This is a genomic window from Streptococcus thoraltensis DSM 12221 (assembly GCF_000380145.1).
Taxonomy (GTDB): domain Bacteria; phylum Bacillota; class Bacilli; order Lactobacillales; family Streptococcaceae; genus Streptococcus; species Streptococcus thoraltensis.
Map to the genome: position 1 here is coordinate 1 of NZ_KB904592.1, position 43115 is coordinate 43115.

Consider the following 43115-nt stretch of genomic DNA (forward strand, 5'->3'; position numbering starts at 1 on the left):
GAGGTTTCAGGAAACATCCTATTTTAAAGAAAAGTCTAAACATCGCTACAAGATAGAAGCTAAAAATGCGGAGCTTAAACACAGACATGGTCTTGATGTGGCTAGGGCATCAGGTCTTTTCAACATGGAGTTGCAAGCCGCCACAACCATATTTGTGGTTAATATGAAAAGGATTGTGGCTCTAATAAATCAAAAATAAGGAAAAGCAAAGAGGAATCTCCCCAATTATGAGATAGATTCCTCTTTTTTCATTTCAGTCAAACTGTAGAACTTTGACTTTTTCAGTGGGCTCGCAAATGACTCAACCCTTATCTTATTATTTTGAAGCTAATGCCCCCATTGGATCCCAAGGTTTTAAAAGAATTGGTTCTGCTTCATATGCAGTCAACTCTTCAGCTTTTAATAAATCTTTACGAACAACGATTTGGTACGTGTACTCATCCATCCAGGCATCTGAGGCAACAAAGTAACCTTTATCGCCAACTTTATCTCCCCAAGAATTTTCAACCTTCCATTTGAGAGGCTGGCCATTCTCATCTAAATCAACACCTGTTAATACCATAGCATGCGTCATGAGACTTTCGCTATAGTCCAAACGACCAGCTTTATCTTGTGTTAAGGAAATATCCATACTTGATGTAAAATCATAAGTATTTGTTGCCATAATACCAGATTGACGGTTAGAAGATTGACCAACATCTGAACCAAACCAAACTGTTTCACCAGCTTGCATTTGAGCGATAGCCAACTCTTTAAAACGTTTCATGTCAAGATTGAGATAGCGAACGTCACGACTACCGACAACATTTCCCAAAAGTTCAACCGTGTAAGATTTACCAAAAGGCTTATCCTCTGTTGGCGCATTGATAATAGAAACGTAATCATCCAATTTCAAACCAACGTATTTTTCATAAAAGGCTTGAGGGGTAATTGCCTTGTCACTGTGGTAGTTATTGTCTTTATCACGATAGGCAAAGTCAAATGAACGTGGTGGTAAACCAAGATTGACAGCAAGAAAGTTAAAGACTTCTTCCAAGAGCTCTTCTTTCTTTGCCTGAACTGTGTCAGCTGCTGCACCCTTTGAGATGAGTTCTCTTAGGATTTGCGCATCTTGACGCAAGAGTTTATTTAGGTATTGATTAAGTTCACGGCTATTGCTTGAGCTGATTGACTCTGGATAAGCCGATTTGGGAACGACACCGTATTTCTCAAAAAGAGAGACAACCATATCCCACTGTCCACCGTCTTGTTGTGGCACATCTAAGAGAAATTTTACCTTTCGACTATCCAAGTCCTGATCTGCTGTCGCAATGATATTTTCAAGGAACCAGTTTGACTTTTCGTATTTATCCCAGAAAAAGGTATGGGCCTGTGATAATTCAAAGTTTTCTAGTTTGAAATCTGAAATGAGTTTGTGACGGAAAGTGTTAAGAGCTGCAAACATCCAACAACGACCAGAAGCCTTCTGGTTTGAAACCGCATCTTTGGTAAGATCTAACGAGAAAACATAATCATTCTCAACCGTACTCTGGCGTGTTTCAAGTGCCTTCAAAAGCCCGGCGTGCGTTACGGCATTTTCTACCGCTCTCAATTTGGGATTGGCTTGATAGCGCTCAAATAACTGTTCTGTAAAATTTTTCGTTAACTCAGACATTCTATTCCTCCTGAAATCATGTTACCAAACATTATACGCTTCCAAAAATATAATTCAAGAGAAAAAAGCCCCAATTCCTTTGAACTGAGACTTGAGGTCTTAAGTATACAATACTCATCACTTGGGTGCTTTACATAATTTGTAAACCTAGCTTTCTATTTTTCACTAGAAATTGGTCGTTTAATTTCCGTTGAATGCTTCTTTGGTTATAGACTATGATGTATTGATATCAGCATGTCACAAACGACATCATATCGCATGCTACTTCCAAAACTCATCAAATACTGTTATTGGTAAGTGACGTTTGTGCATGGTTTTTTTCCACCAGTTTTCAATTTTTTCTTGAGCATCTGCGGAGACTGTCTTGCCTTCGAGATAGTCATCAATGTCGTTATAGGTCACACCTAAAGCGACTTCATCAGCGATTCCTGGCTTATTTTCTTCCAAATCTGCTGTGGGAATTTTTTCATAAAGGGCTCTGTCTGCGCCTAGTTCTGCTAAGAGCTGTTTGCCTTGGCGCTTATTCAAACGAAAGAGTGGCAAGATGTCTGCTCCACCATCGCCAAACTTAGTGAAAAATCCAGTAATATTTTCAGCAGCATGATCCGTACCGATAACTGCGCCATTGTATTGTCCTGCCACAGCATACTGTGTAATCATACGTTGGCGAGCCTTGATGTTCCCCTTATTAAAATCCGATACTGCCACACCTGCCTTGGCTAATTCTGATACTTGAGCATCGACTGCTTCCTTGATGTTAATGGTTAGATTGACATCAGGCTCGATAAAAGCAAGCGCTTTTTGAGCGTCTGCTTCATCAGCCTGAACACCGTAGGGAAGACGAATAGCGATGAATTGATAGTCTTCACTTGTTTCAGCACGCAATTCTTCAATCGCTAATTGTGCCAAACGACCAGCCAATGTAGAATCTTGACCCCCTGAAATTCCTAAAACTAAGGTCTTCAAAAATGGGTGTTTTAAAAGGTAGGCTTTCAAAAAATCTACTGAACGGCGGATTTCTTCCTTAGCATCAATTTCTGGCTTAACGCCTAATTCCTTAATAATATTTGCTTGTAAGCTCACTTAGTTGTCTCCTTTAACTTGGGTAAAGGCTGCTTTACGAACACGATCAATAAGCGCCATTTTATTGTCCCAAACATCCTTAGCAAGGTCTACTGGGTATTCTTGTGGATTAAGGACACGTTTGTACTCGTCCCACAAGTCTTCAAGTTCTTTATGGGCATACTCTCTGATTTCTTCTAAACTTGGTAAATCATAAACTAATTGACCATCTTGGAAAATATCGGTCAGTAATGGTACAGCATTAAAGTTCTTAACCGTTTTTGAAATATAGGTGTAAACAGGATGGAACATATGGATTTCGTCCATTTCAGTCACATCAACATCTGCAAAAGTGATGTAATCCCCTTCTGACTTGCCTTTTTCACGGCTAGTAATGCGCCACACTTGTTTCTTACCCGGTGTAGAGACTTTTTCGGCATTATTGGAGAGCTTGATTGTATCAACCATCTCACCATTGTCATCTTCAATAGAAACAATCTTATAAACTGCGCCAAGAGCTGGTTGGTCATAGGCGGTAATGAGTTTTGTTCCAACTCCCCAGACATCAATCTTTGCCTTTTGCATTTTCAAGTTTAGGATGGTATTTTCATCCAAATCATTTGATGCGTAGATCTTAGCCTCCGTAAAACCAGCAGCATCCAGCTGTTTACGAACCTCTTTAGAAAGGTAAGCCATATCACCAGAATCCAAGCGAACCCCTTGGAAATTAATCTTATCGCCAAATTCTTTAGCAACCTTAATAGCTGCTGGAACACCAATTTTTAAGGTATCATATGTATCAACCAAGAAAACACAATTGCGGTGAGTTTGCGCATAGGCTTTAAAGGCATCATAATCATTACCATATGCTTGAACCATAGCGTGAGCATGAGTTCCTGAAACTGGGATTCCAAAAATCTTACCAGCACGCACATTTGAAGTGGCATCTGCACCGCCAATTACGGCTGCGCGTGTTCCCCAAATAGCCGCATCCATTTCTTGAGCACGGCGAGTTCCAAATTCAAGAAGAGGTTCATCTGCAATAACTCCCTTAATACGAGCTGCTTTTGTTGCAATCAATGTTTGGAAGTTAACAATATTCAAAAGAGCTGTCTCAACCAACTGACACTGCGCCAATGGTCCCTCTACTTGAACTAGTGGTTCATTGGCAAATACCAAGTCTCCTTCACGCGCTGACTTAACCGAAAGTTCTAATTTAAAATCTTTTAGGTAAGCTAAGAAATCTTCTGGATAACCTTCCTCACGAAGATAGGCAATATCTGTTTCTGTAAAGCGTAATTGTTTCAAGTAGGACACGATACGTTCCAAGCCTGCAAAAACAGCAAAGCCATTTTCAAAAGGTAACTTACGGAAGAAAAGCTCAAAAACAGCATGTTTATCGTGGATGCCTTGCTTGAAATAAACCTGCATCATATTGATCTGGTAGAGGTCTGTATGTAGTGTTAGACTATCATCGTTATAATTCATTTTCTTGTTTCCTTTGTTCTTGATCAAAGTCTTCTGTTACCTTTAATATCAAAAGTTCAGGACTTCTAACCTTGTTGACTATTATAGCACATACACTAGTTTTAGGAAATAATTGACACTTCATATTGTGAATATCATAACATTTTTTAAATAAGAAAGCTCTATAGTCAAATGAATGAGCTTTCAGACAAGGAACAAAAAAAGACGCCGAACAATACTTGAGTAGGGCAAGTTGAAAGCGACAAGGTATCAACCTTAATTCAAAAGTCTATATCATTTCTGTAGTGGGTAAGTTCCCATCGGAGATTATGGAGTCTTTTTGAATGTAGAAAAAGAGTCAAGACTGCCGTCCTGACTCTACTAGGCTTCATTTTCTACGATATATTGATAAACTTCCTGCCCCGCAATAGCACCATCGCCAACAGCTGTTGTAATTTGACGTAGGTGTTTTTGACGGATGTCTCCGATAGCAAAAATACCGGGAATGTTGGTTCTCATGTGATCATCCGTCACGACCCAGCCGTCTTGGTCTGTGATGCCCAAATCACGGAAGAAATCAGAGACAGGGTCAAGTCCAACATAGACAAAGACACCGCCGAACGCGTGGTTGCTAACTTCATTTGTTTTGACATTCTTGATGTCGACATTGGTAACTTTCGTATCGTTACCTTTAATCTCGCCAACGACTGAATCCCAAATGAAGGAAACTTTATCGTTAGCAAAAGCACGATCCTGTAAAATCTTCTGGGCACGCAATTCGTCACGACGATGCACAATTGTAACAGAATTAGCAAAACGTGTTAGAAATAACCCTTCTTCAATGGCTGAATCGCCACCTCCGACAACAAGTAAATCTTGGTTTCTGAAAAAAGCACCGTCACAAACAGCACAGTAAGAAACACCACGACTATTGTATTCATTTTCTCCAGCTACCCCAATTTGGCGATGCTTAGCCCCTGTCGCGATGATAACTGTTTTTGTTTCGTAGGACTCATCATCTGTGCGAACAATTTTGTAATCCCCCTTATCTTCGATACCAGTAACGATACCATAAAGGTTTTCAACACCAAGTTTTTCAAGAGGTTCAAACATTTTCATTGATAGTTCGGGACCACTGATTAGTTCAAAGCCTGGGTAATTCTCAACATCAGCTGTATTATTCATTTGTCCACCTGGGGCTCCCTGCTCCAAGGTTGCCACTTTCAGATTTGAACGGGCTGCATATAGTGCCGCAGTCATACCTGCAGGACCAGCTCCAATCACAATTGTATCGTACATGCTTTCTCCTTTTTAATCTACATTTGTAGTCAAATTTTAACAATTCTTCTCCTAATTAGCAATTATTAAGACTTAAGAACCAGTAACAAAGCCATAAATGCGAATGAAAAAATAGGAATTGTCAAAATGCAAATCATTAAGATGTCATAAAGAACTTCTTGTCGTTCTCTTGCAGTTTTATCTACTTTTTTATAGGCTCTACTCACCATGTAAGCCAGACCAGCTATAAATACAAATATGGTTGCCAGTAAGAGTCCTTGTAAATAAAATGAAACTAAAGTGTGTAACATGCGCCTACCTTCTCTGCCTTGAATCATGAATGGCTCTACCAATTTCTTATACTCTTTAAAAATCAAATTGAGACCTTGTTGACTTGATTTGATGAACGCCAATTGTCTCCTTATCAGCCTTGCTAGTCTGATTTTCATTGAATACTATAGTCTTTTGAATTAAGGTTGATACCTCATCACTTCCGACTTGCCCTACTAAAGTACTGTTCACGTCTTTTTCTGTTCTTTGGCTCAAAGTTAATGCATTTGACTATATTGATAATAATGCCAAAACAAACTCAGCCAGACTATCTAGCTGAGTTTTTCTCCATTATATCAAAGATATGATTTTTTGTAACTAGCGAAAAATTCTTTCGTACGGTCTTCCTTAGGATGGTGGATAACCTGCTCAGGCGTTCCTTGTTCTAAAATCTTTCCTTTCTCAAGAAAGAGAACCTTATCCGCTACTTGAGCGACAAAATTCATATCATGGCTCACCAGTACCATGGTCTGACCAGCCTTGGCAGCATCTGCGATTGATTTTTCAACTTCACCAACAAGTTCTGGGTCAAGAGCTGATGTCGGCTCATCAAGTAAGAGTACATCTGGTTTCATGGCTAAAGCACGAGCCAAGGCAACACGTTGTTTTTGCCCACCTGATAAGTGGCGAGGGTAGTGGTTTTCTCTATCTGAAAGACCCACCTTAGCCAATTCTTCTTTAGCAATTTTAGTCGCTTCAGCATCTGGCAATTGTTTAACAACTTTCAAACCCTCTTTAACATTTCCAAGAGCGGTACGGCGCTCAAAAAGATTAAACTGTTGGAAAACCATGGCTAATTTACGACGGAGGGTCAAAATTTCCTCAGTTGAGATTGTCTTAAAATCAACCTTGAAGCCATCAATGTCAATACTGCCTGAATCAGCTTTTTCAAGGTAATTCAGACTACGTAAAAAGGTGGATTTTCCTGCGCCTGAAGCACCAACAAGCGCTACTACTTCACCTTTTTGAATGTCTAAATCTAAACCATCAAGGACTTTTTGTCCTGAGAATTCTTTGGTTAAATGACGAATTGAAATCATTAGCGACCTCCCATTTCAAGTGATTCTTGTACTGCTTCTGGTGAAGAAATCGCCATACGTCTCTCAATGAAAAGTCCTAGATTTTCAATTAAGAAACTAATACCCCAGTAAATAAGTGATACGGAGATAAAGCGCTCAAAGTAACGATAATCACTACCACCAAGGATTTGCGCCTGAGCATACATCTCGACAATCCCAGCATTAAACGCAAGTGATGTCCCCTTAGTCAAGCCAATCAAACTGTTAATTAAGGTCGGTGTGGCAACTACAGCTGCATTAGGGATGATTACTCGACGATAAATTTGTCTATTTGTCATCCCCAAGCTTTTAGCTGCTTCAATCTCTCCAGAATTAACTGACTGAATAGCCGCACGAATCGTTTCACTGGCATAGGCCGCTTCATTAAAGGCAAAGGCAGTGATAGCGAATACTGATGCAGGAATGGCATTGATATTCATATCTAAGCCAGTTTTTTGGTTAATTGCCTTGAGTAAAAGCGGAATACCATAGTAACTAAGCATTAACTGAACCAAAATCGGTGTCCCACGCAAGAAACTCACAAAGAAAGCTTGGATAGGATAAATCACTTTCACACGATTGATTTTAACAACCGCAAATAAAAGGGCAAGGATAAGTCCAGCTACGGCACCTGCCAAGGTTAATCCAATCGTCAATGGGAGATGTTCTAAAATTGATGGAATGGCGTCAAAAACAGCTCGCCATGAAAAGAGTTTGCCAGCTGGTAATTTTTCCACAAAACTTTCATACCAACCCGCTGCTAAAATTAATGGTGTCATAATCTTTTCCTTTTAATCGATAACCTTCTATTTGTCCATTCTATCACTGACTATCCAGCCTGTAAAATAGGAGGTTTTAAAGAGGTGATAAGATTTACCTATCACCTCTTATCGTTTTTCTATCTCTACTCTTAGCGACTATTATTTGCTTTTCGTACTAAAATCACCGCCAAAGTATTTTTGACTGAGTTTGCTTAATGTTCCATTTTTTTGAAGCACTTTGATACGTTTATTGACAAATTTTTGCAAAGCTTTGCCTTCCTTATCTCTAGGAAATAGTAGAAATTCTAAACCGTCTTTATCTGTTCCTAACTTATCTTCGACATCTGTAACTGTCAAAGATAGTCCTTGATCTTTGATGACTGTTTTTAAGGAAATCGCATCGTAAATAAGAAAATCTACTTTACCATTCTCAATATTTTGCAGGCGCTGAGGCAAGGTAACTGTATTAGCTACGTATTTAATATCAATAGGTTTTTTATCGCTATGTTGTTTATTCCAATTTTCTAAAATTTGAGCATAATTTGCCCCTGCATAAACCTCAACAGATTTTCCTGAAACAGCGCTTAAAGAATCAAAATTTTCCCCATCTTTGGCAGCAATCGCATAATTTGACTTAGAAATTGGATCAGAAAAAAGGTATTTTTCTGCTCTCTCTTCGTTGTAATTAAAGTTATTGGCAGCCATTTGGTAGCGTCCTGCATCTAAACCCGTTAAGATTGATGAAAAAGGGATTGTTTTAAAGGTAACGTCATATTTTTTTGAGCCCTTGAAAATTGCCTCAACAACTTCAATGTCATATCCTTTGAATTTCCCTTTTTCTTTATAAGTGAAGGGTTTGGTATCAGAATCCGTGGGTACAGTCACAACCGTCTGCTTATCCGCATATGCCTTAGATGATAGCAGTAACACTCCCAAACTAACCACTAAAATAAGAGCCTTTTTCCACTTCATAAACTTCTCCTTTTTTTGAAAAAATATGAATTTAGTCTACCACCATTTTTGAAAACTGGCTAATAGCTATTTTGTATTAAGACTTATAAAAAATAAAAGTCTGCGAAACAATCAGAAAAAAACTGTATCAAAGTCCTGTTCGAAATGGTGACAACATTTAAAACTTTAATCATTTGAAATATGGCAGGGAGACGGATGATATTTAATTTTTAGCTGTTTTTCCAAGATTTCTGGAAGTTTTTTGTTTTTGACAATAAAGAAAAAGGTTGAAGAAAAAGTCCAGTTTGGACATCTTTCATCAACCTGAGCTGGATCAAAATCCAATTTTGCTTACTGATTAAAAGGTTTGTTTTCTAGCTTTACGATCAGCACGACCACGTGCTCTATTAGCAGCGCGACGTTCTTTTTTGCGTTTTTCATCAACAGCCCACTGAATTTTCTTCTTATAGCCTGGTTTCACTTTCTTCTTTTTCTTCTTAACCAAGCCAATCATCTCAGTGTCTAATTTCTGATAGGCTTTTTCGCGTTGATGACGGCGATCACGGTCATGGGTGTCTTGGATTTCACCATTTTTCAAGACTTTTGGTTCAAAAGCAATCCCCATTTTTTCCAACTCACGAATATCAGAATCGTCACTTGGCTGATAAAGCGTGATAGCTATTCCAGATAAGCCATTACGTCCCGTACGTCCTACACGGTGGACGAAAAAGGATAAATCTTGCGGAATAGCATCATTAATCACATGACTGACCCCTTCAATGTCGATACCTCGTGCAGCCAAATCTGTCGCAACGATATACTCGAAATCTAAGTTTTTCACTTGGTTCATGATACGTTTACGTTCACGAGGGGGAATACCGCCGTGGATTTTGGCAACCTTTAAGCCATTAGCTAGCAAATAAGAATGCAACTCATCCGCACGCTCTTTGGTATTGACGAAAATCATGGCTATGTAGGGGTTGATGACTTTTGATAAATTCAAAATTTGTGTGTTTTTATCTTTTCCTTTTGTTGAAATCAGCCAGTTATCAATCGTATCAGAGATAACTGTGCTTGTTTTGATTTGTTCCAGAACTGGATTGGTCAAGTATTTCTTAAGGAAAGGCTGTAATTTTTGGGGAATGGTTGCTGAGAAAACCAGCATTTGAACATTTTTAGAAAGACTGGCAGCAATCTTATCGACGGTATCAAGAAATCCCATGTCCATGGTCATATCGGCTTCATCAACGACAAAAGTGTGAGCCTTGTAAATTTCCAAGTCTCCGGATTTAATCAAGTCATAGACACGACCTGGCGTTCCGATAACAATATGTGGCTGTGCCGTTTTTAAACGTTCAATTTGACGCAGTTTATCCGTACCGCCCACATAGTTTACCACGCGAATTTCCTTCTCGGAATGTGCCGCAATTTGTTTAGTCGCTTGGTAAATTTGCGTAGCCAACTCGCGACTAGGTGCCGTAATAACCACTTGAACTTCTGACTTTTCTTCATCCAATTTTTCAAAAATGGGTAACAAGAAAGTATGAGTCTTACCTGAACCTGTTTTTGATTCTCCGACCAAATCACGACCTGAACGAACGATTGGAATTAACTTTTGTTGTACTGCTGTTGGTTCTTTAAATCCAATCTCATCTAAAGCTGATTGGATATACGTTTTAAAATTAAAATCTTTAAAGGACATAATGCCTCCTTTTCTTATGACTATTATAACATAATAAAAGCAAGGGAAAATCTCCCTTGCCCTGAGATTATAAATAAAGTAGTGCTAGTGTCAGCAAACTTGAAACAAAGGCTACCGACCACATAAAGCCATCAACCTTCCATTCGCTCCAACGCTCACCTTTTCCTGATAGACCACCTAACTCCAGATGGTGATGAAAAGGTGTCATTCGGAAAATGCGACGACCTTCACCATACTTTTTCTTAGTTATTTTAAAATAGGTCACTTGCAACATGACTGATGCCGTCTCAAAAACATAGACTAGGCCGATAAGTAAAAGTGTCCACTCTTGTCTAAGGGCAATGGAAATAGCTGCTAGCATGGCTCCAAGTGCTAATGAACCAACATCCCCCATGAAAACCTGAGCTGGTTTTTTATTGAAAACAAAGAAACCAAGAAGGGCACCAATCATTGATGTGATAATAAGCAAAATATCAAATTGTTTTTGAACAAAAGCAATGACACCATAAGTTGCCAAGCTGATAACAACAGAAATTGAAGCGAGACCGTCAATTCCGTCTGTTAGGTTGACTGCATTCGAAAAACCAACAACCCAAAAAATGACAAAGGCTACATAGAAAACGCCTAGAGGAAGTTCCCAACCTAAGATATTCAAACTTGTAATGCCACTTGGGCGAACGTGCACAAAATGAAAAAGCAAACCAGCAACAATCTGAAGAGTCATCTTTTGCCAAGGCGTTAGACCTTCATTGATTTGTTTAAAGATTTTCAAGAAATCATCCAAGAAACCAATGACACCATAGATTAGAACAACAGATAAAATACCAACTGTTGCCCCGATTGCTGCGCCTTGATTGATTTGGTTAATAAGTCCAAAAATAAGACTTACAAGAAGACTAACTGTTAAAAAAACAGTTCCTCCCATAGTTGGTGTGCCAGCTTTTGCTAGATGTTGCTTGACATCTTCGTGCATTTGCTGTCCACCAATTTTTTTCATCTGATAATAGCGAATAAAGAAGGGCATAGCGATAATCGTTAAGACAAAGCTTACGATACCGACTATTATACTGATTAACATGTTACTCTCCTAATGTAATTTTTATATTTTTCTTTTTCCCAAACGGTGTGCCGACATCCGTATTTTGTTTGACGACCTTTCCAGAGCCCTTAATCGTAATACTCAAGTCATTCCACTTGGCAAAGGCTTGGACATTGCGCTTGCTCCAACCATACATGTCTGGCATTTCTTCAACTTTTCCAGCTTGAACGAGGATTTGTTGATTGGCTTTTAGTTTCGTACCTTTTGTTACAGACATTTTGGTCACTTTCGCACCATCTCCAACGATGATTGGATGTACAAGGTTTTTACGCAAGGTATCAACTGCTTGTGAAGTTGATTTGCCAACAAAATCCGGAATTTCATAAGTTGTTTCACTGCGTTTTTCTTTGGCAGCTACTGAAGTGAGTAATTGATCCTGCATAGTCATGGCTTCTTGGAGAACTGGATTAAAAATAGTTCGCCACTCTAAACCTTCCCAACTGCCCGGTTGTTGTATGGTAACATACATGGTGAAGATTGGTTTTTCAGCAGGAATCATAGCCACTACGGATTGGATGTAATCTCGATCACCAGTGAGGTAACCAGAACCGTCATCCTTGGCAATCTGTGCGGTTCCGGATTTAACTGCGATAGATTCGTTACCGACCTGAATAATTGGCTCTCCGAGCCAGTTTGCATATAAGGTACCATAATAGGGTGTGGTTCCAACCGCAACCATATGTTCTCGAGTTTCCTTAGCAGCTTTTTTACTAACCGGTTTTCCAACAATCTCAGGCTTAGATACACGACTGGTACTGTCATTATGGTTAACCACTTGGCTGATAAATTGTGGCTCTAACATTTCACCGTCATTAGAAATCCCACTAAAGGCTCGTAACATTTGCGACTGTGTTACCGCAATCCCCTGACCAAAGGCACTGGTTGCGATATTAACACTATTATTAGAAATGACCCCAGCTGATTCAGATCCCATACCGAAGTAGGTCGGCTCACCAAATTTGAATCTTGTCAGGTAATCACGCCATTTGGCATTTCCCATCTTCTGCTCCAAGAGGGTCATCCCTACGTTACTTGAATAGGCGAATCCTTGAGCAAATGTCATCGTTTGAATGCCAGCTGTACCATTATTGACTGACCAGTCATTAACAACTATGCCAGATAGATTCAAGCCCGAGTTGGTGAAATACTGATTGGGTTTGAATTTTTTATCATCAATGGCTGACGCTAGGGTCATGACTTTCATGGTAGAACCAGGCTCATAATTGGTTTGATAGAGCATGTTTTGCCATGAGAAATTTTTGTCGTCAAGACCATCAAGTGTATCAGAATTGAAGCTTGGACGTTGCGTTGTCGCTAGGATTTCACCCGTTTGTGAATTGACAATGGTCGCGCTAGCAAATTTTCCCTTTGCTTCTGCTTGGAAAGCATCCATCTGAGTTTCTAAGTAAGTTTGTAAAGGAGCTGATAAGGTGGTGTAGACATCACGTCCATCAGCGGCTTTTTTGACAACATGTTGTGTTCCAAGAAGGATGTTACCGTTACGGTCTTTTTCATATTCAACGGTGCCGTCTTTACCAGATAAAACATCGTCCAAAGAAGCTTCAACCCCGGTAACTCCAGACAGAATGGTTGAGCCATCTTTTTCTACATGAGGTTGTGCCAGACCGATAAATTGTGAGGCAAACACACCATTTGGATACATCCGGCTAGTGCTTGTGTCGAAAGAAATGCCCTTAATTTTTTCTTTTTCGATGGCATCCTTTAAAGCACTCATCTTACTGTAGCTGAGATTGGAGCCTTTAGTACCAAATGAAACTTGAGTTAGTTTCTGTTGTTTGAGTTGACTGATGACATATTTTTTTTTCATCCCCAGCTGATTGCTAAATATTTCAGCAACTTTATCAAACTGGGAAGGCTGTACATACAGTTTTTCTTGATCAGCATTGACATACGTTTTATCAATTATGGCATAAACACTATAGGTCGTTGAATTTTCCGCAATGACGTTACCATTGCGGTCGAAAATACTGCCTCGTCTTGCCTGCAAGGTTGATCTGGTATTGTAGACAGCTTTGGCGCCTTCTGACAAATCGACTCCAAATTTACTGTCTGTGCCAACAATAACGGCAAAGTTGATGACAAAGACAAAAAAGATGAACACTGTAAGGATCATCAAGTTTTGGCCAGCATAGCGCCTATTCTCTTCTGGGTGTTCTTTTCTAATCTTGACAACATAGTCAAGAAAGAGCTTTCGAAGTTTACTCATTCCTACTCCACATTTTGAATATTGTCATTTTGAATGGTTAGACCAGCTTTTTTGGCAATTTCAGAAATACGATCATAACGGCTCAATTCATTAACTTCTTGCTTAGCATCATTTAAGTCTGTTTGAGCATCGTTAATTTCAACATTCCAATGATTGATTTCTTGTTGCACCTGCATATTACGACTTTGCAAATAGATAATGCTAATGGCCATAAAAATTGCTGTAATCACGATGGCTCCATAAAAAGCCTTTTCGATACGTGTAAACGTACGAATCCTTTTTTGCAGGGCTTGCGTAAGCACCTCGCGTTTGCTTTCGTTTGGCATATTTATTTCCTAACTTTTTTTGCCACTCGCAACTTGGCTGAGTGGGCACGATTATTAGCTTCTAATTCTTCTTGACTGGGTAAAATCGGCTTGCGGTTAACCAGCTCCATTTTAGGTTGCAAGTCATCTGGGATAAATGGTAAACCTTTTGGTACTTCCACTGTTGAGGCTTCTTTAAAGAGTTGTTTCGCTAGGCGATCCTCCAAAGAATGAAAGGTAATCACAGAGATTCGTCCATCGACAGCTAGTAAATCGATGGCTTCTTGGATAGAATCATCAGCTGCGCCTAATTCATCGTTGACCTCAATACGGATGGCTTGGAAAATCTGTTTAGCCGGATGACCTTTTTTCTTTAGCTCTTTAACTGGTTTAGCAGATTTAATCAGCTCTGCTAACTCGGTTGTTGTCTCAATAGGCTTGACTTGACGCGCCTGTTCAATTTTACGAGCAATCTGTTTAGAGAATTTATCCTCACCATACTTAAAGAAGATACGCACTAAGTCATGATAATCATAGGTGTTTACAACATCATATGCACTTAGCTCTGCCTGACGGTTCATTCGCATATCAAGGGGAGCATCCTGCTTGTAAGAAAAACCACGCTCACGCTCATCTAATTGGGGGCTTGAGACGCCCAAATCATACAAAATCCCATCAATCTCGGTCACCCCTAGTTGCCCCAGGTTAGACTTCAAATGACGGAAATTATCTTTGATGAAGGTAACCATTCCCTTGTCAATATAGTCTTTTAGTTTTACTTGGGCATTATCAATAGCTGTCTGATCCTGATCAAAACAGTAGAGGTGCCCTTTCTCGTTTAATTGGGATAAAAGATAGGACGAGTGTCCTGCGCCACCTAGGGTCGCATCCACATATATTCCGTCTGGCTTGATATTAAGCATATCAACAGTTTCGTGCAAAAGCACTGTTACATGATGAAAGTCTTTAGTCATAACGTTTATTATATCATAAATGAATCTTGCTTGCCTTAAATGTGCAGACTGCGTGAAATCGCTAGGTTTTCAATAGAGAATTCTAGTTTCCAGTAGTTTCTTCTTGAACTAGGAAAGTCTATCCAACAAGTCCCTAACTTCTTCTTTCAAAGAACTTATCTGTTCAGAAACTGCCGATATTTCCTTTCCAACTTTCCAATCGGTAAAGAAATTGTCTGCCCAAACATCCCAAAACCTATCGCTTTTTGAATCAGAAATATCAGTAATCAAGCCAAGTTCAACATCAGTGAGTTTTTCTTGAGCTATTTGTTTTAACTGATTTAATCCTTCTAATTTCTGATTAAATTTAGTGATTTTATCCCGTTTGACAGCGCTCATAAAAGCATTTCCAACAAACAAGTCCACAAGATTCCAATCATCGAGATTTTCGAGTTCACTTTGACAATCTTCAATCGCGCTTAATAAATTTCTTAAAGCTTCTTTGGCTTCGTCTTTCTGATTATTCATAAAATCTCCTCTAGAATAATTTATTCTCTAATTTGACCCTGCCCATTGATGTAGAATTTTGTTGAGGTTAAGGCTTCTAGCCCCATTGGCCCACGTGCATGCATTTTTTGTGTCGAAATCCCAATTTCAGCACCCAATCCAAAAACAAAACCATCTGTAAAGCGGGTTGAAGCATTGACATAGACAGCTGCTGCATCAATACTATCTTGGAATTGTTCTGCTCTGCTAATATCCTGGGTCACAATAGCCTCTGAGTGATGGGTTGTGTAACGGTTTATCCAGTCCAGCGCCTCTTCAAAATGATTAACCACTTTAATCGACATGATGTAATCTAGAAACTCTGTCGCAAAATCTGCTTCTGTCGCTTCTACAGGATTTTTCAAATAGGGCATTGCAGCTGCATCTGCTCTAAATTCAACGCTTTGTTTACCAGCTAATGCTGCTTCTAACTTTGGTAAAAAGTCTGCAGCTACGGAGCGATGGACAACAAGGCTTTCCGCCGCATTACAAACGCTTGGTCGCGAGGTTTTAGCATTGATTACGATTTTAGTCGCCATATCTAAATCAGCATACTTATCCACATAGATATGAACATTGCCGACTCCTGTTTCAATAACTGGAACCTTGGCTTTTTCTTTAACCGTTTGGATAAGACGTGCGCCACCACGTGGAATGAGAACATCAACGTAATCAGTCGCCACCATCAATTCTTCTGCCACGGCATGCGTGGTGTCTTCTACTAGCTGGACAAAGTTGGGATTGTAACCTGCATCCTGGATAACCTGACGTGCCACCTGAATAAGAGCTTTATTAGAGTTTATAGCATCCTTACCACCACGCAAAATAATAGCATTGTTGGTCTTTAGAGCTAGGCTAAAGGCATCGATGGAGACATTAGGGCGACTTTCAAAAATCATGGCAAGCACCCCAAGCGGAACTCGTTTTTGAACGATTTTCAAACCGTCTAAGTTAGTATAACCACGCACAACTTGTCCGACAGGATCCAACAAATCTGCCACTTGCCCTACGCCTTCTGCAATGGTATTGATGCGTTCTTCTGTTAGACGCAGACGATCGACCATGACGGCTGAAATCCCATGGTCCGCTGCAGCTGCTACGTCTTTGGCATTGGCTTCCAAAATCATTTCCTTGGAGGTTACCAAAGCATCAGCCAGAGCTACGAGCAGTTGATTTTTATCAACAGTTGACAAAGATGCTAAATCACGACTAGCTATTTTTGCTTGTTTTCCAAGTGTTTCAATTATTGACATAAGCTTTTCCTACTTTTCTTGTTTAAAGAGGGTACCGATGATTTGACCATCGAGTACTCTGAGAATATCTCTTGGGTTTTCGCCATTCATCAAGACCATGGCACCATCATGGTCAAACATCATTTGTGCTGACTGGATTTTACTGAGCATACCGCCAGTTCCAAACTTGGAACCAGCACCTCCAGCTGATTGTAAAATTTCTTCAGTAATCTCAGTCACATTTGTTCTTAGAACGGCATCATCATAAATGGTTGGATTTTTATCAAAAAGACCGTCGATGTCTGATAACATGATCAGTAAATCTGCTTTGACAATCTCTGCCACGACAGCTGACAAGCGGTCGTTATCACCAAACTTAGTGGCATGATCCATTTCATCAACGCTGACAGCATCATTTTCATTGACGATAGGGATAATTCCCAGATTTAGAAGGCTCTCAAAGGCATTGGTTACATTCTCCAAGCTTTCGGGAAATTCAACCACATCGCGCGTCAACAGAATTTGAGACACATTGGTTTGATAATGGGAGAAAATCTGAGCGTAGAGACTCATCATCGCTACCTGACCAACACTTGAGACAGCCTGTTGTTTTGACAATTCTTGTGGGCGTCTATCCATGTCAAGAAGGTTTAAGCCAAAGCCCATGGCACCGGATGACACCAAGACGACTTCTAATTCCTTATTGCGGAGACTGGCAATGACAAAAGCCAGTTGATCAATTTTTTCTAAATTTATTTTTCCGTTTGGCAGAACTAAAGAACTCGTTCCTATTTTGATAACCAAACGTTTTACCTTACTAAATTCTCGCTTCATAGGCAAATTATACCATTATCGATAAAATACTTCACTATCAAACCTTATCAAAATCATTAAACGTAATGCCTTTGGAGTTCGCAACTTTGATAACTTTAAAACGAGAATTCTTATTGCTTTGAACATCAAAAAGGAGAGAAACAAATTGATTCTCTCCAGATGTTAGCTTTTCATCTACCCACTACAGTTGACAATGAGCCTAAATAAGAAGAGTTAGAAAAGCCACCAACCCTTCTTTTATTCCATAAACCATGCTTAACAAATTCAATTAAACTTATTCCCACTTCTATTACAATGGACTTTTTAAGATAACCCCACTGCAAATGGCTTACCTATAAAGATTTTAAAATCATACTATTTGGTTAACTTTCATAAGTTTGTCAGTATTAGATGATGTGTCAACTAGTCAAACCGCTTCTCATACCGCCAATTAAAGAGCCACTGTAAATTAATCGTCGGTTTGGGCTGTCTCTTGATAAAAGGTTCCAAAAATGAATCAATATCTCTCCATACTTCATCAACATTGACAGAACTAAATTCTTTTTCATTAGGTTTAGTAAATGTTCCTTTATCCGTTCCAATGCCAGTGAACTTATGACTGGCTGATGAAAAAAAATACGTTTTTTCTTTTTTACTCCTATAAACAATAGAATCCGAAAACCTTTGCAAATACTCTTTTTTAGAATAAATAATAGGTGATTCATAGGTATCATAAGAATAGCCAATACCCTTTGGCTTCTCTAGAAAATCAAGTTCCTCTAAGATAAGAAAAGGGACTGGATGTTTGTCTTTGGCATGGGGCATACGCTGGGCATAGTAAACCGTATACTTAGCCAGGTTTTCTTCCACAAAAATAGTTCCAACCATATAGACTACTGACAGCACAATCAGAATAATAAATAGTTTCTTTTTCATAAAATCCATATTTGTTTCAATATTTTATATCAATATTCCAACAACTCTGTCGAGCTAATCTGTTCCATCTCATCAAATTGACTTTGATAAATCATATTAAACAGCCACTGTAAGTTAACCTTAGGTTTTACTTGATACTTAATAATAGGACTCAATACTTGGTGTATCAGATAATTAGAGTCTTTTTGGGTTTTATCTGATGTATTATCCTCCCAAGTTTCTCGTTTTTTATCCCATTTGCGTGTATTACTTGAAAATACAAAATTACCTGTCCGTGACGAATAAGAATACTCATTTGAATTAGTAGTGGTATTATCCAAAGAATATCGTAGTGTGATTATTCTTTTGTCTCTGAACTCATAATCATATTCTACAATATAACCATCATTTTTTATTAAAGTGTTATTCCCATCTAGATTAACACGCAGTCCTTTGCCTTTTGGAATACGAATTTGGTCTAAATATTTGATAGTCATCACTAATTCCGGATTAGTGCCTTTGGCATGAGGCATATGATGGGCATAATAGACTGAATGACTAGCTATATTAAACCATAAGTAAATAAATAGAACTAGCGAACAAGATAATAAAACAATCGTAGAAATAATGATTGTGGTCATTTTCGTCATTACTATCGTCTCCTTTAAATATTTGACTATTATCCCCACAATTCATAAAGCTGCTTAACTTAAATTAATCAAACCGCTTCTCATACCGCCAATTAAAGAGCCACTGTAAATTAATCGTCGGTTTCGGCTGTCTCTTGATAAAAGGTTCCAAAAATGAATCAATATCTCTCCATACTTCAGCAACATTGACAGATCTAAATTCTTTTTCATTAGGATCCGTAAAATTACCATTTTCAGTTCCAACACCAGTAAATTTATGAGTGTCTGATGAAAAATTGTATCTGTTCCCATCAACACTTCTATATTTAATAGAATCTGAAAACATTTGCAAATACTCTTTATCAGAGTAAATAATGTGCGATTCATATAGATCATAAGAATAACCAATATTTTTTGGTTTTTCTAAGAAATAGAGTTCCTCTAAAACAAGAAAGGGGAGAGGATGTTTGTCTTTGGCATGGGGCATTCGCTGAGCATAATAAACCGTATACTTAGCTAGGTTCTCCTCCACAAAAATAGTCCCAACCATGTATAATAATGTCAATGATACCAATACAAGCCAAATTTTCAATAATTTTTTTATCATTTACGTTTTCTCCTCCTAGACATACGTTTCTGGGGTCTTGAGACTTTAGGAATAACCCTTCTAAGCACACTGGTCGCTCTTATCATAGAACGTTTAACCGCTCTTCTAATAATGGGGGATAGCCTTCTAGTTGGCTTGGTTTTGGGTTTATATGCAGGCCTATATTTTTTCTTACTTGCTCTAGACTTTGATTTATTTACTTTAGGGAAAATCTTCTGTAGAAATTTCTTATTAACTTGTCTTCTTTTCTCTTGTAATTTTTTATGTTTTAAATCTTGCTTCTTTCGATGATTATTAACCTTAATCAATATTTTCTTCCCTTTTTTGACAAGTCTTTTTCCAGTAAACTACATCGTTTAATAGCGTAACAATTCTGTAGAACTAATATTCTCCGTCTCATCAAATTGACCTTGGTAAATCATATTAAATAACCACTGTAAGTTAACCTTAGGTTTTACTTGATACTTAATAATAGGGGGCAATACTTGATTTAGCAAATAATCAGATTCTTCTGTTGTTTTTTTAGACGTACTATCCAACCATGTCTCTTGTTTCTTATCCCATTTATCAGTATTTCTTGAAAATACAAAATTACCTGTTCGTGATGAATAAGAATACTCATTTGAATTAGTAGTGGTATTATCCAAAGAATATCGTAGTGTGAGTATTCTTTTGTCTTTGAACTCATAATCATATTCTACAATATAACCATACTTTTTTATTAGAGTGTTATTCCCATCTAGATTAAGACGTATTCCTTCATCTTTTGGAATACGAATTTGGTCTAAATATTTGATAGTCATCACTAATTCCGGATTAGTACCTTTGGCACGGGGCATATGATGGGCATAATAGACTGAATGACTAGCTATATTAAACCATAAGTAAATAAAGGATGATAATAAAATAATCGGAAACGAAATCACTGAAAAGATTATTGGTTTGGTTGTCATAATTAATGTCGCCTCCTTTTAGTTGAACGACGAGGAAAACTATTCCTCTTTCTTGTTGGTGGAAAAATTTTATGGTAAACCTTTTTAGCTAGCTGAAGTGGTCTGGCAACTCTATTTATGTAAATATTTTTAGCTATTGTTTTAGGTTTTATTTTACTTACACTGCGATAAAACTTTTTAGCTAGCTGAAGCGGTCTGGCAACTCTATTTATATAAATGTTTTTAGCTATTGTTTTAGGTTTTATTTTACTCACACTGCGATAAACCTTTTTAGCTAGCTGAAGCGGTCTGGCAACTCTATTTATATAAATATTTTTAGCTATTGTTTTAGGACTAAATTTTTTCGTTAATGTTGTTATTTTCCTCTGAAAAGCTTTTTTAGTAGTGATGGCTTTGTTTTTGAGTGGCTTAATAATATTTTTCTTAATCATTGTTTGAGAAGCTTTTTTAAACTTATCAATTTTTCTATCAAATAGCATTGTATCTATTCGATGAATATTTTTAGGAATATTTTTTAACGTTCCTTTTTTTAGAGAATAAGCCAAGAGTCCAATTGTTCCAGCTGAAGCAATTGTGTACAATAGTTCTACACCTAATCTTAATTGACTCGTTTTCTTTGATTTATCAAAAACTTCTTTAAAAAGTTTTTGGCGTTGCTGTGTTAAATCTTGGCTGTAATAAGCTATTAAACGCTTATCCATTGACATATCTTTATATTTGGGATGGCGAGATAGAATCATAATATCCATATCTGTGTAAACATCGGAAACTGGCATGTCTGTAAATAAATCTCCAACAAACGAATTTTGTTGTAATACACTATTCTCACGCATAAAGAGATCAGGTACTATAACCGGTATATTACCCACCATAATCACTTTACCTGTTGAGATTGTTTTGATAACTTCTTTTGTAAAACCTTTAAAACCTGGTTGTCTTTCATAGGATGCTAAAGTAGTTGCTAAATGAGCGAAGTCAATTTTTCCTTTATTTTCATCGTGAGCCTTATTTATTTGGTTAATTGCACTTTTCTGTATTGATTTATTACTAATTCTAATCGGCTTTCCAAAATAATTAAAAAAATTTTGAAGAGTATCATTATAATAAGTTTTATCTGCAATCGCTTGAGCAATTTCTCTATTTTGTGCTAACTTATCACCTTTGTATTTTCGTCTTGCGACCTCTCCTAGAGAATTAATGTATTTAATAACTGTATTATCATTTTTCTGACTATTTCCAACACCTGTATTATAGTTAAACCATTCTTCAGCAGTTTCAGGTTTATTAGATTGATTTTTTTCATTAGAGTTTGCACGTTGGTTACCAACACCAGACTTAACTTTCGTGAATTTATAGACTATCTTAGGCGAAAGTTTCTTAAGATAGTTTAACGTAGATGGCGTTGGAGTCACTGCACTCAACGTATAATACACTGGTATTGGCTTAGGTCGGTAAGCAACTGTATTAGCTTTTACAACCGATACAGACTTCGGAACTCTAATCGTTGGTTTCTTTGAGCTCGATTTTACTGGCTTTACTGGTTTTGCTGGTTTAGGAACACTTACTTTGACTTGATGGTAAAAAATAATCGGTCTGTGTGGTGGCGTCGGTTTTGAAACAAGCGTTGGAACAACAGGTTTCATCACCACTTCAGGAGCTGTAGGCGCTTTTGGTGGTGTTAAAAGTCCTCCACTTACTTTCACATCCGAGCTAAAGGCAAACCAATTGGCATAGCCCTTTGAATTTCCAAAATGGAAACGAATACGATCTGTTGATTTCCCAACAATAGCTCCAATATAGGCATTGGGATTATCTTTGTCATCCCACTCCCCAACAACATCTATCTGCTCAGTGCTTGTAAAGTTAGCTGCTCGACCATTTTGAACCGTTATCGTTGAACCATTGATTGGGATGAACTGTCCGTTATAATCACCGGCATATTCTCCCTCTCCGTTTAGAGAATTCAAGCTGGCAAAACTGGTTAAAGCATAATTATCTGGCGTTGGAATCAGCTCTTTCCCGTTGATGTCAAAGAATTGTACCGTCATTTCCATATCAAAAGCAGATTTTGTTTGCTTGTCTTTGTTATAGATATGAGTGAGAGATGTGACTGTTGGATCACTCAAAGCTTGAAAAACAACCGTTCCAGAATAATGGGTTGTTGAAATAAGTTTGTAAGTGTACCTTACTTTTTTAATAGCATAACCTGAAAAACTAGAGTTTTTCAAATCAGAATAATCCACCACTACGGAGTCACCAACTGCAAGTAATACACTATTGTCCTTATGACGACTGGTTAGAGTCACTAATTTAGGACTCCCTAGAATCGTTCCTGGATCAATCCAACCCACTTGATGTTTAACAGCTTTATGTAATTGTTCATCAGAGAGAACTTTACCTGTAATGGTTTGAATAGCGTCTGGCTCTAGTTTAAAAATGAGATTTTGCGCCAAGACTTCTGGTAAATAACCCCTCTTTGTCGTATTCCCCTGCGCCTCAGCATAAGCCATATCATAGCTAGCCTTTTCAAGATTATAAACTTTCAGCTTTTGGTCATAAATGGCTTTTTCTTTTTGATAAGCTTGATAAGTTACTAAGTCTTTTTGAAACTGAGACTGCTTAGTTAGATAATCCTTATAATTCTGATCATCCTTATGATATTGAGCTTTTTCAGCTTGATATCGTTTCGTAACAGCCTCAACTGTGCCAACTTGTGATTGGTAATCCTGAGCTTGTTCACTCGCACTTGTCACTGTTTCTGTCGGAGCTTCAACAAGAAGAATCCCTTCTTTTTGAGCCTTTGTCAAACTACTGTCCAACTGACTATCGCCACTAGTAGTCATAGGCAAACTAGGGTTCCGGCTGTCATTAGCAACAGCTTCAGTTGAAACCAGTGATGAAGCTGAACTAGGTATGGTATCCGCTAAAACTTGTGTTTGTGTGCACACAAAAAGAGCGGAGCTAAAAAGAACCCCACTCACGATACGCAGTTTTTGATTTCTTTGTTCCATTTGGATTCCCTATATTTTCTGTTCGATAAAAAAATATTACCATACACAGCTACCACAGGCAACATAATTGTCAAAAAATTTTAAAAAAGTTTAGGTTACTCATTTTAAATGCTAACTTAATAAAAAACCAACTCAAACCTGACAAAAAGCATGACAAAAAATCTTGATTGATTAGTTTTTCAATATATCTCAAACAACGCAATATTAGGTAACCTTAGTTTTACTTCATAAAGTAGAAAAATGATGCTAATACTCAATGAAAATTAAAAGCAGACTGGAGCAAACTGGGCAACGCCGATACAGATAGAACTAAAGTCCATCAAATCACGTCAATAAGGTCTACTTTTGATTTTTGAAGAGTATTAAAAACCATCGTCAACAGACAATGGTTACAGAAAGTTAGTTTTTGATTTTGGATGAATATAGATTTTAATCATTAGAATAGTTTGGACATCAAAAAAGCCTCACAACGTGAGACTTTTTGCGTCATTACAGTGATTTATACAATTGAGAAGCATTTTCGACGGTAAAGCCGTATTCTTCAAAGATTTTATTTCCTGGAGCGGATGTTCCCCATGTATCAATAGTAAGGGTTGCACCGTTCAATCCTGTATAGCGTTCCCAGCCAAAGCTTGCTGCTGCTTCGATAGCAAGACGTTTAGTTACTGAGCTTGGAAGGACTTCTTCTTTGTATTCTACTGGTTGAGCATCAAAGAGGTTTTGAGATGGCATGGAAACCACGCGAACATGAAGACCTTCTTCAGCTAGAGAGGCTTGTGTGTCAAGAGCCAATTTCACTTCAGAACCTGTTGCGATAATAATACCATCAAGGTCACCTTTTGCTTCTGAAAGAATATAAGCACCTTTGTTAAGTCCTTCTTCAGCCAATTCTGCTGTTCCTTCAAGAACTGGAAGGTTTTGACGTGTTAGGACAAGCATGGTTGGTGTTTTAGTTTCACGAAGAGCACGTTTCCAAGCTGCATTGACCTCGTTACCGTCAGCTGGACGAATAACGTTGAGATTTGGCATTGAACGAACACTTGCTAATTGCTCAATTGGCTCGTGAGTTGGTCCATCTTCCCCAACAGCAACTGAATCATGAGTCATGACATAGACAGTTGGTAATTCTGCTAGAGCCGCCATACGAACAGCTGGGAGAAGGTAATTTGAGAAGACGAAGAATGTTCCGCCATAAATACGGCTACCACCATGAAGAGCAACGCCATTCATCGCTGCAGCCATGGCAAATTCACGAACACCAAACCAGATGTTACGCCCTTTGTAATTGTCTGCTTGGAAGTCAGTCTCCGCTTTAGCCATAGTGTTATTTGAACCAGAAAGGTCCGCAGAACCACCCCAGAAGTATGACACTTGTTCTGAAATTTGTTGGATAGCTGCTTGACTTGTTACACGGCTGGCAGAACTTTGACCAACTTCGTGGGCGTCAAGTTCCACTTCAACTGGTTTCAATTCGAAGGCTGCCTTATAATCCGCTGCTAATTCAGGGTATTCAGCTTCGTATTTTGCAAAGAGTTCGTTCCAAGCTGCTTCTGCTTTTTCACCACGCGTTTGTAGCCCTGTTGCAAATCGTTCAGCCACTTCTTCAGGCACGGTAAAGGCTGGATAGTCAAAACCATAAACCTCTTTAGCGTGAGCAACACCTTCATCACCTAGAGGTGCACCATGCACAGCAGATGTTCCTTGGTTCTTAGCGCCGTAACCGATGACTGTCTTAATTTCGATAATAGTTGGTTTATCTGACTCAGCTTTTGCTTCTTCGATAGCCTTAGCAATGGCTGCCAAATCATTACCATCTTCAACAAAAAGATGTTGCCAGCCATAAGCCTCAAAGCGAGCTTTAACATCTTCTGTGAAAGCCATTGAAGTTGGCCCATCAAGTGAGATGTCATTTGAATCATAAAGGAGTACCAATTTACCCAATTTCAAATGTCCAGCAAGACTGGCTGCTTCTTGAGAAACCCCTTCCATCAAATCACCATCACCATTGAGAGCGAAAGTATAGTGGTCAACAATATTAAAATCAGGTTTATTATATTTGGCAGCCAAGTGCGCTTCAGCCATTGCCATACCAACAGCATTCGCAATTCCTTGACCAAGTGGTCCTGTTGTTGCTTCTACGCCATCAGTGTGGTTCACTTCGGGATGACCCGGTGTTTTTGAGCCAAATTGACGGAAGTTTTTAATATCTTCCATAGAGACATCATAACCTGACAAGTGAAGTAGGCTGTAAATCAAGGCGCTACCATGCCCAGCAGATAGGACAAAACGGTCGCGGTTAGTCCATGAACGGCTTGTTTTTGGATTAATATTCAAAAACTTATTCCAAAGAACGTAAGCCATTGGTGCTGCACCCATAGGTAGTCCGGGGTGACCTGAATTGGCTTTTTGGATCATATCCATTGAAAGTGAGCGGATAGTATTTACCGCTAGTTGATCAACTGCATCAAAAGTCATAATTCCTCCTTTATGACAAGAAATGGTTTCAGCCATTTCATAAAAATAAGTCTGTAATCGTTTTTATTATATCATAAAAGCATCGTTTTTTCTGCCTTAATTTATAAAATCCAATAGTAATCTGCACAAGTCATCTAGTTTATTCACCTGATAATCTGGCGAATACTGAGAAGGGGGGTGTGGCTTGTTTCGACTATTAAACCAGATGACATTCCACCCTGCTGACTTCGCACCAATAACATCATTGTCAAACGAATCACCAACATAGAGACATTCTTCTGGAGTATACAATTCTTTTCTTGCTAAATCAAATAAACCTATATCAGGTTTTGCCATTCCTACTGCTGATGAAATGAGGATATTGTCTACATTAACCCAGTTAGGTAAACCTAGTTGATGAATTTTCAACATCTGATGTTCCAAAGGACCATTTGTTATTAGGCCAAGTGCAATTCCACTTGCCTTTAAAGCATCAAATAAAGACATCAGAGAACTATCTAATTCAATATTTCTTTGATTTTCTTCATAATGCCTTTGAAATAAATCAGCCTCATCATCAGTGATTGCTAGGGAAAATTTTGCTAGGGCTGTTTGAATTCTTTGCCTGTGCATCATCTCAAGAGTTAAGGCTCCATTTTCGGTAGCTTCAAATACCTGATCGCTATATTGTCTACTGTATAGGTAGGCTTCTTTAATATCGATTTGAAAATGAGGAAAAACCTTTTTAAAAGCATCCTGAAAAGGCAGAAATTGGTCATAAAGAGTGTCATCAACATCAAAATAAATTAGTTTTATCATCATATTTTTATAAAAAGGCTGATTCAATCAGCCTTTATTCATCTGTATTAGTTTTTGAAAGCTTCCCAATCTTTTAAGAAAGTTTCAATACCAGAATCCGTTAGGGGATGCTTGGTCATTTTTTCAAACAAGGCATCTGGTATGGTAGCAATATGTGCACCAAGCCCAGCGACTCTTTCAACATGAGCCGTATTGCGAATGCTTGCGGCAATGATTTCAGTGTCAAAATCATACAGGTCAATAATACTTCTCAATTCTGAAATCAACTGATAAGCATCCGTGCCAATATCTTCTAGACGACCGATGAATGGACTGATAAAGGTCGCTCCTGCTTTCATAGCCATCAAGCCTTGAGAAACCGTGAAGATAAGGGTCACATTAGTCTTAATACCTTCTTTTGACAAGATATTAACTGCTTTAAGTCCTTCTGTTGTCATTGGAATTTTAACAACAACATTGTCAGCCCATTTAGCAATTGCTCTAGCTTCTTCAACCATCTCATCAGCTAAGAGTCCCGTCACCTCAGCTGAAACAGGCCCATCAACAATTGTACAAATCTCTTTGATGACTTCTTCAAAATCACGTCCCTCTTTTGAAATGATGGTTGGATTGGTAGTCACACCATCCACAACACCTAAACGATTAATCTCTTTAATCGCTGCAACATTTGCTGTATCTAGAAAAAATTTCATAAGAACTCCTTCAAATCTTTTAAAAATAAATTGGTTTCCAGGATGACATTATCACAACGTCATTCACTCTGCATTGTAATCGCTTTCTGCGTTAAAGTCAATATCGTGCTGACACTTTCACAAGTTTCTTATTTTTTATTAAAATTTCACTGGATTTCATAGGTTGTTTACAGAAATGATTGGTGAAAATCTGGAAAAGGTTGAATGGTTTTGTAAGTAACTATTGAAAATAATGCTTTATAAGATTCTAATCATTACATTCTACTGTTTTACCAGTCATTTCAAAATAATCTTTTGTCATGATGTTCCACGATTCTTCAATATTTTCAGAAAGACCAAATAGCCCGCTGCGCCCTATCACATATATATCTGGTCCGGCTTCATCAATACGTTTGAAAGTTTTGCGACTTGAAGACCCATCCATCTCCACTACAAAATGATAGTTATTTGCTTTTCTCAAATGCTTTAGTTCGACAATCTTATCTAGTGTATTTTCAAGAAACCGCTGTCCCGCAAACCCAGGATCTACTGTCATAATCGTAACCTTGTCTACCAATGCAATATAAGGAAGAATTGTCTCAACAGGTGTTTCAGGATTTAGGACGACACCAGTTTTTAATCCTGCCTCATGGATTTTGTCAAATAAACGAAAAGCCAAACCATTTAACACTTCCGCATGGATACATATCCACTCTGCCTTGACTTCTATCAATTGGTCAACCCAAAACGTAGGATCAGTAACCATGAGATGAGCTGATATGGGTAATGACGATATTTTCCTCACCTCTTCAATAAACCATGGAGATAAAGTAATATTGGGAACAAAATGCCCATCCATAATATCAATATGATATGAACCAACATGATTATTTAAAAAAGTAATCTGCTCTGTAAATTTGTCTAAATCCATGGTCATTAGTGATGGTGAAAATTCTACTTTTGACATGCTTTTTCTCCTTACAAAATTTCAATATCATCAAAATCAATGTCTTCTTCATCTTCAGCATTGACAATGGTAACTTCATCTTCTTCTGTAACATTCTTTTTGAGAATTGCATACACAATCCCTGTCACAAGAATATTGGCTAGCAGTGCGCAAATACCTGCTACAGGCTTCGTCATAGTTGGAAGCATTAGCACACCACCAAATGGCACGCTTGAATCTGCTCCCATAGCCATTGATACCGAACCACCTACAGCTCCACCAATAGCTGTAGCAAGCAAGCCAGGTACTAGATTATTCATAACGATTGGAATAACACCTTCAACGATGTTAACAATCCCCATTGGTACAGCTGATTTTAGTGTTTCAATTTCACTTCTTGTATAAATATTTTTCTTGAGTAATTTAGCAACTAGGTAAGCAAAACCAAATCCAACAGGAGTGGCTGTATTAACTAATTGTAATGCTGTCAAAGGCTCTTTGACTCCTTCAGCCTGTAGGGTTAAAACAAAGGCATAAACTGTTTTATTAAGTGGTCCACCGAAGTCAACAGCACTAAGAACACCAACAACAGCCCCCATAACACCGTTTGAAGTATTACCAAGACTTTGTAGGAAGCCTGTTAACCATGCTGTAAAGGCAGCAATTGGTCCACCAATAATATAAATCATAATCATACCACTAACAAATGATGATAGAAAAGGAACTATTAAGGTAGGCATCAAGCCTTTTGCCCAAGAAGGTACTTTAATTTTTTTTAAAATTGCCAGTGCTAAATAACCTGCAATATAACCTCCTAGAATTCCTCCAATAAATCCTGCGCCAATTGCATTTGCAACAAGACCTACAACAAAACCCGGGGCGATACCTGGTTTACCTGCAATAGAAAATGCAATTCCTGTTGCAATAACAACAGGTAAGAGCCCCAATGCTTTTCCACCCATCGTTGCAAGAGTATCCCAAAATGTAAATTCACCCGCTACAAGAGCATCTGGAACACTTCCCCCCATTGCAAGACCAATAGCTACAAGAAATCCTGCCCCACAAACGATAGGGATTAAATAAGAAATGGCAGTTAAAAGGTGACCTTTTAAATTGAGTTGTTTTATCATATCCTTTTCTCCTATAACAATTTTATTTTGAACTAAGTTCAACAGCTTTTGCAATTAACTTATTTGGTGATTTTATAGCAACTTCTGTCGGTACTTTAATCACTTTTTTCCTTTCAAAACGTTCCATACCAGCAATCTTGACATCAACAGCTAAAATAACAACATCTGCCTCATTAATTTGTTCTTGAGTCAATTCATTCTCTATACCAATAGTTCCTTGAGTCTCAATATGAACCTCATAACCTGCTACTTGACCTGCATTTTCAAGTTTTTCTTGTGCAATATAAGTATGTGCAATCCCTACAGTACATGCTGCTACTCCGACAATTTTCATAATTTACTCCTTTATTTAAATGCGTTGATAACGTCATCAACAGTTTTTGAATTTACTAAATGATTAACAATTTCATCATTGCCTAATTTCCTTGCAAAGAGTGATAAGAGTTTCAAATGTTCTTGTGCACCTTCTGTATCGTTTCCTACAGCGAATAAGATAACAACTTTTGCGCCATTGTCATCAAGACTCTCCCAAGGAATCTCTTGCTGATTAATTCCGATGGCAACACCGACTTTATCCACAAAGACACTTTTTCCATGGGGGATGGCAACAAAATTACCAATACCAGTCTGACCTTCAGCTTCTCGTTTATAAACATCTTTTAAGAAACCGTCCAAATCATTAACATAACCATTTACTGTTAATCTTTCTATCAAAACTTTTAACATATCATCTTTAGTTGAAACATCTAACTCAGTGACAACTAGCTTGGAATCAATAGCATCTACTACTTGCATAATTTACTCCTTATAATTTGATTTACTATTTCTATCTCTTCATTTTTCAAACTTTCAATGACAGAATCTTTTGCTAACATCTTCATCAACATTTTAATCTCATTCAAACTATCACCTGCTTTATATAGGAGTGCAATTACAAGATCTACCTTACTGATAGTTGAGGACCAGTTTTTAATTGACTCCAACGGCCTAATGATAATAATTTTTGTCCGTGTCAGCGCTTCGTGTTCAAAATGAGGCAAAATGACACCCTCAGCAATTTCAATACTGCCTTGTTTCTCTCTTTTTTCTAGATTTTCTAGAAAAAAATTGTGAGAAATATGATCCTTAATATTGCAGTTATCATATAAAAATTTTAAAGCACTTTTTTTATCTGTTAATGGTTGTTCAAGATAGATACCCACATCATCATTTTTCATAGTTAATATCCCTTATATAACTTCTGAGTTGACTTTTATCTTCTTCTGCAAACAAAGCACTAACTACTATCGTTTTGTATTTCTTCGTCTCAGGGTAATCGATAGTCGAAATTAATAGTTCTAGACTTGGATAATTTTCAATGATACTGTTAGGCTGTTGGTAATTAGTTACTCCCAATATTTCAATCTCAGGAAAATTATTTTCTATCTTTGATTTCAATAATTCAGAAGTTCCTATACCAGTAGTACACATAATCACCACTTTCACTCTCCGTCTTTTTATTTCTTTAAATCTTGCAAAATACAGAGTCAAAAAACCAATCTCATCATCATTTATACTTGATAAATCACTATATTCCTGACTTACTACTTTTGAAATTCTTACCAATTCTTCAAAAATTGCAGTGTAACTATCTTTGATGTCGCTGAGCATATTATTTTTAATTCTTATCCTATTTTCAATCCTCCTCAATAAGGGGTTGATATGATTAGCTAAATCTACAAAAATAGGTGAATCTTCTTGAACGTTTGATAAATCAAATAAAGTAAATTTATCAAAATATCGTCTTGTTATTAGTCGTACTTTTTTAGAAAATTGTGATGTTTCTGATACAACTTTTTTATTTTGGAATCTTGAAGAAATGAGATACCTATACAGATAGTCTATTTCAACTTCAGGAATCTTTTTGTGGATAAACTGTTCAATCGCATCAATGACTCTTTTACTTTCGTGATAAATATCTTTTTCTTCAATAGTGACAACACTCTTTTCATCCTGTTGTAGTTGACCAAATCTTCTAACTTTAAGAATTCGGTTAACCATAATATATAGATGTGAAAAAATATTGACATCATACGGATAAGGAATTTTATCTTGAAGATTATATTCTATTTTCTTTATTTCAGACTGTAAAACTTGTGCTAATTTTAAATCAATCGTTTGGTCTTCATGAAATTCCAGTCTATCTAAGTCAATAGTGCTGAAACTAGGTATTAAATCTGCAATTGCTTGTCTAATATCAAACTCATTTCCCCTAATTAAAAGTCCTCCCTTTCGAGATAAAATCTCCAAATTATAGGGAGACAATTGTTTCTGTAACAATTGTTTATCCTTTAGTATTTGAGCCTCACTAACAAAAAACTCTTGTCCTAATACAATTGTAGAAATACTATTTGGAGAAATCATTAATAATCGTTCCAAAATACTTTCTCGTCTGTTTTCAGCAGACATTTCATTGTCATCGAAAAGATGGATGGGTCTATTTTTAAAGTATTCATTTAATCGGTAACCCTTTCCTTTCTCAGATAATATAAGGACTTCTGGAAAATAATTATCATTTAGTTCGCGAACTAAACGATAAATTGTCTTTTCAGATATTCCTAGTTCGCATGATAAAGCTTTTGCAGTAATAAATTGCTTTTTTGTAGATAAAACTTTAAACAACTGATCAATTCTATTCTGCTTTTTCATATCATCCTCCCTAACTTATATTAAAATTGTAACCGTTTTTCTATATCATTTGTGATAATTTATTGTCCAGTACAATAGCCAATTGTAGTATCAACTTTTTGTTCCAAAATTTCTAAATCAAGTTAGTTACTTGAAAGTGCACTAAAATACTCCAGAGAGATATAAGAAATCATCATTTTTGTAGTGGGTAAAATCACCATTGAGCGTAATTCGTTAGTAGTTGACAAGAAACACACTACGATTAGTAGTGAGGAAATCTCCGATGGGAGAAAGTACCCACTACCCTTTTCTTTATGCTAAAGTAGAAGTGGCTTGTTAAGTTGTAGGACTTTTTGACACGTGACGTCGTGTATTGAAAATAAAACCACTAAAACATGAAATCATTCAAGGCAAAGAGGTAATACTATGCGAGCAATAGTTAGAATTGACGTGAGTAAGGCAAGTTCAGAAGTGGCGTTCTTGGTCAATAATAAGAAGGCTCATGACTACACCATGCCTAATGATGCCGTAGGTTTTCTTCGGTTGTTTGGTGACTTGAAAACCGTCCACCAGCTTGAGATTCTCTTCGGGGTAACTGGCTACGCTTATACACGAGTTAATCCTCTAGACGCTAAAAAGCAACGGCAAAAAACCGTTGCTTTTTTGATGTATTCAAAGGACTATTTTGTCCCAGACTCATGCTTTAACAATTGTGGCAGTTCCTCCATTTAAGTAATTCTCTAGATTGTCTAATGATGTAATAACAGCCTCTCCTTGCGGATAATTTTCTACAAATGACATTGCAGCTTGTACTTTTGGAAGCATCGAACCCGCCGCGAACTGTTCCTCTTGGATATAGTCTTTTAATTGCGCAATTGTCACCTCTTCTAGTTTCTTTTGATTTGGTTTATTAAAATTAACATAAACATTATCTACTCCAGTGAGGATAATCATTTGATCAACTTTTAATAATTCAGCTAACTTAGCAGAGGCAAAATCTTTGTCAATAACGGCTTCAACACCCTCTATACCATTATCCTTCTTAATTACAGGAATACCTCCTCCACCACAGGCAATCGTAATTATTTGGTTGGCAACTAAGCTTTCGATCACCTTATACTCAACAATTGACATTGGTTTTGGTGATGGGACTACTTTTCGATAGCCTCGACCAGAGTCTTCCACAAAGGTATCGTTTGTTTCCTGGCTAATTGATTCGGCATCTTCTTTCGTAACGAAGGGACCAATAGGTTTTGTTGGGTTAGCAAAAGCAGAATCATCCCCTGATACTTCAACTTGAGTCAGAAGACTCACAACAGACTTATCAATTCCTTTTTCTTTTAGCACTGCTTGCAAACGATTTTGCAACCAGTAGCCAATACTACCCTGCGTCATTGCAACACAAGTATCCAAGGGTAATGCAGGATTGGCTTTAGTATCAGCTGCATTTTGTTGTAATAATAAATTGCCCACTTGCGGACCATTACCATGACTAATAATTAACTGACAGCCTGCTTCAACTAATTTAACTAGTTGCTTGGCAGTTTTTTCCAATGCTAAAATCTGACCTTTAGCTGTTGGATTATCTGTCAAAATAGCATTTCCACCTAAAGCCACTAAAATCTTTTTACTCATCATTCACCTCTAATTTTTTTATTTTCTAACAAACACTTTTTATTAAATAATCGTTGTAAATCACCTGAGAAATACCATTTCTATGTTATTTAATACGATTCTTCCTCAACAGGTGCTATATTGGACATACAATCAACTAAAATTGCAGAAAAGACATCAGAATTAACGTTATTAATTGTCCTTAGCATGCCAACCAACCACTCAACACCTGCAAATAGAGCAATACTCTCGATTGGTAGTCCTAGCTGAGGTACTATAATTGCTAACGAAACCAGTCCAGCACCTGGAACTACAGCATTTGCTAAAGAAATAAACGTCGACAATATTCCTATATATAGAATTGAAACAAGATTAAACTGGATACCATATAACTGAGAAATTGTAATGACTGTTATTGCCATGTGCATCGCAGAACCGTTACTATTCAATGACACACCCATCGGTAAAACTAAATCAACAACTCTTTTAGTTACACCTAATTTAGAATGTGTGTCCTTCATAGCTATTGGTAAGCTAACAGCAGATGAAGTTGTTGTAATAGCAATTAAAGATATTGATTTTGTTCCTTTGATAATATCTCTTATCCTTTTTTTGCTTATTAAAGATATGATAAGAACCCATAAGAATAGGAAACTAGTTGTTGCAAATGCAAACACGAAAAGATATTTTAACATTGGCAAAAGAATTTCAAACCCAATATTTCCCACTGAAACAGCAATCATTGAAAAAATTCCAACAGGAGCAAACTTCATGACAATACGAATAATATTCATGATTACTTCATTAAATTCGATTAATAGTGGCAAGATAATCGAATCTGACTTCTTGGAAATAAACAAATTTAATGCTATACCCAAAAATAAGGCAAAAACAACAATTTGTATGATTGATCCCTGAGACAGTGCATTAATGATGTTCTGAGGGAAAAATGAAATGAGAGTTTCCGATAAATCCAGTGTTTGTGCTTCTACAGTTGCTAAATTATTTCGAGATAGCGTAATGCCTTTTCCAGGTTCAAATATAATAGTAAACAATATCCCCCAATAAGCTGCTAAAACAGAAGATATTCCAAATACAGTTATTGTTTTAATTCCTAAAGATGATAAATCCTTCCTCTCTAAAGAGCCCAAGGCTTGAACAACTTGCCCAAGAACAAGAAGAGGGATGGCCATCTGCATAGCTCGCAAAAAAATTTGTCCCAAGATGTCTAAAACAAAAACATAATCCTTAAAGAAGAATCCTACACAGCTCCCAAGGACAATAGCTAACAAAATTTTCCGAATAAAATATTTGTCATCCATCTCCTTACTCCTTTATTCTTAACTAATTAGTTGCTTTTCTTAGTATCAACTGCTAATAACATAAATACCAATAATCCTACACCAAGTAATATGGCTGCTAGATAAAAACCAATCTGCATAGATCCAACTTTATCTGCCAGGTAGCCTGTAACGTATGGTGCTAAGATTGATCCTGACATTCCTATGAAATTATATGCACTTAAAGTTGTTGATAAACTCCCTTTTGGTGCATGAGTATTTACATATGAAATCAAAATAGGATCCAAGGCGAGTTTACCTGTCAAGCCGTATAAAATTAAAACTACAATCAGAAATGTTTTATCTGTAACATTTGCAATTAAGAAGACTGAAAGAAGTGCAAACGGCATCAAAAATGCCATCATTTTTTTAGTGCTACCAATTCTGTCCTTTATTGAGGCAAAAAATAGAGCTCCCGGAATAGATGCCCAAGGGACTAGAGAAGCAATAAAACCAACACTACCTCCAGCAAACCCACGCTCTTGAATCAAAAAGGAAGGTAACCACGTCAAAATAACAAAATTAGCATAGATACTAACAAAACACACAATGAAAACGGCTACTAAATTTTTATTGGTAAAAATATCTTTTAAAGAAACTTTCTGCGTAACTTCTTCAGTTTTTTCTTGTACCTCAGGAATATCTGTATAAGTAACTTTCTCCTTCAAAAGTGTATAGAAAAGCATGGCCACAATAGCTGTAGGGACAGCCATTATGTAAAATGGTTGACTCCAATGTCCGCCGCCAGCTAATACAATCGAGCTAGAAAGTAGAAATCCACCAGATGTACCAAATGCCATACCGCTATTAATTAAAGCATTCCCTAGTGTTACTTTATCCTTAGGAATGGCTTCACTGGACATTGCATATTGCGGTCCATAATATGCTCCTTGTGCAATGCCAGCAAGAGCGCGAATCCAAAGAAACAAACTAAAGGTTTGAGCTAAACCACTCAAGAAAGTCGTAACCGCCAACCCGATAAAACCGACTGTGATTACCAATTTGCGTCCAAACTTATCACCCAAGATACCAAATGGGATTTGGGCAACGGCATAAGTTAGGAAAAAGATACTATTAGCTAATCCTAAATCAGCGTTAGTTAAACCAAACTCATCACCAACATTTCCCATAATTGGATTAAAAATGGTACGTGTCGCATACATTAAAATCCAACCAAGGAAAAAGATAAACACAAGTCGCATCCAATAGTTGTGACCGACCCTTTCAATCTTTTGTTTCATTTTTTACACCTCTTTATTATTCATAGTTCATTTGTATGTATTCCAACGCCAATAATATTCCAAATAAACAATCATTACCTGATGTATGCCCAATCGTTGCAATAGCTGACGTTGCTAATTCTATATCCTTTATTACTCTAGATTCTATAGCATTCTTTAAAACAAGCAAGGGACTACTTATTCGCCTTTTGGCTAATGCATAGAGGTATTCATAACTAATTTTTGTTGTATGAGAATCGATAAACAACAGATAAGCTTCCAAAAATTCTCTAACAAATCCTTTGTCAAAAATCATTAAACCGAAGCAATAGCCAAGCAATATATCGTCACCGCTAGGAGTCAATCCTAACCCCCTGCCAGTTAGAAATGTAACCATTTGACCAAATGCTTCCTTTGAGCATTTTTGCATTACTAATAACTGTTTAACCTTCTCAAGTTCAGCAACTGATCCTAAGCCAAGTACTTTAGCATCTAAAACATCTCTAAAACATTGACATAGTATATCTAGATCATCTTTATTGTACTTCCATTGAAGTGGTTTGGCCTCTAAATTTCTAGTAATTCCACCAACAAATTTAAAAACTCCAGATTGACTATAAATCATAAAGCTCTCTTTTTTCAAAACGACGACATCTTGAACTCTTACGCAACGTCTCAAAATATCAAAGTCATTTCGTAAAATAGTAATCCCAAAACCTGATATAAACCCTTGTCGACTAGAAATATGCATTAAATGACCATTGATAGCTATATTTAAAGAATGTTCAAACACACTGTGAATGCGTCCCGTATTCCCATTGTTACAAAATGGGAATACAAGAACACTAATTTCTAATATATTAATTGTATTTAAAGCCTTTACTAATGGCATATGCTTCTAACGCTTTCTCAAAACATCCTAATGGAGCACGTACTGTTCCGGCACCTACTTGACCAAGCCCAGGCTCTTTATGAGCTATTCCTGTGTTAATAATTGGTGTGATCCCTGATTCAACTACTTTACGGATATCAACACCTAAAACTGTACCTTCAAAGTTCCAGTTAGGAATTGACCAATTAGAATTTCTAGATACACAAATTTTTGCCATTTCCTCAGAAGTTTCAATCGCATCTTGAAATCCTCCTGCACCGACAAAACGAGTTACCCCGGGTGCTGCAATCATCGCCATGGCACCAACTCCTACCGTCTCTGTAATAGCACTGTCACCAATATCAGGATTACCATCCTCTTCAGTAAATCCTGTAAAATAAAGTCCTTTCGGTGTATTTACAGGAGCAGTGTACCAATCATCAGCTGTTTCAGCAATTCTTACGCCAAAATCAACGCCATTTCGAGTCATTGTAGTAACAACGGTACCTTTTGCATCTTTACGAGCCGAGTCTACAATAACTTTACCCGTAGCCATCATGATATTGAGGAAGAACTGGTCTGTATCAGATAAAAACTTGATTACCTCATACTTGGTCTCTTTGTCCATAGCTAGATTAGTAATTAATGGTACAATTTCTTTCACAAAATTCAGCGAAGCTGCAATATTACGTTGATGGAATTCGTCCCCCATTGTTATCGCTTTTGCAATCAATACATTCAAGTTAATACCTTCTTCAGAAGTAGCCAAAGCTTTTGCAATAGTTGGTCCTAAAACATCTCGCATCCACTCTAACCGTTGAACAACTTCCTCAGAGTAAGCACCGAAACGAAGAACTTTCCCAATACCTTCATTCATCGTACAGTATGCGCGAATACCATCCTGTTTATTTTCAACTACTAGCACCGCCATATCACCAGAAGTAATTCCCCCCATAGGGCCTACAGCATGGACATGATGACATGGAATAAAACGAACCTCACCTGCTTCAAAAAGTAAACGCGCCTCCTCTTCACTATCAGCCCATTTCTCAAATAGCGCCGCTCCTATACAAGAGCCTTGCATAGGTCCAGTCATTGCGTCCCAAGTAATCGGAGGACCTGCATGGAGCAGGGTCTTTTGTTTGGGGTCATTCAATTCTGGAATGACATCTTTTGCTTGTACTACATCTATTAAGAATGGTTGTACTTGCTTCATCCGTTGGGTAATAGCTAGATTTTCTTGATCGATTTCTTCACTAAATTGTTCTAAGTAATTCAGGATTTGAATCATCTTCTTATTACCGTTAGCAATTGGACGCCAATTATACTGTACCGATTGTCCTTCATATTTAAGAATAGGTTCATTAAAGCTCTTAAGACCAACATTAATAACACGAGGTTTGCTATTTAGCAGATCCATGATACTTTCTGACGGTTCTGGTAACTCTACAGGTTTTAGATTGTATGGAAGCACATCTTTATCTTCTTCATGATAATCGATGCCTTTTAATTTCAATGCAAGACGAACAGCTTTCTCGTTACTGTCTTCCACAAGTACACCGGCTTCTTTTAAACGACTAACTGCATCTTGGTAATTTTGTGGATCATGTTTTGTACCAACCACTGTAGCAACAAAATGGATATCAGGATAATATGACTTGATCTGATTAATCGTCGGAAGCAACGCACCAGTCATATCGTCATGAGCACCATATCCAAGTACAACATCAAAAAGAATAACTCCTGTATTTTCTTTTTCCGCATACTCTTTAAATTTAGCAATCCGAACTTCTGGATCAATCATAGGATGAGGACGCCCTTGGGTGTAAATATCATCTCCTAAATCTACAACATCATAGCCCTTATGCTGAAGAATGTATCCCTCTTTTTTTACTAGTCCGCCTAAGTTAAGAGCCTCAGATATTAGCATACCTGCTTCGGAAGCCAGCGTTCCACCAGAATAAAGACCAATAACAACTTTATCATCAGATAAAACTGTATATGTTTGATTGTTTAATGGCATTTGGTAGTTAGCTTTAATGACCTCACCCTTGGCTAAATCAACTGCAATACGTGCTGTTTCTTCTAAAGTATGGGCAAGATAAACCTTACCTTCATGATGAGTCGGCTTTTCGCCAAGAAAGATAGCTACAACAGGTTTGGAAATACTTTGCAACAAGGCAACTACCTCATCACGTACCTCCTTAGCAGCCGGTTTAGAGATTACACAGATAACATCTGTTGGTTCATGATTTTCTAAAGCAAGAATAGCATCTTTGACAGTAATAGCCCCAACTTCATCAGATAAATCACGTCCACCTGTACCGATGGCATGTACAACTCCAGAACCCAAACGATCAATAATGGTAGTCACCTCTTGAATACCTGTTCCAGAAGCACCAACAATACCAATATTTCCTGGTGTGACAACATTTGTAAACGCCAGCGGAACACTTGAAATAATTCCTGTGCCGCAGTCTGGACCCATCATTAATAAGCCTTTGTCATGAGCCAATTGTTTGAGTTTAACTTCATCTTCAATAGGAATATTGTCTGTAAACGAGAAAACATTTAACCCTTTTCTAAGTGCTTTCTCTATCTCACTAGCACCATACTCACCTGGAATACTAAAAAGTGCTAGATTAGCATCAGGTAGCTTCTCTAACGCTTCTGATAAGCTTGTTGTTTCATTAGAAACCTGATTGCTATTAGAATCTACTGACAAATCAGATAAGAAATCATCAACAACCTTTAGTACTTCTTCTTTTACTGATTTTTCTTCAGCGTCTACCACAATAACTAAATCATTGGGTGATGCTGTTTTTGCCTCTTCTGAAAGCAAGCCACTATTGGCTAATATTTCTTTATTAGCATCTGAACCCATCATGATTTGACTTTTTACAATATTTGGCATCCCATTAACTTTTTGAGTTAATAGCATCAGATTAATCGAATCTTGATAGTTATTTTCTAAAATCTCTGTTATAAGCATAGCTTTACTCCTTATGTTTTATTTGTTACAATCATTATACCTTGAATATGTTTGCGCTTCCATTCTATATTTTTCTATATTTTCGCCTTATTTTTATCCATTTTTCTAAAGGAGGCCTTATGAATCTAGAAAATTTATTACAGTTAAGACCTTTCGAAAAATCAAATCTCTTAACCGGAGATATTGGTCTACACAATCAAATAGAATCCGTTATGGTTATTGAAGCCCTAGATATTGAAAAATGGGCTGTTCGAAATCAAATGCTATTAACCTCCTATGTTGCTTTCCAAAATGTTGATGAAGCGGCTATTACCGATTTTTTTTGTAAAATTTCTATTATAGGTATCAGTGGGATTATTATTAAAACAAAACGATTCATTGATTCCGTCCCTATGTCTTTTATAACACTTTGCCAAAATTACAATATTCCTCTTGTAGAGATTCCACCTGAAATTAGTTATGAATCAATTATTTTAGCTATCCACGAACCTCTTTTAAACTATGAATCATTTTTATTAAGAAGTTATTATGATGCTAGTAAGGTATTCAGCAACCTTATCAACCCTAGGCACTCCTACGAAGAAGTCGTACAGAGCTTCACAAATTTCACAAATTTACCAATTTCCTTAACTATCGCGGAAAGAAATTTTAAATTTCAATCTCAAGATTTTTCTAAAATTCCTAACTTGCCTTACATAGAATATGAAGTTTTAAATCCTTTTGCACATCATCATTACTTTATCGAAAGTTACAACTTTGAAAAAGATAATCAAAACTCTATTTTTCATTATCTCCATATACGTAATATTATTGATTCGAAGCGGTACGAATTTTACATACAACTGGAAAATAATACGATTGATCATTCACTAATTTTAACAATCGAAAAATTTTTAGAGATTCTCACTCAAAAATTAGATACCGAATACTATCGTAAGAATGAAATATTTTTACATCGAAATAAAACCATTTCAGCTATTTTATTTGGTATCAACCGTGACTCCTATGATCTACAATTATTACTAGAGGAAGTCAATTTATATAACGAAAACCATTATCAAGTGTTATTACTTACCTTCCCAACGAAAATGGAAAAAAACCAAATTCAAACAATAAAAAAAACAATATCTAATCAAGATATTGCTCATGTTTATTATGAAAGTAAAAACACCTTAGTTTACATATTCAATTTCAAAACCATTGCAGACCAGATCGTTAAAAATAACTTTAAACAATTAGTACCTAAATTTGACAAAGTTCATTACTATCTTAGTAAAACTGGTGATTACCAACAAATTCAAAAATTATTTTCCACTTGTCTAAAAATGAAACAATTTAACGATTTATTCTTTACATCTTATTTTATTGATGAAAGTGACCTAGGTATTTTTAATTTCTTAATAAATGTTCCGACCGAACATTATGAAAATATGATTCCTGATGATTTAAGAAAATTGTTTGAGGAAAAATATGAACTTTTCGATACCCTCCATTGCTTTATCATAAATCATTTAAATTATGGAGCAACTGCCACAGAACTCTTTCTTCATCCCAAAACCATTCGCTATCGCATTAATAAGATAGAACAAATGTTACAATTAGATTTAAATAACCCTATCCAACTAACAAATTATACCATTGGATGCATCTTATTAAATTTACGAAAGGAAAAACTTTGATATGTTAACAGAAAAAATAATTCTTCCTAATCAAACAGAATGTATCATCTATTCAGAAAACAAAGAATCTCAGCAGACAAATCCTATCGCTATTTATTTTCATGGTGGAGGGCTTATTTATGGAAGTAAAAATGATCTTCCTCATTCATTAATAAATACTTTTCTAAAAAAAGGCATCAATATCATTAGTATAGATTATTTCTTAGCACCAAATTCTTCCATCTCTACTCTCATCAAAGATACTTTTACTACTGTTGATATCCTTATCCATCAACTATTTCCAAACCAATCCTATTTATTAATCGGACGTTCTTCAGGCAGCTTTTTGATGTTTCAAACAATGCAACTTATCATTCAAAACGGCGTGAGATTTCCCTCTCGGCTTATTAATTTTTATGGCTATGCTAATCTTGAACATTTACATAAACACCAAAACATATTCCCTAGCGATGAGTTTAAAAATTTTGACTTTGAACTCCCCATAAAAGATGACCCCACATTTGAACGCTTTATCCTTTACAAGGAGGCATTAGACAGTCAATCATTAAATAGTCTCTTAAACCTTACAGCTAACGATAGTAAAAAATTCATTATTACAGACGACATATTACAACAATTTCCCCCATCTTTTCACACAGCATCTACTACCGATAAAGAGGTTCCTTTTTTAAATAGTAAAAATCTCTCTAAAAAAATACCAAATAGTTCACTTGTTCCTGTGTATTATTTAGAACATGATTTTTTAAAGGTCAATCATCCTGAAGTTGCGAAAGTTTTCCTCAGCCTTGAGGAGTGGCTTGATTCTGTTTTCTAAATTATTTGGTAAAAAGTATAATGTTTTGCTCATCAAGTTATATATAGTTATTTGAAACAACATTATTACGAAATAAAGCAGGTCAACCATAAACACATGCATTGATTAAAAATCGTTGAAAATCTTCCTCCATGAACATCGACTATTTATCTACCTGAGATTACAGAAAAACATTAATTATCTCCCTAAGATTATTTAATCGTTAACCATAATGATGATTTAAAAACTTAAAAAGAGAAAATCAAATTGGGAGCCCACTGAAAAAGTCAAAGTTCTACAGTTTGACTGAAATGAAAAAAGAGGAATCTATCTCATAATTGGGGAGATTCCTCTTTGCTTTTCCTT

General features: G+C 36.9%; 40 protein-coding genes and 2 pseudogenes. 5 read left to right on the plus strand and 37 right to left on the minus strand.

Going from position 1 to position 43115, the window contains the following annotated elements; translation table 11 throughout:
* On the plus strand, positions 1–199 hold a 199-nt coding region (locus tag A3IA_RS0103950), incomplete at its 5' end, for a transposase (RefSeq protein ID WP_018380051.1).
* 117 nt (positions 200–316) lie between these two features.
* Here A3IA_RS0103950 and pepC read toward each other — a convergent pair.
* The 17 genes from pepC to proB all read right to left on the minus strand — a co-directional run bounded on the left by pepC (position 317) and on the right by proB (position 17459).
* Positions 317–1654 carry an aminopeptidase C gene (gene pepC, locus A3IA_RS0103955; protein WP_018380052.1) on the minus strand — a complete coding sequence of 446 codons (1338 nt, stop codon included), beginning with the start codon at positions 1652–1654 and terminating at the stop codon, positions 317–319.
* A 261-nt stretch (positions 1655–1915) separates the two neighbouring features.
* The gene (gene nadE / locus A3IA_RS0103960; RefSeq protein ID WP_018380053.1) at positions 1916–2737 is read right to left on the minus strand and encodes an ammonia-dependent NAD(+) synthetase; all 822 of its coding nucleotides are present in this window, start codon (positions 2735–2737) and stop codon (positions 1916–1918) included.
* Complete coding sequence (locus tag A3IA_RS0103965) at positions 2738–4204, minus strand: nicotinate phosphoribosyltransferase (protein ID WP_018380054.1); 1467 nt, start codon at positions 4202–4204, stop codon at positions 2738–2740.
* Positions 4205–4564: 360 nt separating this feature from the next.
* Entirely contained in the window at positions 4565–5482 is a 918-nt protein-coding gene (gene trxB, locus A3IA_RS0103975) for a thioredoxin-disulfide reductase (protein ID WP_018380056.1), read from the minus strand.
* Between the two features lie 65 nt (positions 5483–5547).
* Positions 5548–5772 (minus strand): DUF4059 family protein, encoded by a 225-nt coding sequence (locus A3IA_RS0103980; RefSeq protein ID WP_026217545.1) that lies wholly within the window; start codon positions 5770–5772, stop codon positions 5548–5550.
* A 315-nt stretch (positions 5773–6087) separates the two neighbouring features.
* On the minus strand, positions 6088–6831 hold the full coding sequence (locus A3IA_RS0103985; RefSeq protein WP_018380058.1) for an amino acid ABC transporter ATP-binding protein: 744 nt from the start codon (positions 6829–6831) through the stop codon (positions 6088–6090).
* Positions 6831–7628: an amino acid ABC transporter permease gene (locus A3IA_RS0103990; RefSeq protein ID WP_018380059.1), complete on the minus strand. Its 798-nt coding sequence runs from the start codon at positions 7626–7628 to the stop codon at positions 6831–6833. The genes A3IA_RS0103985 and A3IA_RS0103990 overlap by 1 nt, the downstream gene beginning before the upstream one ends.
* 141 nt (positions 7629–7769) lie before the next feature.
* Complete coding sequence (locus tag A3IA_RS0103995; protein ID WP_018380060.1) at positions 7770–8582, minus strand: transporter substrate-binding domain-containing protein; 813 nt, start codon at positions 8580–8582, stop codon at positions 7770–7772.
* Between the two features lie 165 nt (positions 8583–8747).
* Positions 8748–8906: a hypothetical protein gene (locus tag A3IA_RS12950; RefSeq protein ID WP_156802395.1), complete on the minus strand. Its 159-nt coding sequence runs from the start codon at positions 8904–8906 to the stop codon at positions 8748–8750.
* A 13-nt stretch (positions 8907–8919) separates the two neighbouring features.
* A complete protein-coding gene (locus tag A3IA_RS0104000; protein WP_018380061.1) occupies positions 8920–10263 on the minus strand; it encodes a DEAD/DEAH box helicase in 1344 nt (447 codons plus the stop codon).
* Positions 10264–10330: 67 nt separating this feature from the next.
* Positions 10331–11341 carry a phospho-N-acetylmuramoyl-pentapeptide-transferase gene (mraY, locus tag A3IA_RS0104005; RefSeq protein WP_018380062.1) on the minus strand — a complete coding sequence of 337 codons (1011 nt, stop codon included), beginning with the start codon at positions 11339–11341 and terminating at the stop codon, positions 10331–10333.
* A 1-nt stretch (position 11342) separates the two neighbouring features.
* Positions 11343–13589 (minus strand): penicillin-binding protein PBP2X, encoded by a 2247-nt coding sequence (pbp2x, locus tag A3IA_RS0104010; protein ID WP_018380063.1) that lies wholly within the window; start codon positions 13587–13589, stop codon positions 11343–11345.
* A gap of 2 nt (positions 13590–13591) precedes the next feature.
* Positions 13592–13915, minus strand: coding sequence for a cell division protein FtsL (gene ftsL, locus A3IA_RS0104015; RefSeq protein WP_018380064.1), 324 nt, complete (start codon positions 13913–13915; stop codon positions 13592–13594).
* Positions 13916–13917: 2 nt separating this feature from the next.
* On the minus strand, positions 13918–14868 hold the full coding sequence (rsmH, locus tag A3IA_RS0104020; protein WP_018380065.1) for a 16S rRNA (cytosine(1402)-N(4))-methyltransferase RsmH: 951 nt from the start codon (positions 14866–14868) through the stop codon (positions 13918–13920).
* Positions 14869–14976: 108 nt separating this feature from the next.
* A complete protein-coding gene (locus A3IA_RS0104025) occupies positions 14977–15375 on the minus strand; it encodes a hypothetical protein (protein WP_018380066.1) in 399 nt (132 codons plus the stop codon).
* A 20-nt stretch (positions 15376–15395) separates the two neighbouring features.
* Positions 15396–16646, minus strand: coding sequence for a glutamate-5-semialdehyde dehydrogenase (locus tag A3IA_RS0104030; protein ID WP_018380067.1), 1251 nt, complete (start codon positions 16644–16646; stop codon positions 15396–15398).
* Positions 16647–16655: 9 nt separating this feature from the next.
* Positions 16656–17459, minus strand: a complete 804-nt coding sequence (gene proB, locus A3IA_RS0104035; RefSeq protein WP_018380068.1) for a glutamate 5-kinase — start codon at positions 17457–17459, stop codon at positions 16656–16658.
* Between the two features lie 37 nt (positions 17460–17496).
* Between proB and A3IA_RS12955 the strand changes: the two are divergent.
* Positions 17497–17625 (plus strand): annotated as a pseudogene (locus A3IA_RS12955) (transposase); the annotation flags it as partial.
* Positions 17626–17861: 236 nt separating this feature from the next.
* Here the strand turns inward: A3IA_RS12955 and A3IA_RS0104040 are convergent.
* From A3IA_RS0104040 to A3IA_RS0104110, 15 genes are all read right to left on the minus strand, one after another.
* The gene (locus tag A3IA_RS0104040) at positions 17862–18374 is read right to left on the minus strand and encodes a hypothetical protein (RefSeq protein WP_156802396.1); all 513 of its coding nucleotides are present in this window, start codon (positions 18372–18374) and stop codon (positions 17862–17864) included.
* 29 nt (positions 18375–18403) lie between these two features.
* Positions 18404–19003, minus strand: coding sequence for a hypothetical protein (locus A3IA_RS0104045; RefSeq protein WP_018380070.1), 600 nt, complete (start codon positions 19001–19003; stop codon positions 18404–18406).
* Positions 19004–19067: 64 nt separating this feature from the next.
* Positions 19068–19589 carry a hypothetical protein gene (locus A3IA_RS0104050; protein WP_018380071.1) on the minus strand — a complete coding sequence of 174 codons (522 nt, stop codon included), beginning with the start codon at positions 19587–19589 and terminating at the stop codon, positions 19068–19070.
* Positions 19586–19897, minus strand: coding sequence for a hypothetical protein (locus A3IA_RS0104055; RefSeq protein ID WP_018380072.1), 312 nt, complete (start codon positions 19895–19897; stop codon positions 19586–19588). Before A3IA_RS0104055 ends, A3IA_RS0104050 begins: the two co-directional genes overlap by 4 nt.
* Positions 19898–19945: 48 nt before the next feature.
* The gene (locus tag A3IA_RS0104060) at positions 19946–20542 is read right to left on the minus strand and encodes a hypothetical protein (protein ID WP_018380073.1); all 597 of its coding nucleotides are present in this window, start codon (positions 20540–20542) and stop codon (positions 19946–19948) included.
* Positions 20543–20544: 2 nt separating this feature from the next.
* Positions 20545–23553 carry a GbpC/Spa domain-containing protein gene (locus tag A3IA_RS0104065; RefSeq protein WP_018380074.1) on the minus strand — a complete coding sequence of 1003 codons (3009 nt, stop codon included), beginning with the start codon at positions 23551–23553 and terminating at the stop codon, positions 20545–20547.
* 489 nt (positions 23554–24042) lie between these two features.
* Positions 24043–26028 (minus strand): transketolase, encoded by a 1986-nt coding sequence (gene tkt, locus A3IA_RS0104070; RefSeq protein WP_018380075.1) that lies wholly within the window; start codon positions 26026–26028, stop codon positions 24043–24045.
* Between the two features lie 96 nt (positions 26029–26124).
* Positions 26125–26826 (minus strand): HAD family hydrolase, encoded by a 702-nt coding sequence (locus tag A3IA_RS0104075; protein WP_039827509.1) that lies wholly within the window; start codon positions 26824–26826, stop codon positions 26125–26127.
* 47 nt (positions 26827–26873) lie between these two features.
* Entirely contained in the window at positions 26874–27518 is a 645-nt protein-coding gene (gene fsa, locus A3IA_RS0104080; protein ID WP_018380077.1) for a fructose-6-phosphate aldolase, read from the minus strand.
* A gap of 247 nt (positions 27519–27765) precedes the next feature.
* On the minus strand, positions 27766–28464 hold the full coding sequence (gene alsE / locus A3IA_RS0104085; protein WP_018380078.1) for a D-allulose 6-phosphate 3-epimerase: 699 nt from the start codon (positions 28462–28464) through the stop codon (positions 27766–27768).
* A gap of 11 nt (positions 28465–28475) precedes the next feature.
* The gene (locus A3IA_RS0104090) at positions 28476–29573 is read right to left on the minus strand and encodes a PTS fructose transporter subunit IIC (protein ID WP_018380079.1); all 1098 of its coding nucleotides are present in this window, start codon (positions 29571–29573) and stop codon (positions 28476–28478) included.
* A 22-nt stretch (positions 29574–29595) separates the two neighbouring features.
* Positions 29596–29907, minus strand: a complete 312-nt coding sequence (locus tag A3IA_RS0104095) for a PTS fructose transporter subunit IIB (protein ID WP_018380080.1) — start codon at positions 29905–29907, stop codon at positions 29596–29598.
* Between the two features lie 11 nt (positions 29908–29918).
* A complete protein-coding gene (locus A3IA_RS0104100; RefSeq protein ID WP_018380081.1) occupies positions 29919–30368 on the minus strand; it encodes a PTS sugar transporter subunit IIA in 450 nt (149 codons plus the stop codon).
* The gene (locus tag A3IA_RS12245) at positions 30359–30790 is read right to left on the minus strand and encodes a PTS sugar transporter subunit IIA (protein WP_018380082.1); all 432 of its coding nucleotides are present in this window, start codon (positions 30788–30790) and stop codon (positions 30359–30361) included. Before A3IA_RS12245 ends, A3IA_RS0104100 begins: the two co-directional genes overlap by 10 nt.
* Entirely contained in the window at positions 30780–32261 is a 1482-nt protein-coding gene (locus tag A3IA_RS0104110; RefSeq protein WP_018380083.1) for a BglG family transcription antiterminator, read from the minus strand. Before A3IA_RS0104110 ends, A3IA_RS12245 begins: the two co-directional genes overlap by 11 nt.
* 405 nt (positions 32262–32666) lie before the next feature.
* On the opposite strand from A3IA_RS0104110, the pseudogene A3IA_RS0104115 reads away from it, so the two are divergent.
* Positions 32667–32882, plus strand: a pseudogene (locus A3IA_RS0104115) (IS110 family transposase); the annotation flags it as partial.
* A gap of 54 nt (positions 32883–32936) precedes the next feature.
* Here A3IA_RS0104115 and arcC read toward each other — a convergent pair.
* From arcC to A3IA_RS12535, 5 genes are all read right to left on the minus strand, one after another.
* On the minus strand, positions 32937–33878 hold the full coding sequence (arcC, locus tag A3IA_RS0104120) for a carbamate kinase (RefSeq protein WP_026217549.1): 942 nt from the start codon (positions 33876–33878) through the stop codon (positions 32937–32939).
* 86 nt (positions 33879–33964) lie between these two features.
* Positions 33965–35176 carry a dicarboxylate/amino acid:cation symporter gene (locus A3IA_RS0104125; RefSeq protein ID WP_018380086.1) on the minus strand — a complete coding sequence of 404 codons (1212 nt, stop codon included), beginning with the start codon at positions 35174–35176 and terminating at the stop codon, positions 33965–33967.
* Positions 35177–35202: 26 nt separating this feature from the next.
* Positions 35203–36435 carry an MFS transporter gene (locus A3IA_RS0104130; RefSeq protein WP_018380087.1) on the minus strand — a complete coding sequence of 411 codons (1233 nt, stop codon included), beginning with the start codon at positions 36433–36435 and terminating at the stop codon, positions 35203–35205.
* A gap of 16 nt (positions 36436–36451) precedes the next feature.
* Positions 36452–37306, minus strand: a complete 855-nt coding sequence (locus A3IA_RS0104135; protein WP_018380088.1) for an oxamate carbamoyltransferase subunit AllH family protein — start codon at positions 37304–37306, stop codon at positions 36452–36454.
* A complete protein-coding gene (locus A3IA_RS12535; RefSeq protein WP_018380089.1) occupies positions 37275–40277 on the minus strand; it encodes a bifunctional FdrA/YlbE family protein in 3003 nt (1000 codons plus the stop codon). Before A3IA_RS12535 ends, A3IA_RS0104135 begins: the two co-directional genes overlap by 32 nt.
* Positions 40278–40396: 119 nt before the next feature.
* Between A3IA_RS12535 and A3IA_RS0104150 the strand changes: the two genes are divergently transcribed.
* Entirely contained in the window at positions 40397–41956 is a 1560-nt protein-coding gene (locus A3IA_RS0104150; protein ID WP_018380090.1) for a PucR family transcriptional regulator, read from the plus strand.
* Position 41957: 1 nt separating this feature from the next.
* On the plus strand, positions 41958–42770 hold the full coding sequence (locus A3IA_RS0104155; protein ID WP_018380091.1) for an alpha/beta hydrolase fold domain-containing protein: 813 nt from the start codon (positions 41958–41960) through the stop codon (positions 42768–42770).
* Positions 42771–43115 lie beyond the last annotated feature (345 nt).

Coding starts and splice junctions, on each gene's coding strand:
- A3IA_RS0104065 (WP_018380074.1), bottom strand. CDS start 23,553: ATGGAACAAAGAAATCAAAAACTGCGTATCGTGAGTGGGGTTCTTTTT.
- A3IA_RS0104040 (WP_156802396.1), bottom strand. CDS start 18,374: ATGAAAAAGAAACTATTTATTATTCTGATTGTGCTGTCAGTAGTCTAT.
- A3IA_RS0103985 (WP_018380058.1), bottom strand. CDS start 6,831: ATGATTTCAATTCGTCATTTAACCAAAGAATTCTCAGGACAAAAAGTC.
- rsmH (WP_018380065.1), bottom strand. CDS start 14,868: ATGACTAAAGACTTTCATCATGTAACAGTGCTTTTGCACGAAACTGTT.
- A3IA_RS0104150 (WP_018380090.1), top strand. CDS start 40,397: ATGAATCTAGAAAATTTATTACAGTTAAGACCTTTCGAAAAATCAAAT.
- A3IA_RS0104000 (WP_018380061.1), bottom strand. CDS start 10,263: ATGTCCTTTAAAGATTTTAATTTTAAAACGTATATCCAATCAGCTTTA.
- A3IA_RS0104155 (WP_018380091.1), top strand. CDS start 41,958: ATGTTAACAGAAAAAATAATTCTTCCTAATCAAACAGAATGTATCATC.
- A3IA_RS0104135 (WP_018380088.1), bottom strand. CDS start 37,306: ATGCCATTAGTAAAGGCTTTAAATACAATTAATATATTAGAAATTAGT.
- pepC (WP_018380052.1), bottom strand. CDS start 1,654: ATGTCTGAGTTAACGAAAAATTTTACAGAACAGTTATTTGAGCGCTAT.
- A3IA_RS0104045 (WP_018380070.1), bottom strand. CDS start 19,003: ATGACGAAAATGACCACAATCATTATTTCTACGATTGTTTTATTATCT.
- mraY (WP_018380062.1), bottom strand. CDS start 11,341: ATGTTAATCAGTATAATAGTCGGTATCGTAAGCTTTGTCTTAACGATT.
- arcC (WP_026217549.1), bottom strand. CDS start 33,878: ATGATGAGTAAAAAGATTTTAGTGGCTTTAGGTGGAAATGCTATTTTG.
- A3IA_RS0104090 (WP_018380079.1), bottom strand. CDS start 29,573: ATGATAAAACAACTCAATTTAAAAGGTCACCTTTTAACTGCCATTTCT.
- A3IA_RS0104075 (WP_039827509.1), bottom strand. CDS start 26,826: ATGATAAAACTAATTTATTTTGATGTTGATGACACTCTTTATGACCAA.
- trxB (WP_018380056.1), bottom strand. CDS start 5,482: ATGTACGATACAATTGTGATTGGAGCTGGTCCTGCAGGTATGACTGCG.
- A3IA_RS0104125 (WP_018380086.1), bottom strand. CDS start 35,176: ATGGATGACAAATATTTTATTCGGAAAATTTTGTTAGCTATTGTCCTT.
- A3IA_RS0104130 (WP_018380087.1), bottom strand. CDS start 36,435: ATGAAACAAAAGATTGAAAGGGTCGGTCACAACTATTGGATGCGACTT.
- A3IA_RS0104030 (WP_018380067.1), bottom strand. CDS start 16,646: ATGTCAATAATTGAAACACTTGGAAAACAAGCAAAAATAGCTAGTCGT.
- A3IA_RS0104060 (WP_018380073.1), bottom strand. CDS start 20,542: ATGACAACCAAACCAATAATCTTTTCAGTGATTTCGTTTCCGATTATT.
- A3IA_RS0104095 (WP_018380080.1), bottom strand. CDS start 29,907: ATGAAAATTGTCGGAGTAGCAGCATGTACTGTAGGGATTGCACATACT.
- A3IA_RS0104100 (WP_018380081.1), bottom strand. CDS start 30,368: ATGCAAGTAGTAGATGCTATTGATTCCAAGCTAGTTGTCACTGAGTTA.
- alsE (WP_018380078.1), bottom strand. CDS start 28,464: ATGTCAAAAGTAGAATTTTCACCATCACTAATGACCATGGATTTAGAC.
- A3IA_RS0104025 (WP_018380066.1), bottom strand. CDS start 15,375: ATGAATAATCAGAAAGACGAAGCCAAAGAAGCTTTAAGAAATTTATTA.
- A3IA_RS12535 (WP_018380089.1), bottom strand. CDS start 40,277: ATGCTTATAACAGAGATTTTAGAAAATAACTATCAAGATTCGATTAAT.
- tkt (WP_018380075.1), bottom strand. CDS start 26,028: ATGACTTTTGATGCAGTTGATCAACTAGCGGTAAATACTATCCGCTCA.
- A3IA_RS0104050 (WP_018380071.1), bottom strand. CDS start 19,589: ATGATAAAAAAATTATTGAAAATTTGGCTTGTATTGGTATCATTGACA.
- A3IA_RS0104110 (WP_018380083.1), bottom strand. CDS start 32,261: ATGAAAAAGCAGAATAGAATTGATCAGTTGTTTAAAGTTTTATCTACA.
- proB (WP_018380068.1), bottom strand. CDS start 17,459: ATGAAGCGAGAATTTAGTAAGGTAAAACGTTTGGTTATCAAAATAGGA.
- ftsL (WP_018380064.1), bottom strand. CDS start 13,915: ATGCCAAACGAAAGCAAACGCGAGGTGCTTACGCAAGCCCTGCAAAAA.
- A3IA_RS0103965 (WP_018380054.1), bottom strand. CDS start 4,204: ATGAATTATAACGATGATAGTCTAACACTACATACAGACCTCTACCAG.
- fsa (WP_018380077.1), bottom strand. CDS start 27,518: ATGAAATTTTTTCTAGATACAGCAAATGTTGCAGCGATTAAAGAGATT.
- A3IA_RS0103980 (WP_026217545.1), bottom strand. CDS start 5,772: ATGTTACACACTTTAGTTTCATTTTATTTACAAGGACTCTTACTGGCA.
- pbp2x (WP_018380063.1), bottom strand. CDS start 13,589: ATGAGTAAACTTCGAAAGCTCTTTCTTGACTATGTTGTCAAGATTAGA.
- A3IA_RS0103990 (WP_018380059.1), bottom strand. CDS start 7,628: ATGACACCATTAATTTTAGCAGCGGGTTGGTATGAAAGTTTTGTGGAA.
- A3IA_RS0103995 (WP_018380060.1), bottom strand. CDS start 8,582: ATGAAGTGGAAAAAGGCTCTTATTTTAGTGGTTAGTTTGGGAGTGTTA.
- A3IA_RS12245 (WP_018380082.1), bottom strand. CDS start 30,790: ATGAAAAATGATGATGTGGGTATCTATCTTGAACAACCATTAACAGAT.